Here is a 57,671-nt window from a genome sequence, read left to right as displayed (position 1 = left end):
GCCACAGCGCAACAGCAATGGTCAGCGCTCAGCCACCGCACGTGAATACGATGCGCACGATTCCGCAGCCTACGACTTATCTGGCCGTCCCAGTGACGATGCCAAGGCGAGCACCAACGCTCGCGGATTCACCGATGACAGTGCCGAAAACAACCCAACATCCGGCAGCGGGCACTTTGAAAGCGCCCCGGGTGAGCGTGTGTACGAGGACACTGCGTTTAGCCAAGCCACGTACCGGGAGCCGGATTCGGAATACGCCAGGTCGGACGAGGTCTCGGAGAAGCCCGGGGAGAATTACGCACGCGAGTCCGCCACGAATTCCCCTTCGACAAGTATCGAGGACGATCGCCACGCGGACGACAATCGTGGCGCAAGTAGAGGAAATCGCGGTTTAGCAGATGTAGTTCGTCCTAGCGGTGCGCACGCGGCTGGTATGGGCTCGGCTTTTGCAGCCAGTGCGGGTAGTGCCAGTGCGGGCAACTCTGATGCTGTCGGTGCCGATGTGGCTGGTGCTGATGCTCCCGGTGCCAGTGCGGGTCATGCCAGTGCGGGTAGTGCGGGCAACGCTGATGCTGCCGATGGCGGTTCTGCTGGCGCAGCTTCGGCAGGCGCTGGCGCATCTACTGCCGCACCCCAAAACAACGATTCCCACAATGACAATGACCACGCACGCCGCGCTCACGGGGATTCCCTGAGTGCCAATGAAGGCTGGGATGGGGACCAGGGTGGCGTCGATGGAACAGAATCCCCAACCCCAGACCAACCACAAGCACAACAGCCCAGCTACCCCGGCACGGAGATCATTGCGCAAGCCGCACCCGACACGCCCGTCAACGGTGGCGAGGGCTACGCGGACCAAGAATCCGACATGCGCGTGATCCTGCATCTGCGAGATGGTTCCGATCGAAAATACTGGCTCCAGGAGGGTTCGAACATCATCGGGCGCGGCAATGGAGTGGATCTGCGCATCCCCGATACCGGAGTTTCCAGGCAGCACGCGGATATCGTCTGGGACGGTTACGACGCGGTGTTAACCGACCTGAACTCCACCAACGGCACGACTGTGAACGATACACCCGTAGAAAACTGGCTCTTGGCCGACGGCGATCTGATCGTCGTGGGGCACTCCGAGATCCTGGTGCGTTTCACGCAGAATTAAACGCAGAATTAAACGCAGAATTAAGCCAGGGATGAAGCCCAGGGGTGAAACACCACTGGGCAGGATGAATCCAGCTGAACCAGCAGGGTTCATCAGTGCGTCTACGTACCACGCAACCTCTACCCCCTCGGCGCCGTCTAAACTAAGGTATTTAACGTTCGGTTGCCACCAACGAGAGGTTGAATCCTGTGCAGACTACCCTGCTGCTCCTGGCGAAGGTCGCTCTGCTTATCCTACTGTGGTTTTTCATTTGGATGAGCGTTCGCGCTTTGCGCAAGGAGGCGAACCGTGCGTCGGGCTTGCACGCCGGTGCCGCTCCCGTCGCTGCCGCGCCAGCTATCCCCGGAGGCGGAATGGGTGGAGAGCAGCCGAGTGGTCCCGGAATTGGCCGGGGGTTCCGCCGCGCCAAGGCTCCGGGGGCCCTTACGCTCATCTCCGGTCCCCTCACCGGCACCTACCTGAACCTGCAGGGATACAACGAGGTCACGCTAGGCCGCTCGCAGGATTGCACCCTTGTGCTGGAAGACGATTTCGCTTCCGGCCGCCACGCGCGCCTCATTAATCGCGGATCGGACTGGTTCATAGAAGACCTAGATTCGCGCAATGGAACGTGGCTCAATAATCAACGCATCGATCAACTCGAACGCCTCAGCGCGGGCGCCGAAGTTCGTATCGGCCAAACCAACGTGAGGATGGAAGCATGACCCACAGCTCCTCCCCCGCCCGCACTCTCAACTTCGCGGCCTGCTCCGACCGAGGCCTAGTGCGCGCCAACAACGAAGACTCCGCGTACGCCGGCCCCCGCCTGCTGGCGCTGGCCGACGGCATGGGTGGCCACGCCGCCGGTGAAGTAGCCTCACAGTTCCTCATCGATTCGCTGCGTCCGCTGGATTCACCACTAATCGATGAACCCAGCCACCATGAGCGCCTCGGCACCCTCTTGGCCACCGCGATGGAAGACGGCAACAACCAAATCGCCGCGCACGTAGAGGAAAACCCCACCCTAGAAGGCATGGGATGCACGCTGTCCGCACTGCTCTTCCGCGGTGACGAAGTGTGTGTATGCCACGTTGGTGATTCACGCGGTTACCTGCTGCGCGATGGTGAACTCACTCAGATCACCAAGGACGATACCTTCGTGCAATCCCTGGTGGACGAAGGCAAGCTGGACCCCGAGGATGTCAGCAGCCACCCCCAGCGCTCCCTTATTCTCAAAGCGCTCAACGGCCGGCCCGTGGAGCCCACAATCAACTACCGCTCCGCCCAGATCGGTGATCGCTACCTGCTGTGCTCCGATGGGTTATCCGACCCAGTGAGCTTCGACACGATCCGCGAGATCCTGTCGATCGACAGCCCCAAGAAAGCCGCCCGTCGCCTCGTTGAGATGGCGCTGCGTGGTGGAGGCCCGGATAACGTCACCGTGGTTGTGGCCGACGTGGTGGAATTCGACCCCGAGACCAACCGCGCGGTCGACGAAAACATCACATTGCCCGCCAACGAGGTCCTTGCTGGCGCCATTGCCGGTGAGACCGAGGAAATGCCCCGCCCGAACTCCCCTGCCTCGCGCGCAGCAAGTGTGCAAGTGGTCAACGCTAAGCCGAGGCACGGGGCGTCGACAAAAAAATCTGAGCCTGACCCCTCCGAAGCGCGGGCTCAGGCGAGAAAGAAAAATAAGCGCTTCCCTTTCGTCACCGTCATCGGGATTCTCCTGGTGCTGGCTCTGCTCGGCATCGGAGGTCTGCTGGGATACAACAAGATCCGCGACAACTACTTCGTCGCCGAAGATGGTGACCAGATCGTGGTCAACAACGGTGCAGATGCAACGATCCTGGGGATATCCCTGAAAAATCGGTATCACGACGTGTGCCTAGATGAGGACGCGGCAGTGCGACTATTGCCCGCCAACTCCGATGATTCCTGCCACCGCTTCAACACCGCAGACCTCACACCCGCAGCTCGCGGTGTATTGGCCAGCCTGCCGGAGGGCAACTACGACGAGGTCTCGCAGCAAGTCCAGCGCCTTGCAGAGCAAACTCTCCCGGTGTGTGTCAAGCGCGATTCGGACCGGAAGCCGCCCGAGGCTAACTCCAGCTCTCCGGCGGATAAGAACAATGCTTCGGAATCCACTAGCGCTTCCGAATCGACCAAGCCCACCGCCAACAACAAACCGTCTGACTCCCGCAACGCCGCCGAAAACTCCGACCTGACCACCCCTGGTGTGTCGTGCCGTGAGGTGAAGTAACACATGAAACTGTTTTCACGACGACTAGAAGCCGGCCTGCTGGTACTCGCCGCGCTCGTGTTAATGATCGCCATCGTGGCGCTGGAACTGTCCCAAGGTAACCAGATCGGTTCCGACATTTTCGCCCTGGTTGGCGGATTCTTCTTGGTATTCCTCATCGCCCACACGGTGATGTGCTGGATCGCGCCGAATTCAGATCAAATCATGCTGCCGATCGCGGCTCTACTCAACGGCGTGGGATTGGTGATGATTTACCGTTTGGACCTGGCTTCGGACAGGAGCCTGGCGAAGTCCCAGGTCATGTGGACGGTCATCGGCGTGGCCATGATGTGCGCCGTTCTTGTATTCCTGCGCGATCACCGGCGACTGCAAAACTATTCCTATCTCATGGGTCTGGCGGGCTTAATTCTGCTGGCCTTGCCAACCGTGTGGCCCACCAGCCTCAACGCCGATGCCAGCGTGTGGATCAGCATTGGCCCATTTTCCATCCAGCCCGGGGAATTCTCGAAGATCCTTCTGCTGCTGTTCTTCGCCACCCTCCTGGTCAACAAGCGCCGCCTATTCAATGTGGCAGGCAAATCATTCCTCGGTCTGCAATTCCCGCGCTTACGTGACCTCAGCCCCCTGCTGCTCGTATGGGGTATCGCGCTGGTCATCATGGCTGCGATGAACGACTTCGGCCCGGCCTTGTTGCTGTTCGGCACCGTCCTAGGCATGTTGTACATCGCCACCAACCGCGCCTCTTGGCTGGTTCTGGGCCTCGGCCTAGCCGCCATCGGTGCCGTGGCCGTTTACCAAGTTTCTGCAAAGATTCAAGACCGGGTGGCAAACTTCGTCGACCCCATCGGCAACTATGACGACAAGGGATTCCAGCTCGCCCAAGCACTTTTCGGCATGTCCTTTGGTGGAGTGACCGGTACCGGCTTAGGTTCCGGCTACCCCTTTCAAGTCCCCGTCGCGCACTCGGACTTCATTCTGGCCGCTATTGGCGAAGAGCTCGGACTGATCGGCCTTGCCGCGGTACTGATCCTGTACGCTTTCTTCGTCTCGCGCGGATTCACCAGCGCCATGCTAGTCAAGGATTCCTACGGCAAGCTCGTTGCTGCTGGTTTGTCCCTGACCATCGCCGTACAAGTTTTTGTGGTCACCGGTGGAATCTCCCGCCTCCTGCCCATGACGGGCCTCACCACTCCCTTCCTGGCCCACGGTGGTTCCTCCTTGCTAGCGAACTACATCTTGTTGGCCATTATTTTGCGGATTTCCGACGCCGCTTATTCCCCTGAACCCGCCCCTGCCCACGCGGCTGGCGCTGCGAGGGACGGCTACGCACCCGCTGAATTGGAACCAAACGATGGTGCAACTAATCACCAGCCGGTGGTGGGCGCGGGGCGTCAAGAAGAATTACCCAACCAAGCCAAGTGGAACGGGGGCTACCAACCATGAACCGCTCCATCCGTGCCGTAACCATTTTCTCGGCGCTGTTAATTGTGGCGTTGATTGCCAACCTGACGTATATCCAAGCCTTCCAGCACGAGAGCCTGGCGGAGAATCCGCGCAATGCGCGCCAATACCTCAAAGCGAAATCGCAAGAACGCGGGCAGATCACCGCAGGGGGCCAAATTGTTGCGCGCTCCGAGGCAGATGAGGATGGGTACTACCACCGGTACTACCCTACGAACCCGGCACAGTACGGGGCCGTGGTCGGATACTTTTCCGATCGGTTTGGCGCTTCGGGGTTAGAAGCCAGCCAGAATTCGATCCTGAACGGCACCGACGATTCACTGTTCGCCCGGCGCGCGTGGGACTCGCTAACGGGTAAGGAAGTCAAGGGTGCGAACGTGGACCTCACCCTATTGCCGAATGTGCAGAAAGTGGCCTACGAGCAGTTGGCGAACCGCGGTTATTCCGGTTCGGTCGTGGCGATTCGCCCAAGCAATGGCGAGATCCTAGCGATGGCCAGCACCCCCAGCTTCAACCCATCCGAGATCGTAACCGATGATCCGAACCAAGCCGAGGCCAATTTCGCACAGTTGTCGAACAGCGACAATGCCCCGTTGCTCAACCGGTCCACGCAACAGACCCAGCCCCCTGGATCCACCTTCAAGGTCGTGACCACTGCGGCCGCACTGATGGCCGGCGATAATGAAAACACGATGGTCACCGGCGCCAACCAAATCACCTTGCCAGGGACTGCTGCCACCCTGGAGAACTACGGAGGCACCTCCTGCGGTGGCGGTGGACAGGTCACGTTGATGGAAGCCTTCCGCCGGTCCTGCAATACCGCGTTCGTGGATCTTTCCACCCGGCACGGTGCCGATGCACTACGCAAGGCGGCCAAGGGATTCGGTGTGGGCGAAGAGATGGACGACGTAGGTCTGCCCGTGCAGAAGTCAACCTTGGGCGAGATCCCTGACGATGCCGCGCTAGGTCAAACGTCAATTGGACAGCGCGATGCGGCCCTGACCCCGCTGCAAAACGCTGTGATCGCAGCTACGGTGGCCAACGGTGGCAAACGGATGGAACCTCACCTGATCAAAAAGATCACCGGTTCCGACTTGAAGACATTGAAGTCCACGAAGCCGAAGAAGGCAGGCGATGCCATGCCAAGGGAAACCGCCGACCAACTAACGAAGATGATGTTGCAGGCGGAGAGCTACGCGGGTGGACAGGACAGCACAATTGCATCAAAGACCGGTACTGCAGAACACGGCGAGGATTCGCGAAACTCTAACCCGCATGCCTGGTATATCGCTTTTTCCACCCAAGCGGATGTCGCAGTAGCAGTGCTCGTGGAAAATGGTGGTGACCGTGGCCAGGCGGCAACTGGTGGTTCAGTTGCCGGCCCAATTGGGCGCGAAGTCATCAATGCGGCCAGGCAGGAGCTGAAGTAACCATGACTGACCCACATAATCGACGCAATAGCGGTTCCGGCAATTCACCCGGATTAGAGAATTCAGCTGATGCAGAGCACAACCTCCAGCCGGATCGGACCGATTTCGAGCGGGTACAAAGGCTGCTCGGATCGCGCTACGAGCTGAACTGGATCATCGGCCGCGGTGGCATGTCCACCGTGTGGCTGGCGCGCGATACGGAACACCAGCGCGATGTCGCCGTGAAGATCCTGAAGCCGGAGTACACCGAAAACGAGGAATTCCGCACGCGGTTTCGCAACGAGGCCAGTGCCGCCGAGCAGCTGAATAGCCCCAACGTGGTAGCCACTTACGACTACGGTGAAGTACGCGATCACGGTGCGGTGTTCTGCTACATCATCATGGAATACGTGAGCGGTGAATCGCTGGCGGATGTTCTCAATCGCGAGCGCACGCTGCCCGAGCCGCTGGTTTTGGACATCATGGCTCAAACTGCCCGAGGTCTACAGGTAATTCACGCGACAGGGATGGTCCACCGCGATATCAAACCGGGCAACCTACTGATTACTTCCGATGGTGTGGTGAAGGTCACGGACTTGGGCATCGCCAAGGCTGCAGCGGCGGTGCCGCTGACACGCACGGGCATGGTGGTCGGCACTGCCCAGTATGTCTCCCCGGAACAGGCCCAGGGCAATCCCGTGGGCCCGGCTTCGGACATCTATTCCCTGGGTGTGGTCGGTTACGAGATCCTGGCTGGCGAGAGGCCCTTCCAGGGAGAATCCACCGTCTCGGTGGCAATTAAACACATCTCTGAAGACCCACGGCCGTTGCCCGATACCGTGGGGCAGAATATGCGGGAACTGATCGGGATCTGCCTGCGCAAGAACCCCGACGCGCGCTACGCCGATGGCGAGGAACTGGCCGCCGCAACCGTCCTCGTTGCCGAAGGGCAACGGCCTCCCCAACCGCACCGGGTTCCAGCAGTGGAGGATTACGCCGATCATCCGCTCACCGAACAATTGGGCGCGGTCGCCCATGGCCCAGGTACCAGGGTTCCGCCAGTGCAGGGCCCTTCTATGGCAGCCACGGGTGCAGCAGCTTCTTCCCGACGCCACCCCGGGCCCAGCCACCCCCGGCCACCTCAGGGGCGGGTAACTGCCACTCCGGCGGAACCGCAGCGCCCTGCGCAAAAGAAAAGCACCTCAGCCCCACTGGTCATTATGGGATTGTTGGCTGCTTTGGCCGTGGGTGTAGCCGGATACCTGTTACTTGGCGATGGCAACGATAAGGCGCCGGGTACGCAAACGCGCACTATTACAAGCCGTGTGACCCCTCCCGGCAGCTCAACCGATGACCCAACACCCAACAATCCGCTCCCGGGCCTGCCGAATGGTGATGATGAAGGTAGTGGCGGGGAAGATAACGGCTGGTCAAGTGATAACCGGGGCAATCGGGGCAACGGAGATCGTGAATCTCCCACGGATACCTCCACGCCGCGGGACGGAAATCAGGATTCCCGCCCGTCTGATCGGCCCGAGGGCTCCCAGCCCGCACCTCAACCGGGAGGTACATCCCAACCCGGTCAGGGCAATAGTGGCACGAACCCCGGAAACACCAACGGTGGGCCCGGGCAAGGCAATGGCAATGACGATGCGCCGGGCAATGTTCCGGGTAATGCCAATCCAAACGCGGGTGGTAATACTCAAGCCAACGGAAACGGGAATACCGGCGAGAATTCAACGAATTCAACCGGTGGTGGCACGACCAGCACGGCCGAAGGATTGACCGGAAACCGGGTCCAACCAACCGCCACGGTGGCAGGCGCCCATGGATTTTATGGTCAACACGATGCGTTCGCCCCAATTGTCGTTGCTGGTGTGAATAATGTGAATAATGTGGGAGATGCAACTAGGTTTAGCTACCAGCGTCAACTAATATAGAAAAACTGCAACTGTCCAACCCCGTGATTCATCACTTTCCCCACACCCAATCAGTCCCATCGAGAGTAAGTAGAGAACAAGGAGTCATCCCGTGGAGCGAACCGGCACCACCCTCGGCGGCCGCTACCGCTTAGGGGCCAAGATCGGCACCGGTGGCATGTCCGACGTCTACGCCGCAACCGATGAACTGCTGGGGCGAGATGTGGCTGTGAAGATGATGCGGCCGGATTTGGCACGCGACCAAACCTTCCTAGAACGGTTCCGTCGCGAAGCACAAAATGCCGCCAAACTGAATCATCCCGCCATCGTGGCGGTCTACGATACCGGTCAGACATCTGAGGAAGACGGGTCCGTTCCCTATATCGTCATGGAGCGCGTCAACGGGGAAACGTTGCGCGATATCATGCACGACGAGGGGAAGATGCGGCTGACTGATGCCGCGAAAGTGATGTCTTCGGTATGCGAGGCACTGCACTTTAGCCACGAAGCGGGCATCATCCACCGCGACATCAAGCCCGCCAACATCATGATCACGAACACCGGCGCAGTGAAGGTCATGGACTTTGGCATCGCCCGTGCTCTTAGCGATTCTTCGGCAGCCATGACCCAGACCGCTGCCGTTATTGGCACCGCGCAATATCTGTCACCAGAGCAGGCACGTGGCAAATCGGCGGATTCCCGTTCCGATATCTACGCCGCCGGATGCGTGTTCTTCGAACTGGCCACTGGCCAGCCCCCTTTCCAGGGTGAATCACCTTTCTCGGTGGCATTTCAGCACGTTCAAGACGATCCGATGGCGCCCAGTTCAGTTCCCGGGATGCACCTATCTAAGCGCGAGGCCCTCTCGCTGGATTCGATCATCCTGACGGCCATGGCGAAAGCGTCGGCCGATCGCTACGACGATGCCCAGCAAATGGCAACGGATCTACGCCGCCTATCGGAGGACCAGCTGCCCCTAGTGGCACAGACCTATGCAGACGACGATACGTCAACCTCCGTCATGCCCGCCGCGGGTGCGGCAGCCGGAGCCGCCGGAGCAGCAGGGGCAGTTATGGGCGCAAATGCGGCCCACGGCGCCTCTGGGGCGTCAAACCCCCAACAAGCCCCTGGTTACAACAACGGCGATCAGGGTGGCTACGGCGAGTACAACGGTGGGCCTTACAACAACGCCAGCTACAGCGAGCCCGGCCGCTACGATAGCCACGACGAAAGCTACCCAGACGATTACGACGATGGCTACGACGAGTACGACGAGTACTACGAAGATGAACAACGCCGCGGTTTCTGGAAGCCAGCTCTAATCACGCTACTTACCTTGGGGCTGCTAGGTGGACTGGGTTACGCCGGCTACCACTTCCTCAGCGAGCGCAATCAGCAATCGTCGACAGCGGCACCTGCACCAAAAGTGAAAGTGCCCGATGTTAAAAACCTCAGCCGCCAGGACGCCGAAACGCGCCTACACGATGCGGGCTTTGACGTGCGGGTGACGGAGGCTACCCATCCAGAAATCCCCCGGGGCAATGCCATCACCACCAAGCCTGGACCGAATTCCACGGTGCCGAACGGCACTGCGATCACACTGGTAATCTCCTCTGGTCGTGAGATTACCGATACCCCTGACCTGACGGGCATGACCACCGAAGAGGCAAGCAACGCGTTGAAGAAAGCGAAGCTGAAGCTGAACCCGACTGTGCAGGAGGAATCCAGTGACGAGGTTCCGGCTGGCCAAGTGATTAGTCAGAACCCAGCGCAGGGCTCGCAGGTCTCCGTGGGCACGAAAGTAACCATCACGGTATCCACAGGCCAGGAGAAAGTTCGTGTTCCGGTCGTCACTGGTCAGGATGCCGATACCGCACGCAAGAACTTGGAGTCCGCTGGCTTTACAGTGGAGGAAACCGGCATTGATTCCATGGAGGAAGAGGGCAAGGTTTTGTCGGCTTCTGGCGAAGGCTCGGAGCTGAAGAAGGGCAGCACCATCAAGCTGGAAGTATCCAAGGGCAATATGTTCCGGATGCCGAGCTTAGAGGGCAAGAAGTACTCCCAAGTCCTATCGCTGCTGCAACAGGCCGGCTGGCGCGGATCTCCATCGGATGTCACGCGCAAGAACGTCAAGACACGGGAGCTCGTCCGCCAGGATGAGGTTGCTGGCCAATCGGTCCATGCAGGTGAGGTTGTGAAAAGAAATACCTCCATCGAGGTACGCGTATACGTATTCGACCTCTTGCCTTAACACCAGGTCGAACCTGCGACCGCCACCGGCTCCCTCCACCCCTAGACCCAGGGTGGCAGTCGCATCAAAGCATGTGCGATTCAGCGCTGATGGCACCGGTCACCCGCAACTGATCAGTGACCAACTGCTGCACGCGGGATTCATCTAATTCTGCACCCTCGACCTCCGCCAGCCAATTGGCTAGCATGCGGTGACCATACTGTGTCATCACAGATTCGGGATGGAACTGTACCGAGTGAATAGGCAGATCACGGTGCCGCATGGCCATGATCATGCCCGAATCCGAATGCGCGGTGACAATGAGCTCGTCAGGAACCGTAGCCGGATCAACCGTCAGAGAGTGGTAACGCGTGACGCGGAAGGGGCTAGGAATATTCTGCAACACCCCCGTCCCATCGTGGGTGACCGGCGAGGTTTTGCCGTGGAAAAGCTCATCGGCACGAACGACCTTTGCCCCGAAGTGCTGCCCAATGGCCTGGTGGCCCAAACACACCCCGAACAACGGTTTGCGCAGCTGCGTGCAGGCCTCAATGACCTCCAACGTGCGACCAGCGGCCTCAGGTTCACCAGGCCCGGGGGAAACGAGGACGGCGTCGAATAAAGAAAGAGTAGATCGCAACTGCTCGGAAGTATCCCCCAATTCCGCAGCATTGTTGCGCCACACCGTGCATTCCTCGCCGGTGAACCCAAGTTGGCCAACGTATTGCACCAAGTTGTAGACGAAGCTATCGAAGTTATCGATGACGAGGATGCGCATGCGTGCGATTCTAGCGTGTCCAGGGTGCTGCTAGAATCACCGGAGTACAACTAACCTGGCGAATTTAGGAGAACCCATGCCGAAGTCAAAGGTCAATAGCGGTAGCGAGAACTACTCGGCTCCCACAAGCCCCACGGAGCGGCGCACCCCGGTCAAGCTGAATTCCACCGGCACACCGCGCTGGTATGTGGTCTTGATGCTGGGCTTGATGATCCTGGGGCTGGCCTGGCTGGTTGTGAACTACATCGCCGGTGACAAGATTCCGTTCATGAGTGCGCTGCACGCGTGGAATTACCTGATCGGCTTTGCACTGATGATTATTGGCCTGCTGATGACGATGGGGTGGAAGTAGCCACGCAACTTCCCCCTGGGTCAATAGGTACCGGGAGAACTGGTCAACTGCGCGGGCCAACCCCGCGAACACGCAAGGCCAGTGCCACAACCGCGCCACCCACCAGGCCACCAATGTGCCCCCACAGGGAGACACTGGTCAGCATCATGCTGTACATCAGATTCACGCCCAACAACACCGCAGGGCCCGCCAGTCCCTGTCCGCGGGCGGATGACAGCAGCAACAACATCGCGAACAAACCATATCCGAAGGTCGATGCTCCACCCACTGCAGACAGCGGTTGCATCCACCACACGAATAGCGCCCCACCAATAGAGCACGCGATAATCAAGGCCAGAATCACAACCCAGCCGTAAGCGCGTTCGACTTCGCGACCCACAAGAGCAATCATCAGCAAATTGAGCAGCAGGTGCCCTATATCCAGATGGACGAAGGTGGCCGAGAATACGCGGTACCACTGGTCGTAGGCCCTTACGAAACCCGGATCAAAGACCATTTGCCAGCCAATGCCCTCGCCGCGATTGCCCAGCGGGCTAATCACACTGCCCGAGGTGATGACTTCCGCCACAAATACCGCGATGCAGGCAAAGCAAAACCCCGCGGTGAGCGGGGCGCCTTTAAAGAATTCCTTAATGGAGTTCAGGGGAATTACTCCTGGATCTCCACAGATTCGATCACAACGTCATCCACTGGGCGATCCATACGGCCGGTGGATACGCGGGAAATCTTGGCCACGACCTTCTGGGATTCCTTGTCGGTGACCTCACCGAAGATGGTGTGACGGTTGTTCAGGTGCGGAGTTGCCGTCACCGTAATGAAGAACTGAGAGCCGTTGGTGCCTGGGCCCGCATTAGCCATCGCCAGCAGGAATGGGCGATCAAACTGCAGCTCTGGGTGGAACTCGTCCTCGAACTGGTAGCCTGGGCCGCCGCGGCCGGTGCCGGTTGGGTCGCCACCTTGAATCATGAAGCCATCGATGATGCGGTGGAAAATTGCACCGTCGTAGAACGGGCCTTCGTTTTCACCAGCAGCATTTGGCTGCGAGTACTCCTTGGTGCCCTTGGACAGGCCCACGAAGTTCTCAACCGTCTTTGGCGCGTGGTTGCCAAACAGGTCGATGGCGATATCGCCATGGTTAGTGTGCAGAATTGCGGTTGCAGTCTTGTTAGTCACGTGGCCGATTGTACCGATCTGTTCCCCACAACGCTTGCAGGTGGTCATTTTTATCGACGCCGACCGCGTCGCGCCCGTTCCTTCGCCTGCTGCCATACTCTCTTGTCCTCACTCATCCCCGCGGGCCCTTTCACCCGCTTTGATAATTTTCACGGCACATGTCCGATTTCGTGCCTAGTATGGATTGCAAGTTATTCATAACCATTAAAGGAGCACCGCACCGATGAACCCCACCACGCTTCGGCTCGCGCTGAGAGGCGCCAAGCAGGTACGTCAAGCGTTGAAGAAGCGCCAAGATGAGGCTCGTAATCAACACTTTGACTCCCTAGAGGCCCTGCGTAAGAGCTTGCAGGATGATCCGGAGCGAGAGCTGGTACTCGCCAAGTCCCCAGCTCACGTTCACGCTGTAGCAGAGCAGATGCGTAAGGAAAATGGCGCTGCTGAGGCCCTCAATAAAGCTCGCGCAGCAGCTGCGGCCCGCGCGGTAGCCGAGGGCGCGGAAACTTCCGAGTTGAACGCAAACGATGTAGCGCAGTTGGCGTCGGTACGAAAGCCCTTAACGAAGAAGCAACAAAAAGAACTCGCTGCGGCGAGGAAGAAGGAGGACAAGTTGCGTAAAAAGAATGCCAAGGCTCAAGCGCGCGTAGAACAGCTGCAGGGCCGTGCACAAGCGCTGAAGGGTGACGCGACGGCACGCCTGGCCGATGCCTCAACCGTTGCCCAGAACCAGCTTGCTGACCTGCAATCCCAGGCGAAGGGCCGTAGCGAGGACCTCAGCAATCGCCTGAACGAGCGCACTAACGAACTGCAGAAGCGCTCCAAGAAGTTGAAGAAGCAGGCCAATAAGGATTCCCAAAAGCGCCAGAAGGCAGCGCAGAAGCAGGCGAAGAAGCTCCGCAAGCAAGCTAACAAGAAATACAACAAGCAGGTTGCACCTCGGATTGAGGATGCGAAGAAGAATCTGTCCGGTGTACTCGCCGCTGGTGCTGCAACCGCTGCCAAGCTACGCGACAATGCCGCTGACCTGCGAGACACCGCCGCGGATCGTTTGGAGGAAACCCAGAAGAACGTTGCAGATTCCGCTGCACACGCTCGCCAGGTCACCGAGGCAAAGCAAAAGGAGCTGGCAAAGAAGTCCCGTAAGACTCAAAAACAGGCCGCTAAGGATGCCAAAGCTGCCAAGAAGGATGCTCTGCGCCGCGGAAAGAAACTTGATCGCAAGGTCAACAAGAAGACCAATCGCGCAGCGGTAAAGGCTCAGAAGAAGGCCGCCAAGCTGCAAAAGAAGAACGACAAGAAGGGCAAGAACTGGGGCCTGATCGTCCTACTGCTGGGCGCATTGGCAGCTGCTGGTGCAGCCATCGCCAAGGGCCGTGGCCAGCAGGCTCCAAAGAACTCGCCTAAGGTTCAGGATGTCGCAGGTCAGAAGCCCACCGGTGCTGCTGACAAGGCGAAGTCCGCTGCGAACACCGCTGCCGCCAAGGTTTCCGAAGCTGCGGAGGTGGCCAAGGAGAAAGCTGCAGAGACCAAGGATAAGGCTTCGGATGTCGCTGCCGATGCTAAGGACAAGGTTCAGGACAAGGCCGCAGAAGCCAAGGACAAGGCCGATAATGTAGCGGCTGACGCGAAGAACAAGGTTTCTGAGAAAAAGTCTGAAGCTGGCGATGACAACAAGTCCTCCGCTCCCGCCGCACCATCTGCTCCAGGCGCTCCAGGCGCCCCCGGCGCCCCTAACGCAACCAAGCCTGCTGCCCCCGGCGCGGGTACGCCCAAGCCAGTGAATCCCGGTTCCTTCGCTGCCCCTGCAGCACCTGGCGGTGCAGATACTCCCAAGGCTGATGCACCTAAGGCCGCAGCGCCCAAGCAAAACGCGCCCAAGACCGGAGGCCCCACCCCTGCGGACATGCCACACGATGCTGGATTCGACGCCCCAGTTCAAGGCGCGGAGGATCCCGCCGAAGAGTTCCCACTTGAAGACGGCCCAGGCAAGGGTCCAGAAGAGGGTGGCCGCCACAGCCTGTAATCGGGTATCCGAGAACCGAGGCGCCACCTGCGCCCTCGGGCACCCATAGCGTTTCACTTACCCCGGGGTCTTTTGAGCCTGCAATCGCGCTCGTCGCGGACGCACGCACAAAAACACCCGGGGTTTTGCCATGCCCATACCTCTACGCCATGCCCATATCCATCAATCAGTTCGAGCCATTCATCACGGATTTTCCGCACCACAATCCGAGATTTTGCTATGCCTATACCCCTAACGGCAGGATGAAACCATGACGGCCGACCGCTTCGCGAACCATCCCTCCCATCCCCACGTGGCAGAGCATTCGGATTCCTCCCTCAATCCCCGGCTCGCGTTGCGCTTGCACTACCGCACGCTGCCAGTCGAGGCGGACAGCTTCTCCACGTTTAACTCCCTGTTCGCCAGCTCGCCCAACGCCATCTGGCTGGATTCCCCAGGTGCCGCCTTCTCCATTCTGTGCGACAGCACCGGTCCCTTCGCTCGCTCTCTTTTTGCTGACGCCCACAACCCCCACCCCAACGCCTTCGCCCAGGCACAGGATCTCCTCGACTCCTACCACGTAAAAATCCCCGCTGATCTACCTTGCCAATTCGCCTTAGGTATCGTGGGCGCGTTTGGGTACGAATTGAGAACACACGCGGATGCAGTCACCAACCCACGCTCCGCGGTGGACTCTGCCGGACTAGTTGGGTGGCTTCGCCGTGGTCACTCCAACCCGAGATCCGCGGTGGACCCCCTCGCCAGCTCCGCTCCCACATGCAGCAATGGTGACCCCGAATCAACCCACACCGGTGGGGATTCCAGAACTTTTCAGACCGGTGACTCCCTCCCCGACCTAGCCCTCATCTACACCGACCGGGCGGTCGTCATCGACCACACAACACATCAAACGCACTTACTCTTCCTATTGCCCGCGCAGGATGCACTACCCGCCCAGGACGTGCTCCCCGCGCAAGGCCAATCACATCCGCAAGCATGGTTAGCCCAAGCAGAGCGCGATCAATATGCGTGGCTGGATACCGCCGTCGACGTGGTCACAACTAACCGCGCCGCAGCCAAGCCTCCCACTGCACACTCCGGGCCAGCTGCTATCCCCACCATCCAGAATTCCGGGGTGCCCGAATTCGTATTGGATCAGTCCAAAGCCGAATACATTGAATCCATCCACCGCAGCTTGGAATACATAGCCCGAGGAGATTCCTACGAGGTGTGCCTCACCAACACCGCGCAAGGGCCAAGCATCGCGCAGATGGGAATTACTCCACGGGATGCCTACTCCGCTTTGCGACATACCAGCCCCGTGCCGTATGGTGCCTACCTCCAGTTCCATCCCCCGATAGCGGACTACGCACCCTTCCACATTCTGAGTGCATCGCCCGAGCAGTTTCTGAAGATCACTGCCGGGCGCGTTACCGCGCAGCCCATCAAAGGAACCCGTCCACGAGAGGCAAATGCGGATGAAGATGCGGCGAGGCGTCGAGAGTTAAAAGCCAACCCAAAGGACCGCGCCGAGAACCTGATGATCGTCGACCTACTACGCAACGACTTGGGGCGAGTGTGTGAGGTAGATAGCGTGAGGGTACCGAGGATTTTCGCCGTAAAGTCCTACAGTCACGTGCATCAATTAGTGAGCACAATCGAAGGCCGGTTGAAGCCTGGGGTGAGCCCGTTGGAATGCATGGCCGCGTGCTTCCCTGGTGGTTCAATGACCGGTGCGCCGAAGATTCGCACCATGGAAATCATCGAAGAATTGGAGCGGCGGCCTCGGGGGTTCTATTCAGGTGCTGTGGGGTGGGTGTCACCCAATGGATACGCCGATTTATCCATTGTGATTCGCACGTTAGTGTGCTCGCCACACGCCACGACCTTCGGAGTGGGTGGGGCGATCGTGGCGGATTCGGATCCATCCGACGAATTCGAAGAAACGATGGTCAAGGCACGGGCACTGTTGGAGGCGCTCGGAGCAAAAATACAGCAGAGTTAAGTGTGCCACTGGGTGGTAGGACTGGTGGCGTAGCAAAACTGAGCAGCAGAATTGAGGGCCACGCTGGGCGGTGAGGGCGGAAATGTTGCCGCGCGTGGCTGCACTAGTGCTCTTCCCCCACGTGTCGGGAAAACTACTACTGTGGGTATTAGCCAACGACGCTCGGTTGCGCCGACCACGGCTAAACCAGCAAGCGAAACGTTATGTAGGAGGTACTCAAACCCCATGAGCAACAACGAAATGACCGACAACGAAACCACAATGAAGGACGTCAGTAAATCGGATGCTGACAGTGGCAAATGCCCGGTCGTCCACGGTGAGACGAGTCTGCCCGCCAATGGCGATTCTAATGATCGTTGGTGGCCAGGTCGGCTCAATCTTAACCTGCTTGCGTTCAATCCAAGCGAACGCAGCCCCATGGATGAAGACTTCGACTACGCTGCGGCTTTCGAATCCCTCGACCTAGATGCAGTTAAGGAAGACATCAAGAAGGCCATGCTGGATTCCAAGGATTGGTACCCAGCAGACTTCGGCACCTACGGTGGTGCATTTATTCGTATGGCTTGGCACTCCGCCGGCACCTACCGCGTACAAGATGGCCGTGGTGGAGCAGGCACCGGTCAACAGCGCTTCGCCCCCTTGAATTCTTGGCCGGACAATGTTTTGCTGGACCGTTCCCGGCGCGTTCTATGGCCCGTCAAGAAGAAGTACGGCAAGGCGCTGAGCTGGGCCGACCTTATCGTCCTAGCCGGTAACGTGGCACTGGAGCACATGGGCTTTCCAACCTACGGTTTCTCTGGTGGTCGCGAAGATACCTACGAACCGGAGCAGGTTAACTGGGGCCCTGAAAACGAATGGCTAGCCAACAATCGCTACCAGGGCGATCGTCAATTGGATAACCCCTTGGCTGCTGTACAAATGGGTCTTATCTACGTGAACCCCGAGGGTCCGGACGGAGAGCCCGATCCAGTAGCTTCTGCACGCGATATTCGCGAAACCTTTAAGCGCATGGCAATGAATGACGAGGAAACCGTTGCCTTGATTGCTGGTGGACATACGTTCGGCAAAACGCACGGTAACTCCACCCCTGATGAAATCGGTCCAGAGCCTGAAGCAGCACCATTGGAGAACCAGGGGATCGGTTGGCAAGGCCCCACGGGCAACGACACTCTGGGTGGTGGCCCCGAAGTCACGTGGACCTACCACCCCACCCGCTGGGATAATGAGTTTTTCCACATTCTTTACGCCTACGAGTGGGAACTCATGGAGTCCAAGGCCGGTGCCAAGCAGTGGCGCCCGAAAGATGGTGGTGGCAAGGACATGGTTCCACTCGCCCACGGCGAAGGTTTCCAGGAGCCACGGATGCTCACCAGCGATATCGCGCTGCGTATGGATCCGGAATACGACAAGATTGCTCGCCGCTTCCGTGACGATCACCAGGCCTTCACCGAGGCCTTCTCTAAGGCTTGGTTCAAGCTGACCCACCGCGATCTGGGACCTAAGGAGCGCTACCTGGGTAAGGAAGCGCCACAGGACACCTTCCTGTGGCAGGATCCCGTTATTCCACCAGAACATGTCATCGATGAGGGCGAAATCGCGCGTCTCAAGGACGCTATTGCAGCTTCCGATCTCACGGTTTCTCAGTTGGTGCGCACAGCCTGGGCCTCTGCATCCACGTACCGTGGCACCGACTTCCGCGGCGGTGCCAACGGTGCACGCGTGCGCTTGGCCCCACAGAAAGACTGGGACGTCAACAACCCGGCTGAGCTCGGCAACGTTCTGGGCCAGCTGGAGGAAATCCGTGCTCAAAGCGGTATTAATGTATCAATCGCAGATTTGATCGTGTTGGCGGGTGGCGTCGGAATCGAAAAGGCAGCAGCGGCAGCCGGCCGAAACATCAACGTGCCGTTTACCCCGGGACGCGGTGATTCGACGGAAGAGCAAACCGACGTTGAATCCTTTGAGTACATGGAGCCAGTAGCCGACGGCTTCCGCAACTACGACAGTGGCAAGCTAGATGTGCCGGCCGAATACCTGCTCATCGACCGGGCCGACCTGCTTGGCCTGACCGTTCCGGAAATGACCGTCTTGGTCGGTGGCATGCGCGCGCTGGATGCGAACTGGGATGGTTCTCGCGACGGTGTCTTCACCGATCGTCCAGGCCAGCTGACCAACGACTTCTTCGTCAACCTGCTGGATATCGACAACAAGTGGGAAAAACTGGACGAGAAGGGCAACCGCTACCAAGGCTCCAACCCAACAACCGGTACCAACTTCACAGGCACCCGTGTGGATTTGGTGTTCGGTGCCAACTCCGAGTTGCGCGCGGTGGCTGAGGTTTACGGTGCCGACGATGCTGCCGACAAGTTCGTCGATGACTTCGTAGCTGCTTGGGTGAAGGTAATGGAGGCCGACCGCTTCGACCTGCACCGGTAGGGTCATGGAGCAATTAAATAAACAGTAGGCAAGCAGATCAATGGATTGGTGGGTTATTGAGAACGCAGGCAGGTAGAGCACGCGGCCAGCGTGCTGCTGGCGGGGCATGCGGTGAAAGCCCCTCACCGCTGGCCTATCTATCGGCCTGATACCTATCCCCTTAGGACCTATCCGCCGAATCTACCGTGACTAGCTACCCCCCTTCGGAGGTGGCTAGTCTTTCATATTTTTAGTTCAATTCCAGAAATTACCCGGCGTACCAGCAGGTGGAGGGCTACTCTGGGTACATGTCTCAACATCAGCGCTACGATGCGATCATCATCGGTGCCGGTACCTCCGGCCTCAACGTCGCCCGCGAGCTCTCCAAAGCTGGTTGGAACGTCCTAGGCCTAGAAGCCGGCAAGCGTTATGACCGCAAAACTTACCCAACGACCGAAGTGGACGGCTCAGCCCAGCTGTACTGGGGAGGCGGCGTGGAGGTCAACACCGAAACCAGCCTGGCCATCCTACGACCCAAGGTTGTGGGCGGCGGCTCTATCGTCAACCAGGCTTTGATGGACCGTTTCAACGACGCCGCGCTGGACCCGTGGCGCGAAAAATCTGGGGTCTCGTTCCTCAGCAGCGACGACATGTCCGATTGGTATGCCCGCGCCGAAGGCAACATGGTTTTGCAGACCGTGCCGGAAGATCACCGCAACCGCAACGCGGAGATCTTCGCCAAAGGTTTCGAAGCCAACGGTTACCAGTGTGCTCCCCTGCGCCGCGGTCAGTCCGACTGCCGTTTTGAGGACGGCAACTGCTGTATTGAATGTCTGTCCGGCTGTCGGATCGATTCCAAGCAGTCGACGGCCGTTACTGCGTTGTCCGTCGCGGAATCCCACGGCTTCACTCTGCAGGACCACACCGAGGTCCGGACCATTACCGAACGCCCCGACCACGTAGAAGTCACCGCCATCAAAGGCGGTCCCTTGGATGAACAGGTGGAGGAAACGTACACTGCGACCCGGGTAATCCTGGCATCGGGAGCCATTGGTAATTCCTCCCTGCTGCTGCGCTCCGGCTTCGGCGGCCAGCTACCTGCACTGGGCAAGGAATTCTTCACCCACCCGCAGTACATGAATGTGGGAGTGTACAAGGACAAGGTACGTTCTTTTGAAGGCCCCCTGCAGAACTACAAGTCAGACGATCCGGGCTTCCGCCGCCAAGGCTTCAAATTGGAGAATGTTTTTGCCGGTCCTTCCTCTATCGCTTTATTGATGCCGGGATTCGGCGCCACACACCGCGACGTCATGTCTAATTTCGAGAACCTGGCTTGTGTTGAAGTATGTGTCCGCGATACTAACCCTGGGCAGATCAAGGTCAACCGCAAGGGACAACCCGTCATCAAGAAGTCGCTGAACAAGGAAGATCAACGTCGCAAGCGTGCGGGTATGGATGCAATCCGCAACATCTTTAACTCCACCGGTGCGAATCGCATCATTGAAGGTGCCATGGGCATCGGCTTGCACCTCATGGGTGGCTGTGCCATCGGTACCGATAGGAACCGTTCTGTTGTTGACCCGGGATTCAAGGTACACGGGAGCAACCGTATCTTTGCCGCGGACTCGTCAATCTTCCCGAACGCTCCCGGCATCAACCCAGCCCTGACTATCATGGCGCTGTCCCTACGCGCCAGCGAAACCATCGTGGCGGAAGGCTAGGAAAAACCCATGAGCACTGCAAACACTGATAAACATGCCGCTTCTGTAGGCCCCAACAAGTTCAGCTTGAACGCCACCCAGTTGAAGGGACTCAACCGCTTGGGCGACGTCATGATTCCTGGTGGCGACGGGTTCCCCAGTTTCTCCGAAACTAATGCCGCCAAAGGCGCTGACCGCATGCTGCCATACATGTACGGCGCTGACCGGGATCCCTTTAAGATTCTGATGACTACTTTCGCTTATCTTCCACAACCGCTGATCACGGGGTTTGTTGCACTCGTTTCAGCACACAAGAAGGTCCCAGAACCACTCGCCGGTGTGTTCCGTTTGGCTAACCTCGGAATCAAGGGCGTAGTGCACTCGCTGTACTACTCCGACCTCGATACCTCGTCAGGCGACGTTCACCAGCGAATGGGCTACAACCCCACCATCAACACTGAGAGTTACGAAGCCCACTTGACAACACAGTCGGGTGAGCCTGGCGTCGAGAAAAAACAACCCAACTAAGCGAAGGTTAAACATGACTGACCAGAAGTTTGTGACCACCCCAGCCGACCAGCTCCAAGGCACCGTAGAGCGGGCCCGCGAAGCTCAGAAAGCTATCCGGGCGCTTACCGTTGAAGAGCGCCTCGGGCACCTTGCCAACTTGCGGCGGGTTATTCTGCGACGCCGCGAGGAGATTCTCGATCGCGTTCAGGACGACACCCATAAGGCGCGGCCAGAGATCCTCATGTCGGAACTGTTCGGCGCGCTCGATAACATTCAATGGCTCGAAAACAACGCTGTGAAGGCACTGAAGGCCACGAAGGTGCCGACTCCCTTGACCATGATGGGCAAGAAGTCCGAACTGTGGTACGAGCCCCGCGGTGTGGTCTTCATTATTTCCCCATGGAACTACCCGTTCTTCCAAGCAATTGTGCCTATCACCGCCGCCCTGGCTGCAGGGAATGCCGTGGTATACAAGGGCTCCGAGCACACGCCATTGCATGGCCTACTGGAATCCCTGCTCGAGGATGCCGGAATCGCCCCGAACTGGGTGCAGATTGTTTACGGCGAAGGTGAAGTTGGTGCCGAGATCATCGATCAACGCCCCGACTACATCATGTTCACCGGCTCCACCCGCACGGGTAAAAAAATCATGGCGCAAGCTTCCGAGCAGCTCATTCCCGTGGAATTGGAGCTGGGTGGCAAAGATCCGATGATCGTGTTCGAAGACGTCAACATCGAACGGACGGTTTCTGGCCTGCTGTTCGGCGGTCTGACGGCGACGGGCCAGTCCTGTACCTCCGTGGAGCGGTTGTACGTTCACGAGTCCATTCACGATAAGTTCGTGGCGGAGCTGGTGCGACAAGTGAACCTGATGAAGCAAGAAGATTCAGCTTCTCGCGATAACGACCTAGGCCCGATGATTGTTCCCATGCAGGTGGAGATCGTCGCGAAGCACGTTGAGGATGCCGAGGCCCGCGGAGCGAAAATCCTGACCGGGAACGAGTGGGACCGCAAGAGCAGCCTTATCCCTCCCATGGTGCTGACTGATGTGCCAGAGGATTCCCTGGCAGCCACCGAAGAGACGTTTGGTCCGACTATTCCAGTGTTCCCGTTCTCCACCGAAGAAGAGGTCATCGCCCGTGCGAACAAGTCCGACTACGGGCTGACCGCATCCGTATGGTCCAAGGATGAGGACCGGGCGCGAAGGGTCTCTCGTGCCCTGGAGTGTGGCGGAGTGTCGATCAACAACGTAATGGCTACTGAATCTACTGCTGAACTGCAATTCGGTGGAGTGAAAAACTCCGGATTCGGGCGCCACAAGGCAGAAGATGGCCTACACGGATTCTGCAACGTCAAATCCGTCATTGTGGACAAAGACGGCGACAAGCTGGAGGCGAACTGGTACCCCCTGACCGAAAAGAAATATGAGAAGTTCACGCAGATGATGCTGGCCCGCTTCGAAGACTCGGCATTGGGTGGCGCCGCAGGTCTGGCGAAGTTCGGCGTGCTGGGTACGCAACTGGAGGGTCTGTCGCAGAAGGAAAAGCGCGGGTAGGTTGCAGGGGCTCCTGGCCTTCCTTTTGCCGCGGTATTCGGTTATCCAGAGACGCTCCCGGGTATTCCCATTGGGAATCCCGGGGGCGTTTTGTTATGTGATGGCGCCGGCCAGCCTTGGTGCGGTGATCTCTGCAACTTTGGCTGGAGCCGATGATGCGGAGGGCGGCGTCGAGTAAAAAGAAAACAAGACACCAAAAGCAAAAACCACGAACAAGGAGCGATACAGCAGGTTTTTTACGCATTGTTTATGTGACTTTTTAGGATTTCTAGTTAAGATCCAGCAGTAGGAACCCCGAAACGGAGGAGTAAATTGTGAATAAGAAAATCGGCCTTACAGTGACAGCGGGGGTTTTGACGGGGACGCTCTGGTTGACGGGCTGTGCCAGCGACGCGGATGACGAGAAGAACGTCGGTGGCAGTGCGACCAGTGAACTCACAAATGCGCAGGGTCGCGCTGAGAACAGCGGAGAGGCAAGCGGTGAAAGCCAGGGCGGGAAACAGAACAACGACGAGGAAGGGGGAGGCTCGGCAACTGATGCCCAGAAGGGAAACCACTCGCCACAGCAGCACGGGACCGGGCACCACATGGATCATCCCAGCGATGGAGGGCCTGTTCCTGCGGGAATGAAGGAAGCAACGGATCCTCAATTCCACGTCGGTCAGGCGGTGACGTTGAAGGCCGAACACATGTCGGATATGAATGGGGCAAAGGCCACCATTGTCGGTGCTTATAAGACGCACACCTACGCTGTAAATTACACGCCCGTCGGTGGCGGAGATCGCGTAATGGGCCACAAGTGGGTTGTGCAGGAGGAACTGGCCGATTCTGGCAGTGACCGGTTGCCAAATGGTGCCGCAGTGACGATCACAGCAGATCACATGGACGGAATGAAGGGAGCGAAGGGCACAGTGGCTTCCTCGACCGATGAGACTGTGTACGTGGTTGATTACGAGGCGAACGGAAAGAAGATGACCAACCATAAGTGGGTCGTAGAAAGCGAGATAGCTGCTACAGACCGGCAGTAGGGAGAGACGTGTGCGTGTAACCAGTGATGTGAGGGATCCTCGCTTAAAGCAACAGCTCTCGTGAGGATCGCAAGGAGGCGTTGACGCAAATGAAAACCGGTCCACCATTGCGGTGAACCGGTTTATTCTGTGGAGCATAGGAGAATCGAACTCCTGACCTTCTGCTTGCAAAGCAGATGCTCTACCAATTGAGCTAATGCCCCATAGATCTGAAACCTTAGCGGATAGGATCGCTAGTTCAAAATCCAGGTGTTCGAATTGTGGGCCTAGGAGGACTTGAACCTCCGACCTCTTCGTTATCAGCGAAGCGCTCTAACCGCCTGAGCTATAGGCCCTTCGAACAAGAGATACTGTACCCATAACACTCAATTAGAACCAAATCGGCTGGTCAAGTTATGTTTTTAGCGAGTCGCCGGTGTGCTGTTTTTGGTTTTTGAACGTCGGAGTGGGAACGGGCCCGAGATGAGGTGGAGACAGAGTGACTCATAACTAGGGCACCCCGCTTGGGTGATCTGGTTGCCGTACCTTCCTTTCGCCCCAAACATCAGGGCGGATAAAAAAATCTAAGATAGGGTTTTGTGGGGTGGGATTCGAACGTATAGGCTAGGGGTGGATGGGGGATGGTGACTGGAACGCAACGCAATAGCTGCCTTCACCAAACGGGGTCAAGGATCAGGAGGGGAACATGGTTGACTCAAGCGTAGGACAAAGTAGCTCACCTAACGGGGTACAACGTGGCGTCGGAACTGGTGTTGACCTGCTTACGAGCATGCATATTCTTGAATCTTTAGTAGAAGCATTAATTGAGGGTGATTCTTCCGCGTGGGGATCATTGTCGCTGCAGCAAGCTCGTGAAATGTACACCCGATTGGAATCCGCGCGTAATCGGTTGGTGCTAGTTGATGCTCAATTTATGCATGCGTTCGATAAAGAGCTTCCGCTCATGGATCACAAGCGATGCCAGTGGTTGAACCGTGAGTGCGGAGTTGCTATGAGGGATGCTCGAGAACGTATCCAGGCAGCCCGGCGGATCTATACAGGACCGATTGACGCCCGGCTCGAAGATGGGACAGACGACGGCACAATATCCCGGCACTTCATGCCTCAGTTGAGCACTCAGTCGCGAACGGGTCATGCCGGGCAGTATGCGGTTTCCAAAGTGGACCGCGCCATCCGTAGCCTGCCAGCGAAAGTTCAAGATGAAGCGACTAAGGCAGCCGACGAGCCCGTAGCCAAACTCATCGCACAGGGCGGTCCGAACACCGTTGATGATTTGGCGATGCAACTTCGTAGGTTGATCAATGAGGATGAATACGATGATTCCGATCGGGCGCGCCTACGCGGAATTACCATTAGTAAACAAGGGGCGGACGGGATGAGCTCCATCCGTGGCAAAGTTACCCCACGGTTTGCCGCGGCCCTTCAGCGATTGTTCGCTGATCATGCGAAAGCTGGTGATCTGGCTGATCGCATGTGTCACAAAAGCTCTTCGGATTCTGAAGATGCCAACGTGGCTTTTGATTCCCTCTCCGACCCGCGATCACCCGAACAACGGCGCCACGATGCGCTCGAGGCTGCTGTGTTTGGTGGTTTTAATCGTCTGTCACCCAGGAAATCCTCTGGAGGTTCATCCAGGGCCGACGATCGGAGCAGTCAACTGGGGGAAGAGGGAACTCCCGCAGACAGCATTCCCGCATTGAAAACTGACGGTCTTCTAACACGGAGGGGGTCCACCACAATCGTCGCGGTGACGACCCTCCAGGAATTGTTACAGGGACACGGAGACGCTTTTACCGATGGAGGCATTCACTGTTCTTTAGAATCCCTCATAGGTGGCACCGAATGTAACGACCTATATCTGCAAATCTTGGATCTTGAAGGTCAAACCCTGCACCTAGGACGATCCCGGAGACTTGGGTCCTTGAGTCAGTATCTAGCTCTCCTTGGCGAGGAACGGATTAGTACGGCACCTGGTACGAGCGCACCGGCCGCGTTCTGCGATATTCACCACATCAAGAGCTGGGAATCAGGTGGTGGAACCGATCTGGATAACCTCACGCTGGTGGACAAGCATGTCCACTCTCAAACTGACGATGCCAAAAGTCGAAAGGATAAATGGCGCAGTTACTCTCCCAGGGAACACGCGCCCAACTCCGGGCAAACAACCACCCGGCCCCCAAAAGTTCGGTGGGAACCACCTGATGGACATAGGGTCGCGGGTGAAAGCGGATCAAACCTTCACCCAGATGCAAAGCCACGCCGTTGGAAACGCCCCGGCGTTGCCTAGCCATGCCCAAGAGAGCCATGCAAGTGAGCGTGTTAGCTCTCTCCGCGGCCTGCTTGCGAATCGTTCTGATTATCCCACGTGGAACCGAGACCAATACGCAGGCCACCGAACAAGGATGCGGCCGAGTTAAGGATTACGGCCAAGACTGGCGCCAACAGGGTGAAGACCACCAGTTCAAACAAGCCGAGACCGAAGACAACGCCAAAGTACAATCCCGCCGAGAATTCACCGTCAGCCAAATCGCCAGCCAGTGAATTCAAACGATCCCACACTCCGGCGACATTAAGGACAATCCAGAGAAGAATCATCGCTACGACCCAAATGGCGAACAAAGCCAGATTAAATACGAAGCCAACCTTGAACGCACTCATCGGGTCAATATGGGTGAGAAAAGTCTCACGTGACGACCCAGATTCCTGCGCCGACAAAGCGGATTTTGTTTTCTCAAACCTGCTGCGAATTCCCGAGCTCGAGGCCGAGGTCTCGGAAGTAGGTGCCTGGCTGCCGTGGTTATCCGTGCCCTGTGACTTCACTGCATTGCTCCGCGGGGGCATCACCGAATTACCCCGCCTCGAGGAATCTGAGGAATCTGAGGTATTCGAGGCACCTGGTGGGCCCGACGTGGCCCCGTCCGCCAGGTTCGCAGTCCCTGGCGCGACGGAAGGCTTACCTTCAGGCATTAGGTTTTTTTCAGCCATACCGGACTACTTTTCTTCCTCTGCCTTGGCAGTAGCTTCCGCGGTCTCCTCCACCTCGGCCTCGATGTTGCGGTCAACGGCAACCAGCTCAACATCCTTGCCAAGATCAACTAAACGGACACCCATGGTGGCACGTGACGTGTGGCGGATCTGGTTGACCTCGGTACGAATCACACCACCAGCAGAAGTGATGGCCAGAATCTCATCGTCTTCACCGACCGTCAGCGCGCCGATTAGCTTTCCGCGCTTCTTGTCATACTTAAACGTCACAACACCAAGTCCACCACGACCCTTAGCCGGATACTCTTCCATCTTGGTGCGCTTGCCGTATCCGCCACTAGTAGCGACGAATAGGTAGGCATCTTCCTGCACAACAGTGAGAGCCAGCAGCTGGTCTTCCTCACGGAAGCGCATGCCCTTCACACCCGCAGTTGCACGGCCCATGGGGCGGAGCACCTCGTCATCAGCGGTAAAGCGCATTGCTTGGCCCTCTTCGGAAACCAGCAGCAAGTCGTCCTCCGCGGTGCACAGTTGCGCGCCTACCAGTCGATCGCCTTCATTCAAGTTGATGGCGATTAACCCACCGGAGCGCGGAGAATCGTAATCGGTCAAACGGGACTTCTTTACCCGTCCATGCGCCGTAGCGAGGACCAGGTACGGTGCATCCTCATAGGATTGGATCTGGATAACCTGAGCAATCTGCTCCCCTGGCTGGAACTCCAACAGGTTCGCCACGTGTTGCCCACGCGCAGTCCTTGATGCCTCGGGCAGCTCGAACGCACGGAGTCGGTAAACCCGTCCAAAGTTCGTGAAGAACAAAATCGTGTCATGGGTAGAGCAAACGAAGAAGTGGCGAACCACATCATCCTGCTTCAGCTCAGCACCTCGCACACCCTTGCCACCACGACGCTGGGAACGGTAAGAGTCAACCTTCGTACGCTTAGCGTATCCAGTCGAGGTAATCGTCACGACCACATTCTCGCGAGCAATAAGATCCTCTTCGGAAACCTCGCCAGAGGCAGCAACAATCTTTGTGCGACGTTCATCGCCAAACTTCTCAACGATTTCGGCTAGCTCAGAACGAACGATATCGCGCTGGCGCTCCGGACGGGCAAGGATGTCCTTCAGGTCGGCAATCGTCTTCTCGATTTCCGCCAATTCATCAATGATCTTCTGGCGCTCCAGCGCAGCCAGGCGGCGCAGTTGCATTTCCAGAATCGCATTCGCCTGGATCTCGTCGATATCCAGCAGGTCCATCAAACCCTCGCGCGCGATATCCACAGTCTGGGAACGACGAATCAGGGCAATAACCTCATCCAACGCATCCAGTGCCTTGACCAAACCACGCAGAATATGGGCCCGCTTCTCAGCTTCGTCCAAGCGGTACTGAGTGCGGCGAACGATGACCTCGATCTGGTGCTTCACGTAGTAACGCAGTATCTGATCCAAGCGTAGAGTGCGCGGCACTCCATCTACGATGGACAGCATGTTGGCACCGAAGCTGGTCTGCAACTGGGAGTGCTTATACAGGTTGTTTAGAACCACACGTGGAATTGCATCACGCTTGAGGGTCACAACAATCCGTAGACCTACTCGGTCGGAGGATTCGTCATCAATTTGAGCGATTCCGGCAAGTTTTCCATCGCGAACCTGTTCAGCAATGTTGTGAACCAAGTTGTCGGGGTTCACCTGGAAAGGCAACTCGGTAATCACAATGATCTGCCGCTTACCGTCTTCTTCAATGGAAGTCACACCGCGCATACGGATGGAACCGCGACCAGTGCGATACGCATCCTGGATGCCCTTATCGCCAACGATTAAACCGGCCGTTGGGAAATCGGGACCCTTAACCCGCGCAATGCAAGCCTCAAGGGCTTCTGCTTCTTCGGCTTCGTGGTTATCCAGCAACCAGAAAATGGCATCGGCCAGCTCATTCAAGTTGTGAGGCGGAATGTTCGTCGCCATACCAACGGCAATACCGCCGGAGCCATTCATCAATAGGTTCGGCACTCGCGATGGCAAAATGACCGGTTCCTTGGTCTTACCATCGTAGTTTGGTTGGAAGTCAACGGTGTTCTCGCGAATATCGCGCACCATTTCCATAGCTAACGGTGTCATCCGGCACTCGGTGTAACGCATGGCAGCGGCGCCATCGTTACCGCGCGAACCAAAGTTACCTTGGCCATCAACAAGCGGGTATCGCATCGACCATGGCTGGGCCATGCGAACCAAAGTGTCGTAAATCGCCGAGTCACCATGTGGGTGATAATTACCCATGGTGTCTGCTACTGGTTTTGCAGACTTTACATAACTTCGCTCGGGCCGGTAGCCGTTGTCGTACATCGCGTAAAGAATACGTCGGTGCACGGGCTTAAGCCCGTCGCGGACTTCCGGAAGTGCGCGGCCGACGATTACGCTCATGGCGTAATCAATGTAGCTAGATTGCATCTCCTTTTGCAGGTCAATGGGTTCGACCCGATCGAAGAGATTCTCGCTGCCGGTTGTATCGTCGCTCACGTCGTGTGAAGCCTTTCTGAACTAGTCTCTGACCAATCCAGTCTACCCTCTTACAACCTCCCTTTGTGGCTCCACACTCGCAGTTTAGATTCAGTCGTCACTTTTCTAGATCGGCGATGAACTCCTCAACGCGCGTCGCCACCTGCTCTGGTTCTCGGGCCCACCGATTGTGCCCGAGTTTTCCTTCAATCGTTTTTACCTCCGGCCCCGAACCTCGCCCCTTTAAGGTCTTTGACTTCGGCATCATTGACGCCAAATTGTGCGCGGATCGCGTTGTGCAGTCGTAATCATTACGGAACCGCAGCAGCAAGACAGGCGTGGTTATTTCTTGAAGGGCGGCTTCATAGTTCAGATCCGCACCGCTGAGGTCGATAAACCGGTTGGTGCGGGAAAGGCGGAACCACTCCCCTACATGTACTCCAGATTGGCGACCGTATCCAGCGAAATCTAGTTTCCCCTCGGGCTGATAACCCAGTGCCTTCGTCACCAATCTCATCACTGGGGCACCATATTGCAGTTGATATCGGGGAGCACCCGAAAACCCCTTGTAAAACGGTGTGCCTGCGCCCACTCCGATCATTCCTACAACATTAAGCTCGGATGCCTCGGGCCGCGCCAGGAATAGGGATCCAATCTGGCCGCCCATCGAGTGGCATAGCAACACGACAGGATGCGTTTCGGGAAGATTGAATCGCTCTTTGGCGGCCCGAATAGTGCGTGGGTAATCCTGAGATGCCATCTCGTGGTATCCCCATCTCTTCGTCCGTGTAGCCCGTGCCGTGCTGCTTCCCTGACCATGTAATTCACCGGTTGCAACGTTATAACCCCGGGATGCCAGCTCGCGACCAATTGGATCGTAGTAGCGCGCACCCATCCCCCAGCCAGGCCAAATAACGATCAGCGGGGGCTGGGTCGCTCCAGTCTTCCCTTCGCTGTCCGCACCCGAACTCACAGTATTCTCTCCAGCCGGGAAAACTCTGATCATGGAGGTAGAGGAATCCGCCATCCGCGTTGCGATGGTCTCTGTTCCCTTCACCTCATCCTTGTTCCTTGCAGCATCCCGATGAGATTCTGCAGGTGCGGCCTGGCGAGGGTTCATGGAATCTATGGAATCAGAATTAGTCACGTCGCCCAGTGTATCCAGCAAGCTATCGTTTTATGTCTAAATGAGCTGAAGCGAAACCAAAAAAGAGGGCCACCCGTGTAACTACGGGCAGCCCTCGGTTCCAACCTACGTTAGACATCCAAGAAGCGAACGTCCCTTGCATTCCGGGTAATGAAACTACGGCGTGCCACAACGTCGTCACCCATCAAAATGCTGAACAGCTCATCGGCACCAGCTGCATCTTCCAGAGTCACGCGGCGCAAAACGCGGTACTCGGGATCCATGGTGGTCTCCCACAGCTCCTTAGCGTTCATCTCGCCCAAGCCCTTATAGCGCTGGATGCCATCATCCTTGTTGATTTTTCGGCCAGCAGCGAGGCCCTCCTCTAATTGCTTATCACGCTCGCGGTCGCTGAAGGCGAATCCTGGTTCACCCTTTGCCCACTTCAGTTTGTACAGGGGCGGGTTAGCCAAGTAGACGTGGCCTTCTTCAACTAGTGGGCGCATGAAGCGGAATAGCAAGGTCAAAAGTAACGTCGCGATGTGCTGACCATCAACATCGGCATCCGCCATCAGCACAATCTTGTGGTACCGCAGCTTGGAGATATCGAATTCATCGTGAATACCGGTACCCAGAGCGGTAATAATCGCCTGGACCTCGGCATTCTTGAGAATCTTGTCCATCCGGGCCTTTTCCACGTTCAAAATCTTCCCGCGCAGCGGCAAGATAGCTTGGAACATGGAGTCACGGCCAGACTTCGCAGAACCACCGGCGGAATCGCCCTCCACGATGTACAGCTCACTGAGGGTCGCATCCTTAGAACGGCAATCCGCCAGCTTGCCTGGCAGTCCACCCAGGTCGGAAGCTGACTTGCGACGAACTAGGTCACGGGCCTTACGGGCCGCCATCCGAGCGTGAGCAGAGGATACTGCCTTGTTGACGATGACCTTCGCCTCAGCAGGGTTGGCATCCAACCAGTCGGATAAGTGCTCATTCACGGCACGCTGCACAAAGCCTTTGATTTCTGTGTTACCCAGCTTGGTCTTGGTCTGACCTTCAAACTGTGGATCACCTACGCGCACGGAGATAACGGCTGCCAAACCTTCACGAACATCATCGCCCGAGAAATTTGGATCCTTGTCCTTAAGCAGCTTGTGATCACGTGCGTAACGGTTCATCAAAGACGTCAGCGCCGCACGGAAGCCTTCTTCGTGCGTACCACCCTCAAAGGTATTGATGGTGTTCGCGAAGGTGTGCACGGACTGGGAGTAACCGGAGTTCCACTGCAAAGCCACCTCAACCTCGTGATCTTCACCCTTGGCTTCAAAAGAAATAATGGTGGGGTGTACAGCGGTCTTTTTGCTATTGATGAAGTCGACGTAGTCCTTTAGTCCCTCTGGGTAGTGGAAGGTCTTCTTGGTAGGGCCCTTCTTGGCCTTTTCCTCCTCGGCCTTCTCGGCGGAAGACTTAGGAGCATCGGCATCTTCAGCTGCATCAGCCAGCTCTTCTTCGGGTTCCTCATGGGGCCGCTCATCAATCAAGTTGAGGGTCAGACCTTTGTTCAGGAAGGCCATTTCCTGGAGGCGCTTCGCCACCGTCTTGAAATCGAATTCAACGGTTTCAAATATCTCAGGGTCTGGCCAAAAACGTTGTTTGGTACCGGTGCCACGGGCCTTCTTGACCTGCTCCAGTTCTTCAGGAATTGCGTTATTGAACACCTGGCTCCACAGATATCCATCGCGCTTAATTTCGGTTTCCACGCGGGTGGACAACGCATTCACGACGGAGATACCCACACCGTGCAGACCACCGGACACGGCGTAGGAATCCGAGTCGAATTTACCGCCAGCGTGCAGCTGCGTCATGACAACCTGGACGGTCGGCGGGCCGGATGGGTGCTTCTCGACGGGAATACCGCGACCATTATCCTCAACCTCTACACCGCCGTCTGCCAGCAATCGCACGGTGACTTCGTTTGCATACCCCGCCATTGCCTCATCGACGGAGTTATCAACGACCTCCCACACGAGGTGGTGTAGGCCACGCTCACCGGTGGAACCGATGTACATGCCGGGTCGCTTACGAACCGCTTCCAGTCCCTCGAGGATGGTGATGGAACTGGCACCGTAATTGTTCTTGTTCTCTGGTTCACCCACGTCGGGTCAAGCTCCTTTGTCGGTAAAGCGTTCGTTCAGCGTTAACCAAGCACGCTATTTGTAACCACACCAGTCTACCCCGCCGCTTACCCGAAATCATCACGCGGCCCGCGACCTCGGACGCGTAGCTTTCCCTTTCCGGGCCTTTTGAACTCTGGATTGAGGATCTTCAGCTCAGCCACCACGTTGGGCCCCACCCGATTGACGATCGTTTGCAGCACTTTTGTCTGGATCAATCGCAGCTGTGTGGCCCAAGGTGTGGATTCGCATTGGATGAACAGCTGTTTCGTCTCGGGATCGTATTTGATGGGCTTGGTTTTGGACCCAATCTTCTCCCCCACCAGCTCTTCCCAGGAATTCATGATCAACCCCACGGCATAGTGCTGGTTCCACCCATTCCGCTTGATTTCCGGCATAATCAAAGCCCCGAACCGCTTTGGCTGCCGATAGCTGCGGTCGGCTCTTCCATCCAGGCGCGTGGTGATTCGCCGTTTGTTGTACTTTTTTTCTTTTCTTTCCGACGCCCCCCTGGGAACCGAGTCAACCTGTGGGTTGGCGCCGGCCTTCCGCAGTTGTGCCAGTGCTTGGGCCACTGGATCATTTGGGTTCAAACCGGGATTACTCATGTTCCTCGATCTCATCCTGCGCGGTCCCAGCGTCGTCGACAACACTTTGGGGGCCTAATTCTTCGGTTTTTTGGTGTTTAGCCTGTGGTTCATCCGTGTCAACGGCGGAAATCTGGGAGATTCGCTGCCCTTCTTCGTCGACTGAAGCCAAAATGTCGAAGATAGTAGCTTGAGCGCGTAATTCCACGGGAATATCTTCACCTACAGCAGCTGTAATCAACACTTGTTCCGCGTCTTGTAGCAAATCGACAAGTTTGCGCCGGCGGTTTTTATCCAATTCCGCGAAAACATCATCCAGGATGACGATCGGTTCTGCCCCGTCTGCACGCCCCAGGAAGTAGGCGCCCAATCGCAAAGCCAATGCAAACGACCAGGATTCGCCGTGGGATGCGAATCCCTTGGCGGGTTGTGTGCCCAGAGTAAAAACCACATCGTCTCGGTGCGGCCCGAGCAGAGTGGTTCCGCGATCAATTTCGGCCGGTCGTTTTTCAGCGAATGCTTGCAGTAACACTGCTTCGGCAACATCGGGGCTCAATAACGCCGTTGGTTCACCGGGCTTGCTGTGTCCTAACTGAACTCCCACCTCGTGTAGGGCACTATCTATCGTTGACGTGTAAGCCATGTGGGCTGGGCGGGATTCCGGTGCTAACCGCTGATAGGTCTTTGCCACATGAGGCGCGAGATCGTGAACGATCTGCACTCGTGCGGACATCAATTGTCCTCCCAGTGCGGCTAGTTGTCCATCCCACACATCCAGCGTGGCGAGGGCGGATTCAGCGTCGGAGATATGAGAAGAGGATCCAGCCCTCGCCATGCCCACGGCGGCCCCCACTCCAGACTGCGCTTCACCCGGTGTCGTGTCCGAGGGCGAGCTAAAGTTTGAGATACCAGTCGAGCTGGATGTGTTCCCTGGACCCGCAGCCACACCGTTAGCAAAGTGCCGTAATACGAAAGAAGAGTTCCTCAGCAGGGCGTTGCGCTGGCGCAAGGCCCTGTCGTAGTCAGCTTTCACACCGGCTAGGCGAGGGTACCGGGCCAGCATGATGGAATCGAGGAAATTTCGCCGCTGCTCGGGTTCCCCCCGAATCAAAACCAGATCCTCGGGCGAAAAGAGTGTGGTTCGAACAATTCCCAGTATGTCACGAGGACTGCGCATGGCGGTGCGGTTGATGCGTGCACGATTTGCCCCGGAAGCACGTACCGCCAAGTGCGTTGTGAGTTCGCGACCCTCATTGACTGCAGTAGCAGAAATGGAAGCCACTTTCTGGCCTTCGCGCACGAGGGCTGAATCAGTGGAAACGCGGTGTGATCCAAGATGGGCTAGGTATCCCAGTGCTTCCACAATGTTGGTTTTGCCGTGCCCGTTGGGGCCCGAAAAAATGGTCACACCAGGGGTTAGTGCCAGGTCGAGGGTGCGCCACGACCTGTAATCCTCTAGTTGTAATGACCTGATGTACATATCGCTGCCAGTCTAGTGGCCTACACTAGCTGCAACCTATTGCGTGGCGCTTCCAGTGGCGATCAGTGTCTAGCCGAAGCGACTTATCCCGGAATACGTACCGGCATCAGTAGGTAAATGAAATCGGTTCGCGGGGTAGCGAAGTTTCCTTCGGCATCTGCCTCTGGGAGGTTACCTGCATCGGGGATCATAATCGCGGGACGGGAAGAAAGCGTAAATCCGAAAATTACTCGCGATGTGTGAATCGCTGCCAAACCCTCCTTGAGGTAACCCGGATTAAAAGCAATTTCAAGAGGTTCACCAGCGAAGGCGCACTGCAATTGCTCGGTTGCTGATCCAACCTCGGATCCACCAGCGGAAAGCGTCAACGTACCTTCCTCGAATTGCATGCGAATCTGCGAGTTGCGGTCGGCCACGAGGGATACGCGACGGATCGCATCCTGGAGGGGACCAATTTCCACGCTCGCTACAGCAGTGTGGCTTGATGGCAACAGCGGCCGGAATTTGGGGAATTCGGCATCGAGCAGCCGCGTAGTGGTATGTCGCGATTCGGTGGCGATACCGAGCAGGCCATCCCGGCCAATGGACTCGCCAGACCCCACTGCAATTTCGATGGGATCAGAATTGTGGGCGTCGAGGCTACGTGCCGTGTCCGACAGCGTGCGAGCAGGAATCAGAAGAGTGGCTTTACCATCGGCTTGGGCCGGATTCCACTGCAAGGTTCGAACAGCCAACCGGAAACGGTCCGTGGCGGCCATAGTGACGTTTTCGCCGTCGAGTTCTACATGAACACCAGTGAGCATAGGAAGAGTGTCATCTCGGCCGGCTGCCGTAGCCACCTGGCTAACGGCCTCAGAGAACAAGTGAGGATCGATGGTCCCTGTTACTCCAGGCAAACCAGGCAATTCGGGATAGTCCTCGATGGTCATGGCTGGTAGCTCGAACCTGGAATTACCGGAAGTTACGAGAACCTTGGTTTCCCTGAGTTCCAAAGTAATGGGCTTATCGGGCAACGATCCCACAATGTCGTTGGCTAATTTGCCCGCGATGAGAATGCGCCCGGGCTCATCGACCTCGGCGTTGATTGTGATTTGAGTGGACACCTCGCGGTCGAATCCCGAGAGTGTGAGCCCTTGGTCACTGGCGTCGATAAGTACTCCGCGCAGTACGGGCTGCGTGGGCTTGGATGGAAGGGAACGTGCTACCCACCCCAGTGCCGTTGAAAAATCATCTTTGGGCACGGTGAAGCGAACGTTGTTGTTGTCCATATGTTGGTCCCTCATCCTTTGCTTGTCATTTCGGTCGTCAACTTTACCCACAAGCTCTATTTCTGATCTTTTTTCTAGTTATAGATTCAGTAGTCGTAGTAGGTCCTGTGGTTTCTGTGGATAACAGAAGTTTAGTGCTGTTCGGAGCTATTTTCCGCCTGTTGGCGGAGTGGTGGATGTTTCTGTGGATAACTCAGTGCTTCTGTGCACAACTCGCCCGGGGTCGTACTTATCCACAGGTTTTCCACTGTCTCGTTCCCAGTTTTTCGGGGCTTATCCCCAGTCACAATCTTGAAATTACATGTTTGTCATCGTCGAGAGCGAATCTGGCTCTGCCCCCGAAATTACAAGGTTGTAATTACATCTGTGGAAAACCCTGTGGAAATGTGGATAACTGGGTCCGATCAAGGTCACGGCACCCCAAGTTATCCCCAGTTGCGCTGTGTATAACCACCGCTAACTGTGGATAACTTGGCTGCACATATGCTTTTATGGGTGCAACGGGGGTTAGTTGCGCGCGTGATTTTCAATTTTCTGGGTGAGCTCCTGCACCTGATCGAAGACCTGTTTGTTCTCCGTCAGAGACTCCCGAATCCGTCGCTCCGCGTACATCACTGTCGTGTGGTCACGCCCGCCAAATGCGGCCCCCAACTTCGGCAACGACAGGTCTGTGAGTTCACGGCATAGGTACATAGCGATCTGCCGAGCGTGTACAAAACGCTTTGACCTGCCCTTTCCAACCAATTCGTCGGTGGTGAGGTTGTAATAGTGGGCTACGACTTCGATGACAGCTTGTGGTGTGACCTCGACCGAGCCGTTGTTGATATCCCGCAAAGCGATCTCGGCTGCTTCGAGAGAAATGGGCTCATCGCCCAGCGAGCAGTACGCAATGACGCGAATCAGCGCACCCTCCAGCACTCGAATAGAGGTGTCGTACCGGTTTGCGATGAGCTGCTTCACATCTTCTGGGAGCTGAATGCCCTCGATCTGGGCCTTTTTGGTCAAAATGGCAATACGGGTTTCCAGATCTGGGCTGGTCACATCGGTCGTTAGACCTCCCTCAAAGCGAGTGCGCAGACGATCTTCTAGTGTGGTCAACTTTTTGGGAGGACGATCCGAGCTCAACACGATTTGCTTGTTCGCCTGGTGAAGCGCATTGAACGTGTGGAAGAATTCCTCCTGCGTGGATTCTTTGCCTTCTAGGAACTGAATATCGTCTACGATCAACATATCCACATTGCGGTAGCGCCGCTTAAATGCCTCGCGCGTGTCCGTGGCGATGGAGTTAATGAAGTCATTCGTCAGTTCTTCACTGGAGACATAACGCACTCGCATGTTCGGTCGCAGCTCTTTGGCGTAGTGCCCAATGGCATGCAGTAGGTGTGTTTTACCAAGTCCCGATTCGCCCCAAATAAACAGCGGATTATAGGCTTTAGCTGGGCTTTCAGCCACGGCGCGGCAAGCCGCATTCGCAAAGTTGTTGGAGGAGCCAATCACGAATGTCTCGAATGTATAGTTTTTGTTCAGCAACGTTTCGGGCTCTGTCTCCCGCCCGGGATTCCCGGTAATGGGAGCAGTCGCGCCTGGTCGCGCTTGCGGTTCAATGCCTCCCTGCCTTAGAAACTCGTTGCGTCGTTTCGTATTGGCAATCGCGGCTGCCTGGGCCTCTGGCTCTTTAATGTCGATCCACTCGTCCAAGGAGAAGGCGTCGTTTGACTGCCCGCCTTGGCCCCTTCTACTCGACGCCCTCGGCCGGTCGTAATCGTTAAACCCTCGGCTCGAATGACCCGCGAAACGGCTGGTAGAGGCAGTGATTCGGTTCGAAGTGCGACTATTTGGTTGCTGCTGCGAGTGTTCGGTAGCAGAAAACCCGCTGTCGTTTCGTGCGCCAATTACATCGCCCTCGGCAGTGTTGGGATCTTCTTCGCGAGCGCTACGGTTGTCGCGATTGGCGAGCAGGTTGTGCGCCGATGCGCCGTGGTTTGAGTTCGTTGCGGAATTGGATTGCTGCTTAACAGCATTATCGCCGGTCGAAGTGTCAAAACTTTGCTGGTGTTCCTCATGGGCTTGCGAATTCTGGCGGTCTTCCGAGGACGAATTAGAATTGCCATCTTCGCGTGAAGAGATCGCAAGAGTTGTGTTGATCTGCAGACGGGAAGCTAAAACGTCCTTGATGGGTTGGGCTAGATCGCGCTCTACTTCTTCTTTGATCCATTTGCTTGGTGTTTGGAGCACAGCAATATTTCCGATCAAGGTGATCGGAGTGATCTGGAGCAGCATACTACGTTTTTTTGGGCTGAGCGCAGGATAACGCCTGCCAATAGGAGAATCAGGGGGTTGATTGATCGCGCGGGCGTTCTCATCTACCCATTCTTTGATGATTGCGTTCCATAGGCCTGGAAAGTGGGCTTCGAGGGAGGAGGAGTTCGTTGGATCAGTCATGGTGATTGTTATTAAGAGTCTTAGCTGTTGGGATCTGTTGTTATCGGTGCTGAGCTCGTCCTTTAGGAGTAGCTCGGACGTATTTTCGGGGGTTGATGCTTGGAGTGGTTATTAGGGGGTTAGCGGGCAGTTGTTAACTATGAGCGGAAACATCGTGCAGGCGGGCGGTGCCGACGGGTGGTTGGGGGTGAATTTTCGGTACTACGTCGCCCTTTCTGTCCACTGTTCTTCCTCCGTTCGGTTCACAAGGCTATTTCACCACTGACTTGCGTTTCCACACCTTTATCCACACCTGTGGATAACTTTTGTTCACATGTTATCCCCAAGGTACCCGTCGCATGTGGATAACTCGAATTGACAGGCAAAAGGGTATTTGACCAGCAATAATGAGGGTTAAAGTAAGGCTTTAGGGTTTGGGGGTAAATGAGTTATCCACAGGGTGTAACGGTTCTGTGGTATTTGCCCTGTGTACTGGGGAAACACCTCCTCAGTCCAAAATTTGTCTATTGCCCCTGTTTCGGCGTATCCTTAACGGGTCTATGGCACTCGCGCTTCAGCATTTCCACCTCGCTGTTCGCGTACTGCCGCAAGTGGTACCAAGCTGCTGGTTCCTCGCGCCCGACCGTGTGATGAATGGGAGCAACAAGGATTCTCGTTGGTAGCCTTTCGCTCTCGCGTTGAACAGAGTTCGTTCTCATGTTGTCTGTTCGCTCCGATCGCGTCGAGCAAGAGTGAGAACCCGGTTTGGTATGTATGTCCAGCTTTGAATGCACGGGCATACCGATGACGTTGAGTGGGGTCTCCCCTCAGAGTTTGTCGTTATTCGCGTGCATATACCGATGTAAGGAGTGAAGTACCGTGGCCAAAGGCAAGCGTACTTTCCAGCCCAATAACCGTCGTCGCGCACGCGTTCACGGTTTCCGTACCCGTATGCGTACCCGTGCCGGCCGTGCGATTGTTTCCGCACGCCGCCGTAAGGGTCGTAAGTCTCTGACAGCTTAATTGAAACCTCGGTTTCCTTCTCCAGCTCGGAGGTGGTTCTACGCTCATGTAGCGTAGGCCGTCTCCGAGCTGGTTTTGTTTTAGATTCGTATTTCGTCTTGGGTGTGACACCTGCAGTCGGTTCCTAGGCTGCCGTATCGACTCGGTATGGACTGGCATGCCAGGAGTCTGGGACTATGAATTCCGATTGATTGGCTAGGAACTCGCTAGAATTTACTTCCGAGGGTTGACCGAAGAAACGAGGGCGCATGTTATCACCGGAATATCGGCTCCGTTCCTCTACTGATTTTGGGCGCACCGTCCGAGGGGGTCGTAAAAAGGGTTCTCGGTCGGTGGTCGTTTATATCTTGTCCCCATCAGTTCCTTATCCGGAAGCATTGGTAAGAGGGTTTCATGATGTTTCACGTGAAACACTGTCACCAGACGCGGTGGCCCTGTCCCCCCATCCACGCGTGGGTTTAGTGGTTTCGAAAGCTGTCGGCAATGCAGTGGCCCGCCATAGAATTTCTCGTCTGCTACGCCACGCGGTGAGGGATGCCCTTGTTGATTTCGAAAGGGAATGTGCTCCGGGAACTACGATCGTTCTGCGAGCTCTGCCCGCTGCAGCATCAACAACCTACAAGGAGCTTGTGAAAGATGTGTACAGCTGCATCCGACGGGCACTCTGATTCCGCACCGCGCGCTAAGTGGGCACGCCGAGCGGTTTTGGTTTACCAAGATCACGTTTCAGGCCTTAAAATGGGTCCAACGTGTCGTTTTGATCCCACTTGCAGCAATTACGCTCTGATTGCCCTCGGTCGACACGGGTTGTTCCGAGGAGGGCTACTTGCTCTCGGGAGGCTGGCTCGATGTGGTCCGTGGCACCCGGGTGGGTGGGACCCAGTCCCACCGCGGCGTCGACACTAGATAGGTCGCCGTAAACGACCAGGGTGCTCCCGGCTTCGTCGGGAGGGCTCGCGACCATTTTCCACCGACAACGACTTTTCACCGTGTCCATGCACTGCCTTGGAGGTTTTTCTAGACGTGCTTGATTTTATTTACTACCCCATCTCGGGAGTGCTTTGGTTTTGGCACAAAGTGTTTAGCTTTGTGTTGGATCCCGCTTCCGGCATTACGTGGCTGCTAGCGATTGTGTTCCTCGTGTTCACGATTCGTGTTTTGCTGGTCAAACCCATGGCCAACCAGATGCGCTCAGCCCGTAGAATGCAAGAGTTTCAGCCTAAGATGCAGGAGCTTCAGCGCAAGTACAAGAATGATCGCCAAACGTTGGCGATTGAGATGCGCAAGGTTCAAAAGGAAATGGGTGTTAATCCCCTTGCTTCCTGCCTGCCGGCATTGGTACAGATGCCAATTTTTTTGGGTCTTTTCCATGTGCTGCGTTCCTTCAACCGCACCGGCACCACATTCGGCGCTCCGGGCATGTCCGTTGAAGAGACGAGGAATACCCCGAACTATTTCTTCGGCGTGAACGAAGTTCAGTCGTTCCTGGATGCGCGCTTGTTTGGAAGCCCGCTGTCTGGCTACATCTCAATGGATCCGGCGAACTACAATGCTTTCTCCCCCGAGGGGATGGGGATTGACTTCACTCGCACCAATATCATCCTGCTTATCGTGCCGTTGATGTTGGCCTCGGCAGTGATGATGCACTTCACTGCGCGCATGTCGATTGATCGGACGAAAAAGCGTCAAGCCGCAAATCCAAAGAAGCCTGTCGATGAAAAGGCTCAGGCCATGCAGATGCAAATGGACATGATGCAGCGCTTGATGCTGTGGGTTATGCCTGTCCTCTACTTGACGGGCGGTTTCATGTGGCAGGTCGGTTTGGCTGTTTACATGTTCGCGAACAATGCGTGGACCTTGGTTCAGCAGAAGCTTCTCTACGAAAAGATGGATCGTGAGGAGGAGGCAGAGAAGGAGGCCAAGTTGGCTGCCCGTCGCACGTCCGCCCCAAAGGTTGGCGCCCGCCCAGTTAACCCAAAGAAGAAGGGTAAGCGTTAGACCGACTTTGAACTCCAACCAGCCCGCACCGCAATGGTGCGGGCTTTTCTTTTGCCCAATAAGGGGGCACACGTCCGGATAATGAGGCGCACATCTGGATAAAAGGGGGCATCTCCCAACGGTCGTGTTGTGCGGCCCCGCTGATAAATGTTTCCCACGGATGGTTCGGGACAGCCTTTTCATCGCCATGTGATACCCCCGGTGCCTGGTGATCAGCTCAATAAGCCAACGTTTCACGTGAAACCAAGCGGAAGAGTCTACTACTGGGCTGTACTCGGCCTTGTTTTAGCGGTTCCGTGGGGAGACCCGTTGATCAAGCTGAGTCATCTCGGGTTTAACGACTTCGGGCTATCCCCAGAAGCCGTTTTTCTCTTGCCGGTCGTCTTCCTTTTGATTACCCCCTCTTACTTTGCTATTCGTTCACCATCCGACGGTTGTTCAATCGTTGAGGCGACGCCTGCACGGCTCCCGTTGTTATGGATGAGGAACCGAGACTTCTCTGGATGCCGACTCATCTTCTAGCTGAATTCCATGCGAGCGTGCTCCCAAAGTAAAGTTCGGACGGCTTTGGACCCGTTCTGAAAACAACGATGTGCTCACGCCTACAGTCCTCATTTGGATGCGTCCCAAGGTCGGGGAACGATGGTCGGCATGGCCAATCTGGTCCGTAGCTGTCCGGGTTTGTGTGCGGTGATGCTTGGGTGTGTGGATTCAAGGATTAGCAATTTCTCGGCCCTAAGTGTCACAGTGTCGTTATGGCCCAGAGGTTTTGTGTTTCCTGAGTGTCGGCCCGGGGCGTTCGTTTGCCAACACGCAGTTGTAGTCGTTCTATAGGCCGCTTCTTCGGTCTGGTTCCTACCCGAGTGAGGGAAATGAGTACCAAAGAACGTAAACTATGGAAAGCGATTCGCTTCGAACACCGCGGGCTCTTGAGGTTTGTTTCACGTGAAACATCGCGGTGGGAAGTTTTGCTTTTTAACTAGGAAGGTAGCCGCCTCATGTCCGACAATGAACTGATCCAGAACTCATTGGGTCCCACTCCTTCGATCGCAAAGAAGGTTTTTGGAAACCGCCTTAATCTAGCAAAAGCCTATGCCGAATTGCTTGCAACCGATGGCATTGAGCGTGGATTAATCGGCCCCCGCGAAGTCTCCCGCATTTGGGAGCGCCATGTGCTCAACTCCGCGGTTTTGGGTGAGGTTGTTTCGCAGAATGCTCGGGTCATTGATGTGGGAAGTGGTGCGGGCCTCCCCGGCATTCCGCTCGCGATTGCACGTCCAGATCTTGAGGTTCAGCTACTTGAACCCTTGCTACGACGCACTGTGTTTTTAGAAGAAGCAGTGGCCACACTAGGACTGGATTGTTCCGTTCACCGTGGTCGCGCGGAGGATCCGCAGATCCGAAAATCAATTGGAGGTGCAGACGTGGCCACGTCTCGAGCCGTAGCCCCGCTTGGCAAGCTGACCGGGTGGTCCCTGCCCTTGGTGCGCGTTGGAGGCGCAATGGTGGCTATCAAAGGATCTTCAGTCCATGAGGAAATTGAGCGAGATGCTGCCGTCATTTATCGGACCGGGGGCGGACAGCCAGAAGTGCATAGCGTTGGCATGGGCGTCCTGGAGCAATCGACTTTTGTGGTCTCAGTTCCCCGAGTCTCCTAAAACTCTTTTCGTCTGTGGTCTCAATTCCCCGGGTTTCCTAGAATCCCTTTCGTCGTTTAGTCATGACATTTCCTTGTTGTTAGGGTCGTTGAAGGGGCGCGTTTGGACCTTGGGTATCCGTGCAGCGGTGGCTGATGGCCTGGAAGCGGCCGGGAGTACTTCGGTTGTGACCACTTTCTGTTTCCTTCGCCGAATATTAGTTGTTGATAGCGTATGGATTTCATGTAGAGCGCGTGGCTGAGGTAGTTATCCCTAGCTGACGTAACTGTCCCCGGCTGACGCTCGATCAGCAGGTTTTGGACAATCTGGGGCGTTTGCATGACAGAAAGGTGCGTCAGTCCTGATTTCTCCATCGCCGTTGTCACGGCCTACGGCCTATCCTCGTGGTCTTCGGCCATTAGTAATGGTCACTTTGTTACTAGAGCGCACACTCGAAGCGACATATCGTTTGAAGCTAAATTCTGCAGCTGTGGGAGATCACCGTGCTACCAGGGTGTCCAGTTCCCTGTTCGCATGGTCGCTTTCAGGTTATTGCTTGCTATGAGTGCTTGGGTTGAGAGGAACAAGCGCACAGGCTTCTGCACATCGACGAGCGCACAGTCTTGTGCACATCGACGAGAGGGTCATGGAGATGAGACCGCTGGCTTTCACGGCAGACGCGCGCATACATGTGGTTATACGTTGTTGCGGGTAGTTGGTGACTCTTTTTAATGGGTCACGAAGCGGAAGTAGTCCGCTTCGGCCACAGTTGAGACCTTTCCGGCGGGTTCGACGTTGTCGCATCGGTAGAATAATCTATTAGTTGTTGCTCCTTTAGTGTCACGGCGTTTTCACTTCGCCGGAACACATGTTTTGGATCCTATTTTGTTTCACGTGAAACCGTAGGAACAGTTCAAACAGGTTTGAGATTGGAAGTGTATGGCACCCGTGGATTGGGATGACACACCGATTGGGCGCGCTGCTAGGCAAGCCGCGCGGTTGAAGAATACGTCCGGGCTTAAACTGCCAAAACCAGAACAATGTCGCAAGCTCACGGTGGCTAACCAGAAAGGCGGCGTGGGAAAGACTACCTCCGCCGTCAATCTTGCGTGGGCGCTGGCACTGCACGGATTGAAGGTCCTAGTGATCGATTTGGACCCGCAGGGCAATGCATCCACAGCATTGGACGCTGAACACACCGTAGGCACCCCTGGTTCTTATGAGCTATTGGTAGGGGGCGTTGACCCCGCTGACACATTGCAACAGAATTCGGACAACCCCAATCTCTACTGCATTCCAGCGACCATAGATTTGGCAGGAGCGGATATCGAACTTGTCAGTATGGTTCGCCGCGAGTACCGTCTTCGAGACGCTCTGTCCGAGGAATTTGTGAAGGAATACGGGTTCGATTTTATTTTCATTGACTGCCCACCCTCGTTGAGCTTGCTCACCATCAACGCAATGACAGCGGTGGACGAGGTGCTGATTCCGATTCAGTGCGAATACTACGCGCTGGAAGGTGTGAGCCAGCTTCTCAACAACATATCTATGATCCGTGAGAGCCTGAATTCGAACCTCCACATTTCGGCTGTGTTGTTAACGATGTACGATGCTAGGACAAAGCTTTCCGCACAGATCAACGACGAGGTTCGGGACCACTTCGGTTCTGTCGTATTGGATAACCGCATTCCCCGCTCGGTTAAAATCTCGGAAGCTCCGAGTTACGGTCAGACGGTGTTGCAATATGATTCAGGGTCACCAGGGGCTCTCGCTTACTTTGATGCAGCAGTTGAGATGGCAAAACGAGGGGATTATTTGCCTGGGATTACAACTGCTCCAGTCGGGATTGCACCAGAACTACACGATGGGATTAATTAATTATGGGTGATTCCAATAATAAAAAGCCCAGAATGCCGAAGGCAATGCCGCAAACAGCTAGCAGGCGCAGTGGGCTTGGTCGGGGTTTAGCATCTCTAATTCCAAGTGGAGATAACAAGCCGTCCTTGGGGGACGGTGCGGCAAACGTAATCCTCGGTTCAGGTAGCTCCAATGGTTCACAAGCCCAACAGACTGCGGGGCAGCGACGGGCCGATGTTAACTCCGAGGGAAGGTCAGCGCAGGGTCAGAGTGGAACCTCCAGAAGGGACGGGGGAGCTTACGGCCCACGGACTACTGCAGGGAGTTTAGATGAGAATGGCTCCGCCACCCACTCCCCTACCCCGGATCAAACGACCCCATCCGCATCGCGAAAGGGCGAGGGAAAATATCGTCACCGTGACGTAATTCAGGGTGACATCGGTCAAGCCGGAAGTCACGAACAAAAAGATCATAATGGCGTCAAGGCAACCGCTGCGGAGGCCGGGAAAACCAATAGCTTTGGTGCGGAGTATCGAGAGCTACCCATTGGGGCGATTCGCACCAACGCAAAACAACCGCGTCAGGTTTTTGACGAAGAGGCCCTAAACGAGCTGGTTCACTCCATCCGTGAGTTTGGATTGATGCAGCCGATTGTTGTACGGCACTCCCCTCACGGGGATTCGGAGTTTGAGCTCATTATGGGTGAACGCCGTCTTCGGGCGTCGAAGAAGGCTGGGCTCCAATCTATCCCGGCAATTGTTCGTGAGACTGAAGACGATGCCATGCTGCGCGATGCGCTGCTGGAGAATATTCACCGCGTTCAGCTGAATCCGTTGGAGGAGGCTGCGGCCTATCAGCAATTGCTTGAAGAGTTCGGGGTGACACAGGCGCAACTGGCACAGAAGCTAGGTCGATCGCGCCCCCTGATCACAAACATGATTCGGTTGCTGCAGTTGCCTGTGGCTGTACAACGTCGGGTGGGTGCCGGTGTCTTGAGCGCCGGTCACGCTCGTGCGCTTTTGGGGGTTCGGGCACCATCGGAAATCGCGGATGATGAAGCGACACAGTATGTACACCGAGCCCAGGGCCAAATTGCTGATCGGATTGTGGCTGAGGGGTTGAGTGTGCGGGCGACGGAAGAAGCAGTAACTCTTTTGAACCGCGGCGAGGGCGCTCGCAAGAAGCCAAAGACCGGCCCATCTAAGGAATTGGCGCCCGAGGTCTCTTCGTGGGTAGAAGACATCTCGGATGCGTTGGATACGAAGGTCTCGGTCCAAATGGGGAAGAAGCGTGGCAAGATCGTGGTGGAATTCGGTGGCCCAGAGGATTTCGATCGGATCACCGATCTGCTGAAATACCGCGGCTAGGAAGTTTTAGACTCCCAGCCGGCGCATCCGCGCCCGGGCCCAAACATTGTTGGAAACCCGGGAAACCCCGCTGACAGAGCCGGCGCATCCGCGCCCGGGCCTAAAGCCCGGACCTAAACATGGTATAGGCCGGGATCGTCGGTGGGTTTCTGTTTGCGGTGGGCTTAACGCAGTTGGCAATGGCTGACGGGCGATGTTTCACGTGAAACAATTGGTTCGAGGGGCACTACGGTTAGACGAAGGGATGATTCACCGGTCCATCGTTGATGGTAGAAGGGACACCGACCTTGATAAGGCGCGCCCCTACTAATCGCCAGCAAACTCTTAATAAAGAATTCGACGAATCAATCCCTATCCTGTGTTGTGAACAATAAAATAGGCACAAACGAGTGTTCCAACATAGCGTGGTGAAGGGTAGGTCTAGGTGCGCGTTAACATCCATGCCGTGACCCCCTCTACAATGCGTTCGGTGGAGCCGGGGGCGTCGTCCGATATGTTTTGGCAGAGAGAGACCGAGCCACCGCATCCGCAGTCAAGTCGAGCGGACGAGATCTTCGACAAGCAGGTCTGGATGCAAAATACGCATTTAACCTGGGGCATTTGCGGTTACACGGCGTTTGTAGATAATGGTGACGTCGATTCCAATCCTGTACCGGCGGCTACGGTCTTCTTCGCACCGATTTCGTACATGCCGGGAGCGAGGAAACTGCCCACTGGACCCGTATCCCCCGATGCGATTCTTTTAAGCACAGTGCACGTTTCGGATGCGTACATGGGGCTTTACTTGGAGCATCAGTTGATTGACACCGTTCTTAATGAGGCGACTCGGCGCGGTGTGAAGGCAGTCGAGGCTTTTGCGCGCGCAGAGGAATTTGATGACACGGTAATTCAACGGGCGATGGGTCTTACGCCTGAAAACCCTCAGTCAAACCAGAGCGACACTGCGAACGGGAAGGGCCACCTAATTACAGGTGGAGAGGACGGTGAACGCTCTGGGGCGATCCATGTCGCCAGTGAGGACGATGCCAACCGTCGCCGGGCACTGCCACTGACACCGTTGCAGGAGCTGCAGTTCATTCCCGAAGCGTATCGCGGGTGGGATCGTCAAGCGGCTAAGGCTAGTCGCGGGCAAATTGTTGGTGAAGAACATCGTGGAGAAAGTGTTGGTGAAGAACAACGCGAGAAAAGTATAAGGGAAGAACAACGCGAGAAAAGTACTGGGGAAGAACAACACGGGCAAAGTGCAGGGGAAAACCAACGCGGGCAAATTGTTGGTGAAGAACATCGTGGAGAAAGTGTTGGTGAAGAACAACGCGGAAAATACACCGCAGGCAGAAATTCGTGCGACGATCAAGCCAAAGAAGCGGCACTCCGCGGAACGGCAGCTAGTCGATCGGCTCCCCTAGGTGGCACTGCAGGAGAGGGCGGCGCACAGGCCGACGAGGTGGCGAACGAGGGTGAGCAAGTATCGACTGCAGCACCGGTCCCAGTTGATACAACATCCCCGACCCCATCGCTGGCTAGCGGTTCGCCTGGAGCGCCGACTGCGCTGCAGGAAGACCCTCAAGAGGTGCAGAATGTCGCGTTAGAAGACGCGCTGGAATGGGCTCCATTGTTGTCAGAGGACATCTTGGAAGCGGAGGGATTTAGCGTGGTGGCGCACCACCCCAAGTACCCGCGCTATCGCCGTGAGCTGCCCGAAGCCATGAGCGTGTTTGCCAGGTTCGAAAAGGCGGAGCACCAAGAACTCAACGGGCCAGAGGAAATTCGTACTGTGTTAGGTGGTGACAACGGCCGTCTTAGCCCCTTGCGGTCGGAAGTTTCCGAACCCTCGGCGTCCGCTGAGGATGGGCAGCCCCAAGGATAACGCGAACTAAACTTCCAAATGTGCCCTAGTTCGGTAACTCGTCCCGAATAATTTCCGTGACGCTAAACGTACCGGTGCGGTGGTGGTCTTTATCCAGCAGGTACAGCCGTTTGACGGAAACCACAATGGCATCGGCGATCGTGTCGCGCATCGCGGGGTCGGTCAGCACGGTGATGTCGGCTGGATTTGTTAGGTAACCTGGCACGACCTGCACGGTCGGCATGCTGGTCAACCTCAACAGGTCCCACGTCTGGCCGTGGTTATAGCAATTCTGCAGAGGCGTGCGGGCTGAAATCTCGCGCTGAATGAAGCCACTGAGCTTCTCGCCCACCATTGAGGAGTAACCAGACAGGGACCCGAAATAGAACGAAGCACAGCCGTTGGCGAGTTCATTCGGATAAATATCTGCCCGCAAACTGATCATCAAATCGGCACCAAAAGCATTCGCGATGCTCGCACGATCCTGATTACTCGGATTCGCGGACCGTGGGCGAGACAGAATCGTCTCCATCCCCGCAGCAATCATCCGCCCTTCAATGCGACCCGCGAGATCCCACAGGATCTCCTCCTCCGTCACCTCGCCGTAAGGCCCCTGTACGGCGAACCCCTTGTCGTCCCCTCCCAATCCCGGGTCAATGACCACGCGCTTGCCGAACAGTTGTGGCCCGGCTGTGCGAATCTGCTCCTTCTCCCGGATGGATTGCGGGGAACCTCCGGTTATTCGACGCCCCAAGTATGACAGCGCACGCAGGGTGTCTGGGCCCACGACCCCATCGTCGTTGAGCCCATAATTTAGCTGATAGGTAACGACCGCTGCGTGCGTCTTGTGGCCGAAATGGCCGTCCACGCGGTTGGTGTAAAAGCCCAGATCGTGTAGCTGTGTTTGCAGTTGCGCAACATCGTCCCCCACGAATTGATTACTCTGCAACGACAGCACGCGAGCGCCGAGAGTGTAAGAGGCTTCGCGCAGCGCGCGCAGAGTACCGGACGTAATCATCCCGTCGGCAATGATGCCGCGTTGCTGCTGGAATGCCTTGAGGGCTTCGGCAAGATCGGCGTCGAACACTTGGTCCTCTGCTGACCAACGCTGTTTGCTGAGTCCGGTGGCGTCGCCCTTAAAACCCTCCAATAGACCCAAACGGGCCAACGTACCCCGAACCTCGGCGACGCGGGGGCTGCTGTCACCGACTTGAAGAAGCAAACGTTCCATGTGCCTCTAAAACTCCTTTGGTCTCATGGTCCGAGGGGTCGAATCAGGTTGTGTCTGCGCACCGGGCTGATCGGGCCGGTATCGCTTCGGTGGTGTGGTCGTGGCGTACTCAGAATTCATGGGTCCAAGCATCTGGGGTGGAATCCGGCGGCGCTAGCCAAACTGTGCGTGGCCTATCCCCTGCAGGGTCAGCAGGTCACGGTGTTCTTCTGCGCAACCGAGCTGACTGGTTTACACCCACTTATCCAGGTGGGCCTGGAGTTTGTTCATCGGTTGAGCACCATTGAATTCAGCTACGCGCTCCCCCGCCTTGAAGATCATCAGTGCGGGAATAGACATGACCTGGAATTGCGCAGCCAAACCGCGTTCCTCATCCACGTTGACCTTAGCAATGGTCACCTTGCCGTCATACTGCGCGGCCAGCTCCTCGAGTACCGGATTCATGGCTTTGCAGGGCTTGCACCATTCAGCCCAGAAATCCACGAGGATGGGTTTGTCTGGTGACGCGATGGCCTCATCGAAGTTCGTTTGGTTAAGCTTTTGAATATCAGCCACTGGCGAGTCCTTCCTTTCGTAGTGCTCTGCTAAATCCCTCAATTCCGCAAAGACTCTTGTGGACTCTTTGTGGACGTAGACGATTCACACAGTGCGAAAGCCACCAGGAGATGATGGCCCTTACAACCGGCTACCCATTGATTTCCATTATCAACCCAAAACATGAGCGAGAAATCAATATGCAGTCTCTAATCGGCAGTTTACCCAGTGGTTCGGTAACAACCAACGTTGCCGGGTACTGGCGCGCCACCAGTGCTTGAACGGCAGCCCACCGAAGCGAATAAGTGGGCTATTCCAAGCCGGCCAGGTACGCCTCAACATCCAGTGCCGCGCGGCAGCCGGAACCAGCTGCAGTGATGGCTTGCTGGTAGTGGGAATCTACCAAGTCACCGGCGGCGAAAACTCCCGGAACGTTGGTGCGAGTCGAAGGCTCGTCGACCTGCACATAACCGTTTTCCTTCAGCGCCACTTGTCCCTCGAAGATGGCTACACGTGGATCGTGACCGATGGCTACAAACATCGCGTCCATCTCGACGTCTCGCTGCTCGCCCGTGACGGTATCCTCCAACTTCAGGCCAGTCATAGCGGTGCTTCCCAGCACCTCCACGACCTTGGCGTTCATGACGAAGTCGATCTTGTCATTGGCCTTGGCGCGCTCCTGCATGATCTTGGAAGCGCGGAACTCGTCGCGGCGGTGAATAATGGTGACGCTCGAACCAAACTTCGTGAGGAAGTCGGCCTCCTCCATGGCCGAATCGCCACCACCGACGACGGCGATCTTCTTGTCTTTAAAGAAGAAGCCATCACAGGTGGCACATGCGGATACACCGTGCCCCAGCAGCTCGGCCTCACCAGGTACACCCAGATAGCGTGGCGCCGCGCCCGTTGCCAGAATCACAGACTTAGCCAAGTACAGCTGACCGTAGGCCCATAGCTTCTTCACTGGACCCGTCAGGTCGATGCGCTCGATATCCTCGCCGCGCAGGTCAGCACCGAAGCGCTCAGCCTGAGCACGCATTTCTTCCATGAGGTCGGGGCCCTGAATGCCATCACGGAAACCGGGGAAGTTTTCCACCTCGGTGGTCTGCATCAGAAGACCGCCGTACTCGATGCCCTCAAAAACGACGGGCTCCAGTTCCGCGCGAGCGGCATAGATTGCTGCGGTGTAACCGGCCGGGCCGGATCCCACAATGATTACGTCATGAATCTTGCCATCGACCGGTTGCTCGTCAGCCCCGGCACTAGCCGATTCCGGTCCTACCTTCTGTGCACCGGCTTCCTCGACACCCGCTGCCCCCACGCCGATAAACTGGGCGCCAGCACCCCGGCCCGGCGCCACCTTCGTGTTGGTGGCATCCTCATTTGCTGGTGCCCCGACCTTATCGTCGCTATTCGTATTGGCCTTCAAAAAGCCTCCACCCTGCAGAAATGGCTGATTCATGACTTCCTTCTCTTCTTCGTTAGCCGGGGCTATGCATCGTTAACTAAAAGCACGTTCCGCTCACTAAAAGCACGTTCCGCCCACCCAGTCTAACTAGCTAAACGACACGCGTATTCCCCACCCCCGTCGGCCACCAGCAGCGCCTGCATCTGCTTTTTCCCCCTATTTTTTCGCGATTTCACAGTCCCTACTGGAATGCCCAGGCGGTTCGCGGTGGCCTCCTCGCTCAACCCGGCAAGGAAATTCAGGGCGACCACTTGCCGTACTTTCGGATCTAGTTTCTTGAGGTTGGCGTATACATCCAACCGTTCCACCGTGTTTTCTTCCCGAATAGTTTTCGCCGGCATCTCACGCAGAGTGACCTCCAATTCTACCGGCTGCGGGCTGGCCTCGCGCCGCAATTTGGCCACGTAGGTCAGCGCGCAGTTGTACATAATCGAGGTCATCCATGTGGAAACGGATGATCGTTCTCCGCGAAATTGATGGGCATGGCGATGTATCCGCAGGAGGCCCTCTTGAAATATATCCATGTGGTGGCTGTCGTGAATATCCACGCGCCGTACGGCCCACCAGAGTTTCCGATGGTGCCGTTGAACTAATTCCCGAAACGCAGTCCCCCGGCATACTCCCTCTCCCGCGGACCGGCCGATGTGCCACCGCAATAGCTGTTCATCACTCGCCGTCGCCAACGCTGTTGCCGTTGGTGTGCCTTCGGCTCTTTGTGGGTCGACGCCACCTTGTTCCATGACAATGAATCCCCCTAGTTCTCTGGATGCTCAACCCCCGTCGCGCTCCAGAGTTCGTGTTGCTCCAATTGAACTTGGTATCTCTGAATCTGAATGTGAAGCTTAGGCATGATTTGCACAAGCTCGTGATTCCGAAGTCTAGCGGGTAACACCACAGGGCGGGGAGTTTTCTCCCCGCCCTGTGGATAACTCGCTTATAGTGGCGCGCCAGCCGGTATGAAACCGGCGAATCTGTGGATAACTCTGGGGCGTAGGGCTACCGTGGGTGCTGTTCACGAAGCTGCGACGTCTCCGGTGCGACGTACTCACCACGAACGGGACCCACGAACGGGCCCCGCGAACTACCCGATGAACGTACTTCGCGAAGCGCTCTGGTGAGAGAGCTGCTGCGATAGCCCCCAGCGCGCGTTGTTACCGCGCGTGAAGAATATGACCTTGCACCCGAAGATTTCCCAAAAGCTGCGATAGCCTCCCAACGCGCGTTGTTACCGCGCGGGTGCCTTCGCGGGCTCCTCCGTTTCGGGCATGCCCCGCCACGTGCCCAGCACGTCAATTTCGCCGATGCTGGCGGTATTCTTCGGTTCCGCCACCTTCGTGACCCAGATGATCAGTTTCGTACCCTCGGTATCCGCGTTCTTCGGGAGGTCGATGACATCCGCTCCAGGAGGCACACCATCGCGAGCACCGCTGGTGGCCCGACCAGACCTACCCGCGTTCGAGCTCGCGTTACCTGGCTGCGCGGCAGACGATTGGGCCGTCGCGGATTCTCCCGCGCCACGCCGCTGCGAATCATCCAGCCGGATAATCGTGTGGGGCTGCTTTACGTCGAAGCCAGTGAGAACCTGGGTCTGCGCCAGCGAATCCGCCGAGTCCCCAGCAATCCGCACCTCTAGGTGGGCGCCGGGCGTCAAACCAGAAAGATCCAACTCCGAAAAGCGGGTTTCCGCCGGCATTTCCAGCAGCACACCGGTGCCCTGCTTGAAGGCCGGGGGTTGGGAGCCCAATTGATTGAGGTAGCTCTCCGTAGACCACACCGTATTGGGGTCGCCGTCGATGACGAAGTGTGCCCGATCTGGATTATCTGGCCCGTATGCTGGGTTGCCAGAGTCGCCGGGTTTCTTCACCTCAGCATCTGCCGGTGCCCACGCGACCACGTTGGCGACGGGCACTGGACGTGGGGTCTTATCACCCAGTCGCCCCGCACCCTGGCGGATGGAATTGGTGGATAGCGGCGAATCATTCCTATCGCCGCCAACAACGCTTACCACTCCCGCGATGGCCGCCGCCAACAGGGCCACGATCAAGAACGTGACGAACGCGATGAGGGCCAATCGTGGCGCACGGGCCGGCTCCGCACCGAAACCGGCGACCTTGGTGGGTTCTGGAACGTCGTCCTCTTCCACGTCCAAATCGCCGCTGGTGAGCTTGCGCAGATGATTGGCGACCTTGTGCAGATCCACCTCTTTATCGGGATCCGTATTGATGGCCTTGAGCTCGCGGTAGGTTTCCACCAGCTCTTCCGGAATTTCTTCGTCCGGCAGGTGCTCCAACAGCAATCCCAACGCCACGGTAATACCGTGGGCATCTTGACGCTCCGTGTTGTTCGGAAGCACACCGGGGAACGCTAAGAGCGCGTGACCGGCGGTGGTAATGCGCAGCCGATCGCGGTGATCGATACCCAGCGGGATGCCGGCCTTGTGAGCGTCATCGGCAGCATCGGCTAGGGCCGCTACTGCATAACCTGCGGCCATCGGATCCGGTCCGGACTGGGCCACGGTGGACAGCGGGGAACCCTGCAGCCAGTCAGAGACGATAACCACGAGGTTTCCGTTATCGATGACGCGACGCACGGTGGCCATACCCTTGCAATCCATGTCTTTGAGGGTGGCGGAGCGGCGTAACATATCGTCTTTCGCACGGGCTACGCGAACCATCTTGGTGGTGTGCGTATCGTCGGCCTTCACAGCATTCTTAACGTAGGCCGCGGGGTCCATGATCGTCAGCGCCACGATGTTGCCTGTGGACATTTCGCGGGCCTGCCACAGCCGGGTTGCCGGAGAACCACCGTGATCGGCCAGCAAGCGGTACTGTCCTTGCAGCATGGGGGCGCCGGGCACCAGGCGCGGGCCACGGACTCGACCCGCGGACATTGGTGGCATGAACGTACCCGCGTAGTCGCCGAGCACACCGGTTTCCTGCATGGCCATTTGGGCTTGGTCCGCGGAATCCGGAGTTGCAATGGCGGCGGCGCGGTCGGCATCGACGGGGCGTCGAGGTGTGAAGAAACGACCGACCACCGGCATGCGAGCCAGCATGAGGCCGAACATGTCGACTTCCGGCAGCTTGGACCGCGACAGCACCAGACCCGTGACGATCAGGAAGATTGGCCCAACGATCAACATACGAATCAGGAACCATGGATTGGCCGGGGTCTGGAATACATAGGTGGCGAGTAATACATCCACCCGCCACGCAATGAGCGCACCAACCAGGGAAGCCCCTACGGTCCACAGCGCCGTTTTCACAACGTCGCGGCCCTGCAAACTACCCAGCGAACGGCGCAGCAAAAGAGCACCGATGATCGAACCAGTAAGGAAGCCGAAACCGTTGGCGGCGCCCAGCAGGACCACGACGAGGCGCGGTTCAGTGGAAATATGAGGAGCCAAAAACGCCAGTGCCAGTTTGGTGGTGGTAATACCAGCGATGATGTAAGTGGGAGTCCACACTTCCTCGCGTGCATAGAACACGCGCAGGTGCAGCATGACCAGCGCGTAAGGAATCAGCGTGAACGCGGAGAAAGAGATTGTCCAACCCAGCACATTCGCGGTCTCCAGATCGAAGTTTTGGTACTGGAACAGCGCGGCGGAGACTAGAGTGCCAAAACCTGTGAAAAAAACGATGACCGGCAGGAGAGCTAGCAGCGTGAGTTTGGTTGCGCTGGTGAGATCGCGAACCACAGCCCGGTCATCGCCGTCTGCAGCGTTGCGCGACAACCGGGGCATGATGGCGGTCAACAGGGTCACACCGATCACACCGTAGGGCATCTGCAACAACTGCCAGGCCTGCATGTAGACGGTCACCGCGGCATCGGAGGCCTGGGAGGCGATGCGGTTATTCAGCATCCAGCCAGCCTGCGAAATTGCGACGTACACGATGATGGCAATCGCCATACCACCGAACGCCTTGAGACGCTTATCCACGCCCCACAGGGGCTTCATGTTGATCCCGGCCTTGCGCAAGAACGGGATCATGATGGCGGCTTGGGCAACCACGCCCAAGGTGGTACCTAGGCCCAGCAACAAGATGTGCGGGTTGGTGATCGTGACGGACTCGTTGGGGTTGAGCTTCGTCTCGTCCGGCAGCATGTAATACAGCACCAAAATGCCCAATGTGACCAGGTTGTTGACCACTGGGGCCCACGCGCCGGGTTTGAACATGCCCTTGGTGTTGAGCACCGCCATGAACACCGCAAACATCGCAAAGCATACGATCTGCGGCAGCACTAGGTAGGCGATCGACGTGGCGATATCAATGTTGACGTGCCCGTTTTCATCCAGGCCAACTTCCACCAGGAATGGCGCGGCCAGAATGGACAACACCGTCACGGCCCCCATGAGGGTGAACGTGAGGGTCATCAGCCTGCGAATGAAGGCCTCGCCGCCGTCGGGGTCCTCCTTCTCTGCACGCACGAGCACGGGAACCACTAGGGACGTCAACACCGCTCCCAAAACCAGCTCGGTAATCAGGTGGGGCAACGTGTTGGCGGTGTTGAACGCCGATGCGATCGCGGGGCCCAATGCCGAGCCGATGAGCACTGTGCGCAGGAATCCCGTGATGCGCGACAGCAGAGTAGCGATCGCCATGGATCCACCCGCACGCACCACTTCATCGGCGGCGCTTTTGCCGGATTCATTATCGGCATCGTCGTTGTGAGCACTGGGTTCCGTAGAGCGTTTCGCCTCAACCACTCCAACGCTGCTGGCGCTGGAAGTTGCTTGGGCCTCGCCAGCAGCCTGTGTGGGCTCAGCTTTAGCTGTGCTACCCGCACTGTGGTTGTCGGACCGTTGCGGTTCGCCGGCTTTTTCTACCCCATGACCGACGCCACCAGCTTCCCCAACACCGTTATGGGCTGGACCACCGTTGGCTCCGGGTACGATCGCCGGAGGCCGAGGACCGCGGAACCGGCCACGCTGGCCAGCTGGGGCTCGTCCGGGGTTATCCGCTTCTCGCCCGCGATGGGGGTTCTCATCGTTGTCTTGGGGGAAAGTCACTTCTCCATTTTGTGCCACAACCCCTGTTATGCCTAATGGTGCCGTGGGCGTGTCATCGATTAACCGGTCTCTCAGGCAGGTCTAGCAGGCGATTTTTGCTCTTCTGGCGGGTTCGGCGCACCCATGGCAAACGAGCGGCCACAACTATTCCGGCAAGAGCTATGCCGGTTATCAGCAACCCGGAGATGCGCAATCCCGGCGCGGATTGCACGCCGAGGCGCACGGGCGTGGAGATTCGTTTGCCGTCGGCGGAAGCCAACCATAGCTCCATCTGCTGTGCTCCCTGGTCGGAAGGCATCTCTGTGGTGAGGGACATGGTGATGGAACCGCGCGCTGGGATGTCCTGGGCATCGGGAACGTCAATGGCAATCCCGGAGGACTGCTCGGTGGAGTATTCCAACTTCGCACGCACCGGCAGGGGCAAACCATTGCGCGCGACAACGATCAGAGGGGAAGAATCACTGGTGCGGGTAAAGACGTTTCCTGGGGGCACCAGCGTGACGCTGCGCTGGAGTTTATCGGTCACATCAGCTACATGTGTGGCCCGGGCCACACGGCCTTCGCGCTGTTCTTGCCACTGTGATTTCACCCGCATTGAATAACCCGAAAGGCTGCGCACCAGGTCATCGAACAGTGGCCGGGTGAATACTTCGCGGTCCAGCGCGATCTTGGGATCGTTCCGCATCATCAGCGTGACATCCCACAGTTGACCTGCAATGTTGCTCACAAAACCGTTGAGAGCGGGCGAGGAAGCACCCGGGTCGCCATAGGGTACGGTTGCTGCGCCGCTGGCGAGGTCTTGGTCCTTGAGCTCTCCTCGGGGCTCGGCGATGCGCGATAGTGGAGCGGGGCTGGCCGAATCGTTTGCGAGGTGCCCCGAAAGGTTTTGCAGGACCGCGCGGGCCTCCTCTTCCGTCACTCCCCAGTTTGCGGGAGGCACGGCTAAAACAGGTTGCTGGCGGGCAATTTCTAGGTCTAAACCGGCTAATGCGGTTCCCATGCGTGCGGCTGAGCTGTCTTGCTCCATTGGATAGCGCGAATCCGGGTTGGAGTAGGGCGCAACTTCAGGTGTTGCACCGGTAGCCCGTAGCAAGGTTCCCAGGTTTCCCGAAAATGTCACCGTGGTGAACTGGTGACCGGCGGGCGCTGTGGGTGCAGTAGGCACAGTGGATGCAGCGGGCGCACCGGGTCCGCCCTGCTCGCCGCTCTGCTGACTACTCAGAC

40 protein-coding genes, 2 tRNA genes and 1 pseudogene (1 of these 43 only partly in view) are annotated in these 57,671 nt (G+C 57.0%); 24 read left to right on the top strand and 19 right to left on the bottom strand.

Annotated elements, in window-relative coordinates; translation table 11 throughout:
- The 7 genes from HMPREF3098_RS06365 to pknB form a co-directional block, all read left to right on the top strand.
- Positions 1–1,159: the 3' portion of a DUF3662 and FHA domain-containing protein gene (locus tag HMPREF3098_RS06365; RefSeq protein WP_141739691.1), read on the top strand. The gene continues 605 nt to the left of window position 1, outside the view; only the last 1,159 of its 1,764 coding nucleotides appear in the window; the start codon falls outside the window, past its left edge; it ends in the stop codon at positions 1,157–1,159.
- A 188-nt stretch (positions 1,160–1,347) separates the two neighbouring features.
- The gene (locus HMPREF3098_RS06360) at positions 1,348–1,863 is read left to right on the top strand and encodes an FHA domain-containing protein FhaB/FipA (protein WP_070434426.1); all 516 of its coding nucleotides are present in this window, start codon (positions 1,348–1,350) and stop codon (positions 1,861–1,863) included.
- Positions 1,860–3,401 carry a PP2C family protein-serine/threonine phosphatase gene (locus tag HMPREF3098_RS06355; protein ID WP_070434425.1) on the top strand — a complete coding sequence of 514 codons (1,542 nt, stop codon included), beginning with the start codon at positions 1,860–1,862 and terminating at the stop codon, positions 3,399–3,401. The genes HMPREF3098_RS06360 and HMPREF3098_RS06355 overlap by 4 nt, the downstream gene beginning before the upstream one ends.
- Positions 3,402–3,404: 3 nt before the next feature.
- Positions 3,405–4,844: an FtsW/RodA/SpoVE family cell cycle protein gene (locus HMPREF3098_RS06350; protein WP_070434424.1), complete on the top strand. Its 1,440-nt coding sequence runs from the start codon at positions 3,405–3,407 to the stop codon at positions 4,842–4,844.
- On the top strand, positions 4,841–6,292 hold the full coding sequence (locus tag HMPREF3098_RS06345) for a penicillin-binding transpeptidase domain-containing protein (protein WP_070434423.1): 1,452 nt from the start codon (positions 4,841–4,843) through the stop codon (positions 6,290–6,292). The genes HMPREF3098_RS06350 and HMPREF3098_RS06345 overlap by 4 nt, the downstream gene beginning before the upstream one ends.
- A 2-nt stretch (positions 6,293–6,294) precedes the next feature.
- Positions 6,295–8,211 carry a serine/threonine-protein kinase gene (locus tag HMPREF3098_RS06340; RefSeq protein WP_083284229.1) on the top strand — a complete coding sequence of 639 codons (1,917 nt, stop codon included), beginning with the start codon at positions 6,295–6,297 and terminating at the stop codon, positions 8,209–8,211.
- Positions 8,212–8,302: 91 nt separating this feature from the next.
- Positions 8,303–10,441, top strand: a complete 2,139-nt coding sequence (gene pknB, locus HMPREF3098_RS06335) for a Stk1 family PASTA domain-containing Ser/Thr kinase (protein WP_070434422.1) — start codon at positions 8,303–8,305, stop codon at positions 10,439–10,441.
- Between the two features lie 64 nt (positions 10,442–10,505).
- Here the strand turns inward: pknB and HMPREF3098_RS06330 are convergent, their stop codons facing one another.
- Positions 10,506–11,198: an anthranilate synthase component II gene (locus HMPREF3098_RS06330; RefSeq protein WP_070434421.1), complete on the bottom strand. Its 693-nt coding sequence runs from the start codon at positions 11,196–11,198 to the stop codon at positions 10,506–10,508.
- 76 nt (positions 11,199–11,274) lie between these two features.
- Between HMPREF3098_RS06330 and crgA the strand changes: the two genes are divergently transcribed.
- Positions 11,275–11,550: a cell division protein CrgA gene (gene crgA, locus HMPREF3098_RS06325; RefSeq protein ID WP_070434420.1), complete on the top strand. Its 276-nt coding sequence runs from the start codon at positions 11,275–11,277 to the stop codon at positions 11,548–11,550.
- Positions 11,551–11,593: 43 nt separating this feature from the next.
- Here crgA and HMPREF3098_RS06320 read toward each other — a convergent pair whose 3' ends face one another.
- A complete protein-coding gene (locus HMPREF3098_RS06320; RefSeq protein ID WP_083284227.1) occupies positions 11,594–12,118 on the bottom strand; it encodes a rhomboid family intramembrane serine protease in 525 nt (174 codons plus the stop codon).
- 80 nt (positions 12,119–12,198) lie between these two features.
- Positions 12,199–12,723, bottom strand: coding sequence for a peptidylprolyl isomerase (locus tag HMPREF3098_RS06315; protein ID WP_035114643.1), 525 nt, complete (start codon positions 12,721–12,723; stop codon positions 12,199–12,201).
- Between the two features lie 223 nt (positions 12,724–12,946).
- On the opposite strand from HMPREF3098_RS06315, the gene HMPREF3098_RS06310 reads away from it, so the two are divergent.
- The 7 genes from HMPREF3098_RS06310 to HMPREF3098_RS11850 all read left to right on the top strand — a co-directional run bounded on the left by HMPREF3098_RS06310 (position 12,947) and on the right by HMPREF3098_RS11850 (position 23,938).
- Entirely contained in the window at positions 12,947–14,746 is a 1,800-nt protein-coding gene (locus tag HMPREF3098_RS06310) for a YtxH domain-containing protein (RefSeq protein WP_070434418.1), read from the top strand.
- Positions 14,747–14,996: 250 nt separating this feature from the next.
- A complete protein-coding gene (pabB, locus tag HMPREF3098_RS06305) occupies positions 14,997–16,730 on the top strand; it encodes an aminodeoxychorismate synthase component I (RefSeq protein ID WP_070434417.1) in 1,734 nt (577 codons plus the stop codon).
- 240 nt (positions 16,731–16,970) lie between these two features.
- Positions 16,971–19,166 carry a catalase/peroxidase HPI gene (gene katG, locus HMPREF3098_RS06300; protein ID WP_070434475.1) on the top strand — a complete coding sequence of 732 codons (2,196 nt, stop codon included), beginning with the start codon at positions 16,971–16,973 and terminating at the stop codon, positions 19,164–19,166.
- A 287-nt stretch (positions 19,167–19,453) separates the two neighbouring features.
- Entirely contained in the window at positions 19,454–20,866 is a 1,413-nt protein-coding gene (locus tag HMPREF3098_RS06295) for an FAD-dependent oxidoreductase (protein WP_070434416.1), read from the top strand.
- 9 nt (positions 20,867–20,875) lie between these two features.
- Positions 20,876–21,373 carry a hypothetical protein gene (locus HMPREF3098_RS06290; protein ID WP_070434415.1) on the top strand — a complete coding sequence of 166 codons (498 nt, stop codon included), beginning with the start codon at positions 20,876–20,878 and terminating at the stop codon, positions 21,371–21,373.
- A 13-nt stretch (positions 21,374–21,386) separates the two neighbouring features.
- Positions 21,387–22,910, top strand: coding sequence for an aldehyde dehydrogenase family protein (locus tag HMPREF3098_RS06285; RefSeq protein WP_070434414.1), 1,524 nt, complete (start codon positions 21,387–21,389; stop codon positions 22,908–22,910).
- A gap of 314 nt (positions 22,911–23,224) precedes the next feature.
- The gene (locus HMPREF3098_RS11850; protein WP_246815866.1) at positions 23,225–23,938 is read left to right on the top strand and encodes a YdhK family protein; all 714 of its coding nucleotides are present in this window, start codon (positions 23,225–23,227) and stop codon (positions 23,936–23,938) included.
- 130 nt (positions 23,939–24,068) lie between these two features.
- On the opposite strand, the gene HMPREF3098_RS06275 is transcribed toward HMPREF3098_RS11850, so the two are convergent.
- Positions 24,069–24,141, bottom strand: a tRNA-Ala gene (locus tag HMPREF3098_RS06275).
- Positions 24,142–24,199: 58 nt separating this feature from the next.
- A tRNA-Ile gene (locus HMPREF3098_RS06270) sits at positions 24,200–24,273 on the bottom strand.
- Positions 24,274–24,623: 350 nt separating this feature from the next.
- On the opposite strand from HMPREF3098_RS06270, the gene HMPREF3098_RS06265 reads away from it, so the two are divergent.
- Entirely contained in the window at positions 24,624–26,225 is a 1,602-nt protein-coding gene (locus HMPREF3098_RS06265; protein WP_083284225.1) for an HNH endonuclease signature motif containing protein, read from the top strand.
- A 32-nt stretch (positions 26,226–26,257) separates the two neighbouring features.
- On the opposite strand, the gene HMPREF3098_RS06260 is transcribed toward HMPREF3098_RS06265, so the two are convergent.
- The 8 genes from HMPREF3098_RS06260 to dnaA all read right to left on the bottom strand — a co-directional run bounded on the left by HMPREF3098_RS06260 (position 26,258) and on the right by dnaA (position 38,334).
- A complete protein-coding gene (locus HMPREF3098_RS06260; protein ID WP_070434412.1) occupies positions 26,258–26,923 on the bottom strand; it encodes a DUF3566 domain-containing protein in 666 nt (221 codons plus the stop codon).
- A gap of 6 nt (positions 26,924–26,929) precedes the next feature.
- Positions 26,930–29,440 carry a DNA gyrase subunit A gene (gene gyrA / locus HMPREF3098_RS06255; RefSeq protein WP_070434411.1) on the bottom strand — a complete coding sequence of 837 codons (2,511 nt, stop codon included), beginning with the start codon at positions 29,438–29,440 and terminating at the stop codon, positions 26,930–26,932.
- Positions 29,441–29,537: 97 nt separating this feature from the next.
- Positions 29,538–30,566, bottom strand: a complete 1,029-nt coding sequence (locus HMPREF3098_RS06250) for an alpha/beta fold hydrolase (protein ID WP_246815865.1) — start codon at positions 30,564–30,566, stop codon at positions 29,538–29,540.
- 110 nt (positions 30,567–30,676) lie between these two features.
- Positions 30,677–32,701 carry a DNA topoisomerase (ATP-hydrolyzing) subunit B gene (gyrB, locus tag HMPREF3098_RS06245; protein ID WP_070434410.1) on the bottom strand — a complete coding sequence of 675 codons (2,025 nt, stop codon included), beginning with the start codon at positions 32,699–32,701 and terminating at the stop codon, positions 30,677–30,679.
- A gap of 86 nt (positions 32,702–32,787) precedes the next feature.
- The gene (locus tag HMPREF3098_RS06240) at positions 32,788–33,327 is read right to left on the bottom strand and encodes a DciA family protein (protein ID WP_070434409.1); all 540 of its coding nucleotides are present in this window, start codon (positions 33,325–33,327) and stop codon (positions 32,788–32,790) included.
- Positions 33,320–34,786, bottom strand: a complete 1,467-nt coding sequence (recF, locus tag HMPREF3098_RS10985) for a DNA replication/repair protein RecF (RefSeq protein ID WP_083284221.1) — start codon at positions 34,784–34,786, stop codon at positions 33,320–33,322. The genes HMPREF3098_RS06240 and recF overlap by 8 nt, the downstream gene beginning before the upstream one ends.
- Positions 34,787–34,869: 83 nt before the next feature.
- Positions 34,870–36,054 (bottom strand): DNA polymerase III subunit beta, encoded by a 1,185-nt coding sequence (dnaN, locus tag HMPREF3098_RS06225; protein ID WP_070434408.1) that lies wholly within the window; start codon positions 36,052–36,054, stop codon positions 34,870–34,872.
- 507 nt (positions 36,055–36,561) lie between these two features.
- Positions 36,562–38,334 (bottom strand): chromosomal replication initiator protein DnaA, encoded by a 1,773-nt coding sequence (gene dnaA, locus HMPREF3098_RS06220; protein ID WP_070434472.1) that lies wholly within the window; start codon positions 38,332–38,334, stop codon positions 36,562–36,564.
- A 1,020-nt stretch (positions 38,335–39,354) separates the two neighbouring features.
- On the opposite strand from dnaA, the gene rpmH reads away from it, so the two are divergent.
- From rpmH to HMPREF3098_RS06190, 8 genes are all read left to right on the top strand, one after another.
- Positions 39,355–39,498 (top strand): 50S ribosomal protein L34, encoded by a 144-nt coding sequence (rpmH, locus tag HMPREF3098_RS06215; protein WP_013889512.1) that lies wholly within the window; start codon positions 39,355–39,357, stop codon positions 39,496–39,498.
- A 248-nt stretch (positions 39,499–39,746) separates the two neighbouring features.
- Positions 39,747–40,166, top strand: coding sequence for a ribonuclease P protein component (rnpA, locus tag HMPREF3098_RS10980; protein ID WP_083284217.1), 420 nt, complete (start codon positions 39,747–39,749; stop codon positions 40,164–40,166).
- Entirely contained in the window at positions 40,135–40,404 is a 270-nt protein-coding gene (gene yidD / locus HMPREF3098_RS10975) for a membrane protein insertion efficiency factor YidD (RefSeq protein ID WP_083284215.1), read from the top strand. Before rnpA ends, yidD begins: the two co-directional genes overlap by 32 nt.
- Before the next feature lie 117 nt (positions 40,405–40,521).
- The gene (yidC, locus tag HMPREF3098_RS06210; RefSeq protein WP_070434407.1) at positions 40,522–41,496 is read left to right on the top strand and encodes a membrane protein insertase YidC; all 975 of its coding nucleotides are present in this window, start codon (positions 40,522–40,524) and stop codon (positions 41,494–41,496) included.
- A gap of 998 nt (positions 41,497–42,494) precedes the next feature.
- Positions 42,495–43,154 carry a 16S rRNA (guanine(527)-N(7))-methyltransferase RsmG gene (rsmG, locus tag HMPREF3098_RS06205; RefSeq protein ID WP_070434406.1) on the top strand — a complete coding sequence of 220 codons (660 nt, stop codon included), beginning with the start codon at positions 42,495–42,497 and terminating at the stop codon, positions 43,152–43,154.
- Between the two features lie 918 nt (positions 43,155–44,072).
- Positions 44,073–45,011, top strand: a complete 939-nt coding sequence (locus tag HMPREF3098_RS06200; RefSeq protein ID WP_070434405.1) for a ParA family protein — start codon at positions 44,073–44,075, stop codon at positions 45,009–45,011.
- A 32-nt stretch (positions 45,012–45,043) separates the two neighbouring features.
- Positions 45,044–46,357, top strand: a complete 1,314-nt coding sequence (locus HMPREF3098_RS06195) for a ParB/RepB/Spo0J family partition protein (protein ID WP_246815864.1) — start codon at positions 45,044–45,046, stop codon at positions 46,355–46,357.
- 445 nt (positions 46,358–46,802) lie between these two features.
- Complete coding sequence (locus HMPREF3098_RS06190) at positions 46,803–48,224, top strand: hypothetical protein (RefSeq protein WP_141739689.1); 1,422 nt, start codon at positions 46,803–46,805, stop codon at positions 48,222–48,224.
- A 25-nt stretch (positions 48,225–48,249) separates the two neighbouring features.
- Here the strand turns inward: HMPREF3098_RS06190 and HMPREF3098_RS06185 are convergent, their stop codons facing one another.
- From HMPREF3098_RS06185 to HMPREF3098_RS06160, 6 genes and pseudogenes are all read right to left on the bottom strand, one after another.
- On the bottom strand, positions 48,250–49,434 hold the full coding sequence (locus tag HMPREF3098_RS06185) for an N-acetylmuramoyl-L-alanine amidase (protein WP_070434403.1): 1,185 nt from the start codon (positions 49,432–49,434) through the stop codon (positions 48,250–48,252).
- A 231-nt stretch (positions 49,435–49,665) separates the two neighbouring features.
- Positions 49,666–49,989: a thioredoxin gene (gene trxA / locus HMPREF3098_RS06180; protein ID WP_070434402.1), complete on the bottom strand. Its 324-nt coding sequence runs from the start codon at positions 49,987–49,989 to the stop codon at positions 49,666–49,668.
- A 289-nt stretch (positions 49,990–50,278) separates the two neighbouring features.
- Entirely contained in the window at positions 50,279–51,430 is a 1,152-nt protein-coding gene (trxB, locus tag HMPREF3098_RS06175; protein WP_246815863.1) for a thioredoxin-disulfide reductase, read from the bottom strand.
- Positions 51,431–51,519: 89 nt separating this feature from the next.
- A complete protein-coding gene (locus HMPREF3098_RS10970) occupies positions 51,520–52,176 on the bottom strand; it encodes an RNA polymerase sigma factor (RefSeq protein ID WP_083284211.1) in 657 nt (218 codons plus the stop codon).
- Positions 52,177–52,661: 485 nt separating this feature from the next.
- Positions 52,662–56,447: a murein biosynthesis integral membrane protein MurJ gene (locus HMPREF3098_RS06165; protein ID WP_070434400.1), complete on the bottom strand. Its 3,786-nt coding sequence runs from the start codon at positions 56,445–56,447 to the stop codon at positions 52,662–52,664.
- 52 nt (positions 56,448–56,499) lie between these two features.
- A pseudogene (locus HMPREF3098_RS06160) lies at positions 56,500–57,671 on the bottom strand (hypothetical protein); the annotation flags it as partial.

Source organism: Corynebacterium sp. HMSC28B08, assembly GCF_001806865.1.
In the GTDB taxonomy this organism is placed as follows: domain Bacteria; phylum Actinomycetota; class Actinomycetes; order Mycobacteriales; family Mycobacteriaceae; genus Corynebacterium; species Corynebacterium auriscanis.
This window is presented reverse-complemented; position numbering and strand designations above follow the sequence as displayed.

Coding starts and splice junctions, on each gene's coding strand:
- katG (WP_070434475.1), top strand. CDS start 16,971: ATGACCGACAACGAAACCACAATGAAGGACGTCAGTAAATCGGATGCT.
- HMPREF3098_RS06195 (WP_246815864.1), top strand. CDS start 45,044: ATGCCGAAGGCAATGCCGCAAACAGCTAGCAGGCGCAGTGGGCTTGGT.
- HMPREF3098_RS06290 (WP_070434415.1), top strand. CDS start 20,876: ATGAGCACTGCAAACACTGATAAACATGCCGCTTCTGTAGGCCCCAAC.
- dnaN (WP_070434408.1), bottom strand. CDS start 36,054: ATGGACAACAACAACGTTCGCTTCACCGTGCCCAAAGATGATTTTTCA.
- HMPREF3098_RS06200 (WP_070434405.1), top strand. CDS start 44,073: ATGGCACCCGTGGATTGGGATGACACACCGATTGGGCGCGCTGCTAGG.
- dnaA (WP_070434472.1), bottom strand. CDS start 38,334: ATGCTGCTCCAGATCACTCCGATCACCTTGATCGGAAATATTGCTGTG.
- HMPREF3098_RS06265 (WP_083284225.1), top strand. CDS start 24,624: ATGGTTGACTCAAGCGTAGGACAAAGTAGCTCACCTAACGGGGTACAA.
- rnpA (WP_083284217.1), top strand. CDS start 39,747: ATGTTATCACCGGAATATCGGCTCCGTTCCTCTACTGATTTTGGGCGC.
- HMPREF3098_RS06295 (WP_070434416.1), top strand. CDS start 19,454: ATGTCTCAACATCAGCGCTACGATGCGATCATCATCGGTGCCGGTACC.
- HMPREF3098_RS06285 (WP_070434414.1), top strand. CDS start 21,387: ATGACTGACCAGAAGTTTGTGACCACCCCAGCCGACCAGCTCCAAGGC.
- HMPREF3098_RS06185 (WP_070434403.1), bottom strand. CDS start 49,434: ATGGAACGTTTGCTTCTTCAAGTCGGTGACAGCAGCCCCCGCGTCGCC.
- HMPREF3098_RS06355 (WP_070434425.1), top strand. CDS start 1,860: ATGACCCACAGCTCCTCCCCCGCCCGCACTCTCAACTTCGCGGCCTGC.
- HMPREF3098_RS06350 (WP_070434424.1), top strand. CDS start 3,405: ATGAAACTGTTTTCACGACGACTAGAAGCCGGCCTGCTGGTACTCGCC.
- HMPREF3098_RS06260 (WP_070434412.1), bottom strand. CDS start 26,923: ATGGCTGAAAAAAACCTAATGCCTGAAGGTAAGCCTTCCGTCGCGCCA.
- yidD (WP_083284215.1), top strand. CDS start 40,135: ATGTGTACAGCTGCATCCGACGGGCACTCTGATTCCGCACCGCGCGCT.
- HMPREF3098_RS10970 (WP_083284211.1), bottom strand. CDS start 52,176: ATGGAACAAGGTGGCGTCGACCCACAAAGAGCCGAAGGCACACCAACG.
- pabB (WP_070434417.1), top strand. CDS start 14,997: ATGACGGCCGACCGCTTCGCGAACCATCCCTCCCATCCCCACGTGGCA.
- HMPREF3098_RS06240 (WP_070434409.1), bottom strand. CDS start 33,327: ATGAGTAATCCCGGTTTGAACCCAAATGATCCAGTGGCCCAAGCACTG.
- recF (WP_083284221.1), bottom strand. CDS start 34,786: ATGTACATCAGGTCATTACAACTAGAGGATTACAGGTCGTGGCGCACC.
- HMPREF3098_RS06330 (WP_070434421.1), bottom strand. CDS start 11,198: ATGCGCATCCTCGTCATCGATAACTTCGATAGCTTCGTCTACAACTTG.
- HMPREF3098_RS06345 (WP_070434423.1), top strand. CDS start 4,841: ATGAACCGCTCCATCCGTGCCGTAACCATTTTCTCGGCGCTGTTAATT.
- crgA (WP_070434420.1), top strand. CDS start 11,275: ATGCCGAAGTCAAAGGTCAATAGCGGTAGCGAGAACTACTCGGCTCCC.
- HMPREF3098_RS06340 (WP_083284229.1), top strand. CDS start 6,295: ATGACTGACCCACATAATCGACGCAATAGCGGTTCCGGCAATTCACCC.
- trxB (WP_246815863.1), bottom strand. CDS start 51,430: ATGAATCAGCCATTTCTGCAGGGTGGAGGCTTTTTGAAGGCCAATACG.
- rsmG (WP_070434406.1), top strand. CDS start 42,495: ATGTCCGACAATGAACTGATCCAGAACTCATTGGGTCCCACTCCTTCG.
- HMPREF3098_RS06310 (WP_070434418.1), top strand. CDS start 12,947: ATGAACCCCACCACGCTTCGGCTCGCGCTGAGAGGCGCCAAGCAGGTA.